The following is a 55650-nucleotide window of genomic DNA, read 5'->3' on the forward strand; positions in this document are numbered from 1 at the left end:
TCGACGCCGATCAACCGGGAATCAGGAGTCGGCCTCCGAGTCGCGCGCCCACTCCTCCCGCGGTCGTAGGCTCGCCAGAATCTCGTGGGCTTCGTCGCGGACTCCGGCGTCTTCGTCCGTGGCCAGCGTGCGCAACTCTTCGATCAGCCGGTCCGCGCCTTCAGTCGTCATCCAGGAGAAGGCAGTGGACGACCTCCGCAACTTCTTCGATCTCGGCCGACTTCGCTGAGCTGCCGACCAGCCTCCCCGCGGACGGACCAGGCCGGCGATTCTGCGTTCTCAATCGCCGTGCTCAGTTCTTGAGCTTCGAGGGGCACCATGCCCAGCCTGCCAGGGAAGGTGCCGATCGCCAGGCAGTTTCCGCCGGCCTCGCTGCTGCTCGACCCTGCGGGTCATGTCGTTGCTCTGTTCTGGGAGGCTACGTGGGCCCTTCGGCGTCGCCCCGACCAGATCCGCCGAGGGTCGCGATCCGTGCGCCGCAGCCTCCATCTGCCCGCTCGATCCGCAGAGCAGCGGCTTCCGGTCAAGCGACGCGCGTGCGATTGCTAGCAGCGTGCTTGCATTTGCAAGCAGGGCCGGGCACAGTGGGGGCATGGCCTCACTGAACGTCGGGTCGCTCGGCGAGTACATCCGCGAGCAGCGGCGGCATGCGCAGTATTCGCTGCGTCAGCTCGCCGACGCCGCAGGGGTGTCCAACCCTTACCTCAGTCAGATCGAGCGCGGGTTGCGCAAGCCGAGCGCGGAGATTCTGCAGCAGATCGCCAAGGCGCTGCGGATCTCGGCGGAGACGCTCTACGTGCAGGCGGGCATTCTCGAGGAGCGCGAGGAGCAGGGCCTGGAGCTGCGGGCCGCGATCCTCGCGGACCCGCTGATCGACGAGCGGCAGAAGCAGGTGCTGCTCGCCGTGTACGAGTCCTTCCTCAAGGAGAACGGCGTCCACCCCGGCGCCGCCGGACGTGCCGAGGCCACCGCAGACGAGCCGCAGATCCAGCCAGTCGACGACGAGAACCAGAAGGGGAGGACCACCCATGCCGATCGCTGATGACCTCCGCAAGACCCTGTCCGACCCCACGCCGCTCTACGCCCTCGCGGGTGCCGGGGATCTGGCCGTGGAGAAGCTGAAGACCGTCCCCGAGCTCGCCGCCTCGCTCGCCGCGGACCGGAGGGCCACGCAGGAGAAGGCCACGGCGAAGCTGACCGAGGCGCAGACGCGGCTGACCGAGGCGCAGGCCAAGGTCACCGAGGCGGTCCAGACGCTGCCGACCGACCTGAAGACGCTGCAGGAGAAGGCCCAGGGCCTGGCGCTGCAGGGTGTCGGCCGGGCGGCCGAGCTCGCGGTCAAGGCGCGCGAGGCCTACGACGAGCTGGCCGTGCGCGGCAAGGCCGTCGTGGACCGTCAGCGCCAGGACGGCGCCGACGAGGCCCAGTCCGTGATCGAGAAGAGCTCCGCGAAGGCGGACGCCTTCGCGGCCGAGCTGGACGAGCTGGCCGAGGAGATCAAGCCCGCTCCCGCCGCCGAGGCGAAGACCGAGACGAAGGCCGAGGCCCCCGCGCCGAAGCCGGCGGCCAGGAAGACCACGCCGCGCAAGCCGCGCTCGGCCGAGTAGCAGCGGGGCGCGGAACGCATCGACAACGGCTGGGGCACGTCTCGCGTGTCCCAGCCGTTGTCATGGCACGATGGGCCCGCACGGGCCGGGCCGGATCGCGTACGCGCGAGTGCGGGCGCAGGGCAACGAGGGAGTGGTGACGATGCAGCTGGCCGCCTACGGGCTGCTGACGGCAGCGTTCAGCAACGTCATGTACTGGCTGCTGATGGCGCTGACCCTGTTCAAGGTGTTCACCTTCGTCGACGCGGCCTTCCGCCGTGAGGACGCCTTCCGGGCCGCGGGCAAGCAGACCAAGCCGTTCTGGCTGATCATCCTTGGCGTGGCCGTCGGGATCGACTTCTTCCTGGGAGCGCTGTTCCTCTCCCTGATCGGGCTGGTCGCCGCGATCGTCTACATGGTCGACGTCAGGCCCGCGGTCAAGCGGGTGTCGCCCTCCCGGAAGGGCCGGAACGGGCAGAAGAAGCAGGATCACATGGGGCCGTACGGGCCCTGGTGAGCAGCAGCACCGCCACGTCGTCGGCGAGCGCGCCGCCGTTCAGGTCCTCGACCTCGGACATCGCGGTGTCGATCAACAGCTCGTCGCGCAGGCCGCCCTGCTGGTGGTCGCCGATCATGTCGATCAGCCCCTCCTGGCCGAGCCGACGCGTGCCCGCGCCTATCCGGCCCTCGATCAGGCCGTCGGTGTAGAGCATCAGCGCCCAGTCGTCGCCCAGCCGGACCTTGACCGGCGGCCAGTGGCCCGCACCGAGCAGGCCGAGCGCGGGACCGGCGTCGTCGAAGGGCAGCAGCGCGGGCGGGCCCTGGTCGCAGAGCAGCAGCGGGGCCGGGTGGCCGGCCAGGTGCAGCTCGGCGTGGTCGCCCTCGGGGCCGATGGCCAGCATGCACAGGGTCGCGAAGATCTCCTCGCTGCGGCGCTCGTGCTCCAGGACGCGCTGGAGCGTGGCGAGCAGCGCCTCACCGGTCAGACCGGCGAAGACGAGGGTGCGCCAGGCTATCCGCAGGGCGACGCCGAGCGCGGCCTCGTCCGGGCCGTGCCCGCAGACGTCGCCGATGACGACGTGCACCGTGCCGTCGGCGGTGCGGACGGCGTCGTAGAAGTCTCCGCCGAGCAGGGCGCGGCGGCGGCCGGGGCGGTAGCGGGCGTGGAAGGTCAGCCCGGAACCGTCGAGCAGCGGGGTCGGCAGCAGGTGGCGCTGCAGGCGCGCGTTCTCCTGCCCGCGGAGCTCCGCCTCGACCAGGCGGCGCTGCGACTCGTCGGCCCGCTTGCGCTCGACCGCGTAGCGGACCGCGCGGGTCAGCAGCCGGCCGTCCATCTCCTGCTTGACCAGGAAGTCCTGCGCGCCGGCGGCGACCGCGGCGGCGCCCAGCTGGACGTCGACCGTGCCCGTGACGGCGAGCACCGCCGTACGCGGCGCGCGGCGCAGCAGGGTGCGGATGTCCTCCAGGCCGCTGCTGTCGGGCAGCTCCAGGTCGAGCAGGACGCAGGCGGTGTCCGCGTCGAGCAGCGGTAGCGCCTCGGGCAGGCTGCGGGCCCAGCGGAAGGCGACCTCGGAGCCGAGCTCGGCGAGGAGGTTGCGGACGGACTCCGCTCCGGCGTCGTCGGCCTCGATGAGCAGCACGGAGAGCGGCGGCGTGGGCGCGAGGGGGACGGCGGCGGCCCGCGTCGACGGCGGCAGGGACGGCGTCGGGGCGTGGCGGGCACGGCGTGGACGGGCTGCGCGGCCGGGGCGCCGAGGGGACGGCGGAGGCCCGCGGGCGCGGTATCGGCGCACTCGCGGGATTCTGGTTCGCTGCGCTCGAAGCGGCGCCGGCGTGGGCGGACATGGGCTACCTCCCTCTCCCCGACTCGGTAACGGCTGGGCAGGTGACGTGGTGCCCATGAGACACCATGATCCTGCGACCTTCCCGTGACCGTGACGTGATCTCCACGACCTCTCCCCACCCCGTCCGGGAGGGTCGACGGCGGCTTTTCCCACCCGGGGGAACCAGAACCCGTGCGCCGCTTGGACGGTAACGCGCGTGCAGGCCACAGGGTTCACCGGATAGCGTGCGAACCGAGGAAAGGAGCCCGTGATGGAGATCACGCTCGTCCAGGGTGACATCACCAGGCAGCAGGTGGACGCCGTCGTCAACGCGGCGAACTCGTCCCTGCTGGGCGGCGGGGGCGTCGACGGGGCGATCCACCGGGCCGCGGGACCCGAGCTCCTGGCCGAGTGCCGGGCGCTGCGCGCCTCCCACTACGGCAAGGGACTGCCGACCGGCCGCGCCGTGGCGACGTCGGCGGGCCGGCTGTCGGCCCGCTGGGTGATCCACACCGTGGGCCCGGTCTACCCGCGCCCCGAGGACGGCCGGGACGAGCTCGAACGCCGGGCGGAACTGCTCGCCTCCTGCTATCGCGAATCTCTGCGGGTGGCACAGGAGTTGGGCGCCAGCACGGTGGCCCTGCCGGCGGTCTCCACCGGCGTCTACGGCTGGCCGATGGAGAGCGCGGCGCGGATCGCGCTGGGCGTCGCGGCGGAGACGGCACGCGGCGAGGGCCCGTCGGGAGGCGGGCGAAGCGAGGGGGAGGCGGGGGAAGGGGAGACCGCGGGGACCGGAGGCCGCCTGACGGAGGCACGGTTCGTGCTGTACGGGGCAGACGCCTACGGCGTCTTCGAGCGGGTGTGGCGGGAGTTGTGGCACGGACCCATGGTGGACTGAAGCACCGTCAATCCACCATAAGTATTCGATAACTCGTTCGAGTGAACTTCGCCCATGCGACTCGTCAGGACGGCCGCACCACGCCGAGGATGGGCATCGAGCCGGCGGCGGCGAGCTCCACGACGCCGCCGGGGTGCGGGGCCTCGATGATCGCCCCGTCCCCCACATACAGCGCGACATGGCTCGCGTCGCGGAAGTAGACGACGAGATCGCCCGGCTGCAGCGCCGAGACGGGCACATGACGCAGCTGGGCCCACTGCTCCTGCGAGGTCCGCGGGACGGAGACGCCTGCCGCCTGCCAGGAGCGCATCGTGAGCCCCGAGCAGTCGAAGCTGCGGGGGCCGGTGGCCCCCCAGAGATACGGCTTGCCGATCTGCGCCACGGCGTAGGCGATGGCCGCCCGCGCCGCTCCGTGCGCCTGGCGCGAAAGGGTCGACGAGCCGAGGGTGCCGCGCCAGGCCATCTGCGCGGCGAAGGCGCTCTGCGCCTGGAGCTGCTGGAGCGTGGAGAGTTCGCCGGCGGACAGGGAGGCGAGCAGTCCCTGTGCGGTGACGAGTTCGGCCTTGATCTCGGCGACGGCGCCCGCGGCGGCGGCCTGACTGCGGCTCAGCTCCTCCCACTCCGCGGTCGCCGCGTCCCCGTCGGCGGTCAACGTGGCCTGGGCCTGTTGCAGTTCCTGCAGCACGGTGGCGGCGGAGGCGCTCGCCTGCCGGGTGAGCGGGATCTGCGCGAGGTACGCGCCCGGGTCCTGAGAGAGGAAGAGCTCCATGCTCGGGCTGTCGGCGAAGGCCTGACCGGTGTACTGCGCCTGCGCCACCTGCCCCAGCTGCGCGTTCAGCGCGTCGACCTGCGCCTGGGCCGCGACGATCCGCCGGGCGAGCGCGACGATCTGCGCCTCCTGGGCGGTGATCGCCCCGGTGGCGGTGTCGTAGCGGGCGGTCGCCGACTCGGTCTGCTGGTACAGCGTGGCGATCTCCCGCTGCAAGGCGACGAGCCGCTCGCCGTGCCCGGCCGGCAGACGGGCCCCGGCGGGCACCCCTGCGGACGCGGGCGGTGCGGCGGTGGCCCCCAAGGCGATCGCGGTGACCGCGAACAGCGCGAGCCGCAGCCTGCGTCGAGAGCGTGGCACGGTGACCTCCTCGATTCTGACGATCCGTCAGATATGCTCACGGGATGCTGCCACGGATCGATGTAAACGACCAGAGCCGTGCAGAGGGAGGCGGCGTCCGCGCGGGGCGACGGCAGCGCCGGGGCGCGCAGAGCAGGAACGCGGGCGGCCGGCACCGTGCGACGTCAGGGCCGAGCGGCGCCGGCGTGGGGCGACGACAGCACGGAGCGCGCCGGGCAGATCCCGCTCATCCCGGCGCACGGCCGATATCAGCGCCGAGCAGGACGCGGGCGACCGGCGCCGGGCGGCGTCAGCGGGGGGCGACGGCGGACCAGGGGAGGGTGAGTTCGCCGAGGCGGTGCCGGGAGGGGGTGTCGGCCAGCGGCCAGGAGGAGGCGAGTGACCGGGTGGTGGCGAGCCAGCGCTGACGTACCCCGAAGTCCGCGTACGGGGCGGCCGCGGCCCAGGCGCGGTCCAGGTCGCGCAGCAGCGCGTGCACCCGCTCGCCGGGCACGTTGCGGTGGATCAGCGCCTTCGGCAGCCGCTCCGCCAGCTCGGAGGGGCGCTCCAGCGTGGCCAGATGCGCGGCGAGCGTCAGGGTCCTGGGGCCCTCGGGACCGAGGGCGACCCAGGCCTGGCGGCGGCCGATCTCGTCGCAGGTGCCCTCCACCAGCAGCCCGTCCGGGGCGAGCCGGGCGCACAGGCGCGCCCAGGCGTCCGCCACCTGGTCCTCGTCGTACTGCCGCAGCACGTTCGCGGCGCGGATCAGCAGCGGCCGCTCACCCCCGTCCAGCGGCACCTCGAAGCCGCCGCGGCGGAAGGTGAGCGCGGGCGGCCGCGCCACCCGCTGCGCGAGGGCGACCCGCTCGGGCTCGATCTCGATGCCGACCATCCGGACGTCGACCCGTACCGCCCGCAGGCGCTCGAACAGCTCCACCGCTGTCCACGGCGCAGCGCCGTAGCCGAGATCGACGGCCACCGGCGCGGCCTGCGCGCGGCGCAGCGCGGGGGCGAGCGCATGGGCGATCCAGCGGTCCTGGCGGCGCAGCCGGTTCGGGTTGGTGGTGCCCCGGGTGACCGCTCCCACCGGTTTCGCTGCCGCGGATCTCATGTCACGCAGCGTACGCGGCACGTCGTCCGTCGGGCACGCCAGGTAATCTGGAGAAGAGGACGAGGGCGGGAATCGCTGGGCTTTCACTCCTGTTGCACCAGTGTTGAAGCCACTGGCAGGACGACCCAGGACCGGAAAGAGGACGAGCGGTGACCCATCAGCCCGCCCGCGTCGCCATGCTGAGCGTGCACACCTCCCCGCTGCATCAACCCGGAACGGGCGATGCCGGCGGCATGAACGTCTACATCGTCGAACTCTCCAAGCGCCTGGCCGAGCTGGGCACCGAGGTCGAGATCTTCACCCGGGCCACCGGGTCCGAGCTGCCGCCGATGGTCGAACTGGCCCCCGGCGTGCTGGTGAGACACGTCACAGCCGGCCCTTACGAGGGCCTGCTCAAGGAGGACCTGCCCGCGCAGCTCTGCGCCTTCACGCACTCGGTGCTGCGCACCGAGGCAGGTCACCGTCCGGGCCACTACGACGTGGTCCACTCCCACTACTGGCTCTCCGGTCAGGTCGGCTGGCTCGCCGCGGACCGCTGGGGCGTGCCGCTGGTCCACACCATGCACACCATGGCCAAGGTCAAGAACGCCTCGCTGGCGGCCGGGGACGCGGCGGAGCCCGCCGCGCGGATCATCGGCGAGTCCCAGGTGGTCGACGCCGCGGACCGGCTGATCGCGAACACCGAGGAGGAGGCGGAGCAGCTCGCCGCGCACTACGGCGCCCGCCCCGACCAGCTCTCCGTCGTGCATCCGGGCGTGAACCTGGAGGTCTTCCGGCCCGCCACGGCCTCCCCCACCGGCCCGGTCGGCGACGCGGTGAGCCGCATCCGGGCCCGGCTGGGCCTGCCGACGGACGCGGTCGTCCTGCTCTTCGCGGGGCGAATACAGCCGCTGAAGGCCCCCGACGTCCTGGTCCGCGCGGTCGCCCACCTGCTGGACGAGGCCCCTGAGCTGCGGGAACGCCTGGTCGTTCCGATCGTGGGCGGCCCCAGCGGCAGCGGCATGGCCCGTCCCGAGAGCCTGCACAAGCTCGCCGCGCAGCTCGGCGTCTGCGACGTGATCCGTTTCCAGCCGCCGGTCGGGCAGGCGGAGCTCGCCGACTGGTACCGCGCGGCGACGGCGCTGGTGATGCCCTCCTACAGCGAGTCCTTCGGCCTGGTGGCGCTGGAGGCGCAGGCCTGCGGCACGCCGGTCGTCGCGGCGGCGGTCGGCGGCCTGCCCGTCGCGGTACGCGACGGCGAGACGGGCTTCCTGGTCCAGGGCCACGACCCCCGCGCGTGGGCGCGGGTGCTGCGCCGCTTCGTGGACAACCCCGAGCTGGGCGCCCGGATGGGCGCGGCGGCGGCCGACCATGCGCGGGCCTTCGGCTGGGGCACGGCGGCGCGGGCGACGGCGGACGTCTACGCGGACACGATCGCCCGCGCCCGCTTCGCGCTCGGCCCGCAGGGCGCGCACGGCGCACCCGGCGCGCCCGGCGTCCACGACCTGTCGGCGGCTACGGCACGGTAACGTGCCAGCCATGGGCGAAGAGATCACGCGCACGCGAGTGGCGGAGGTGCTGACGGCGGCGCTGGAGGAGTCCGGCGTCGCCTGGGAGCAGCCTTCGGGCGACCCCTGGACGTTCGTGGCGACTCTGCCGGGGACGCGGAAGCTGGCGACGAACTGTTCGCTGCGCGTGGGCGAGCAGACGCTCTCGATCAACGCGTTCGTGGTGCGCCGGCCGGACGAGAACTTCGAGGCGGTCTACCGCTGGCTGCTGGAGCGCAACACCCGTATGTACGGGCTCTCCTACGCGCTGGACCGGCTGGGCGACGTCTACCTGGTCGGCCGGCTCCCGCTGGCGGCGGTGACGCCGACGGAGATCGACCGACTGCTGGGCACGGTCCTGGAGAACGCGGACGAGCCGTTCAACCAGTTGCTGGAACTGGGCTTTGCGACGGCGATCAAACGCGAGTGGGACTGGCGCACGAAGCGCGGCGAGTCCACGCGGAATCTGGAGGCCTTCGGCCGCATCACCGGCGCCGGCGCCTGACCCTCTCGACGTCGACCAACCACGCACGGCCCCCAGGGGCGCGAGGAACTGCGCGAGCAACCACCCTGTGCGGAGATGGCCCTGCTCGATGAGGACCATCCGCACGCGGGAGGGGGTACCTCCCGGCCGAAGGCTGGGGGATAGTCGCGCAGTTCCCCGCGCCCCTGGACAGTGCAACTGGCCCATTGTTGAGAGGTGCGGCGCACGCGCGCCTGGGGGCGCGCAGTTCCTCGCGCCCCTGGGGCCCCGTGTGCGGGAGGGTCAGAACGCTGCGCGGACCTCGCCCACGACCGCGCCGCCGCCGTGCAGCGGCGCAGCCGCGATGCGGGGGAGGGTGTCGTCCGCCGTGGTGACGCCCATGCGTCGCAGCGCTGCGGCGAGGACCGGGCCGAGGGCCCGCTTCGCGCCGTCGTCGATCTTGAAGGCGAGCGCGCGGCCGTCGGGGAGGGCGACGGCCTGGACGGATTCCGCGCCCATCTTGGCCATCGCGCCGGGGACCGCCCGCATCAGCCAGGTGTCGATGCGGCGGGTGCCGGCCACGTACTCGGGGTGGGCGCGCATCGCGTCCGCGACGCGGCGTTCCGGGGTGCCGGGGTCGGCCAGGACGTGGGCGCGGAAGGCACGCGCCAGAGCGACCAGGCTGATGGCCATCAGCGGCGCGCCGCAGCCGTCCGTGCCCACGGCGGCGACCGGCTCGCCCGCCAGGGCCTCCAGCGTCTCGCGGACCTGCTGCTGCACCGGGTGGTCGACGGACAGGTAGCTCGCGGTGTCCCAGCCGTTGCGGACGCAGGCGGCCAGCATGGACGCGTGCTTGCCCGAGCAGTCCATCAGGATCCGCTCGGGTTCCCCGCCGCCGCGGATCCAGGCCTCGGCCTCCACCTCGTCGAGGGAGAGGGAGGGCGGGGTCTGCAGCGCCGTCTCGTCCAGGCCGGCCGAGGAGAGGATCTTCCGCACCGCGTCCAGGTGAAACGTTTCTGCGGAGTGACTGGCCGCCGTGACCGCCAACAGCTCGCCGTCCAGCTCCAGCCCCGTGCGGAGGATCGCCGTCGCCTGCATCGGCTTGTTGCTCGACCGCGGGAAGACCGGAAGCTCGGGGGCGCCCAGCGCGAAGTCGACGCTGCCGTCCGCGGCCAGGATCACCAGGGAGCCACGGTGGTGGCCCTCCACGAATCCGGAGCGGACCACCTCGGCCAGGACGGGGAGAACAGGAGCAGACATGAGGGTGTGCCTTCCAGGGGCCTGCGCCCCCGCAAGGGGTTCACCCTCCGGAGAGCAGGTCGTCGACGCGTGCTTCCCCTTCACGGTACCTGCGGGTGATCTCCGCGATGCACCCGTCCACCGTCCGCTGGAGCCGCTGCCGACGGCGCGAGATGCCGCGCTCGTGGGCGGTGAGCCGGATGCAGGCCGCCTGCAGTTGCTCGTCCGACTGCTCGGCGAGGTCCGCCAGCCGTGCGTCGGACATGAGTTCGTCCGCCAGGTCCTGGTACTCCCGGCCGCTCGGCGTGCCGAGGGTGACATGCCGGGCCGAGTGGCGGACCTGGGAGGGGATGTCGGCGAGGATCTCCGGCAGCTGCTCCAGAAGGGTGTCCGGCGGCAGCGCCGCACGGCCGCTGCGGCGGTCCAGTTCCGCGCGGAGGATGTCCACCCGGCCCTGCAGCAGCCGACGCAGGTAGGAGAGGTCGGCCTCGTCCTGCTGGGCGTGCCGCCGCAACGCGCGCAGTTCGTCCAGGCTCAGCGCACTCAGGCGCAGCCCCGCCGCGGTCTGCTCGTCTTGGTGTCCCACGGGTGCATGGTGCCACCGTCGGATGAAGGTTCGTCCACGCCTGCACCCAATCGGGGCCCTGGCGAATCTCCGTGGTAAATACGACCGCCGCATATCCCCAGCGCACGGCCCCGGCAGCAGCGAACCGGGGGCGCTCACCCGCTGCCCGCACGCCCCCTGCGGCGACCGCCCCCGGACGCCTCGACGGCCGCGGGCCGGGTAGCGGGCAGGGGCCCCGGGCCGCAGCGCATGCCCGAGAATGGAGACATGCGTGCAGTGGCTCAGCGGGTGACCGAGGCAAGTGTGACCGTCGACGGCGAGGTCGTCGGCTCGATCCTGGGGCCGGGGCTCTGCGTCCTGGTCGGGGTGACCCACGAGGACACCCCGGAGCAGGCCGCGCTGATGGCGCGCAAGCTCTGGTCCCTGCGCATTCTGGAGGCCGAGAAGTCCTGCTCGGACCTGAACGCGCCGCTGCTGGTGATCAGCCAGTTCACCCTCTACGGCGACGCCCGGAAGGGCCGGCGGCCCACCTGGAACGCCGCGGCCCCCGGCCCGGTCGCCGAGCCGCTCGTCGACGAGGTCGTCGCCCAACTCCGGTCGCTCGGCGCCACCGTGGCAACCGGACGGTTCGGCGCGGACATGAAGGTCTCGCTCACCAACGACGGTCCCTTCACCGTCGTCCTGGAGTTCTGACCAGCACCCGCGCCCGACCCGGGCCCGAAGGGACTACGGCTCGACGACCACGTCCTGCGACGCCGCGACCGTGCCCGCGAGCAGCGTGGCGTCCACCGCCGTGTTCCGCTTGACCAGCCCCAGTGCGATCGGCCCGAGCTCGTGGTGCCGGACCGCCGTGGTCACGAACCCGACCGGGCGGCCGTCGGGCCCGTCCGCGGCCAGGCGGATCGGGTCGCCGTGCGCGGGGAGGGACTCCTCGCTGCCGTCCAGGTGCAGGAAGACCAGGCGGCGCGGCGGGCGGCCGAGGTTGTGCACCCGGGCGACCGTCTCCTGGCCCCGGTAGCAGCCCTTGTTGAGGTGGACCGCCGACTCCAGCCAGCCCAGCTCGTGCGGGATGGTGCGGTGGTCGGTCTCGAAGCCGAGGCGCGGGCGGTGGGCCTCGACCCGCAGCGCCTCGTAGGCCCAGATGCCGGCCGTAGGACCGGAGTCGGCGACGGCCAAGGCGTCGGCGAACTCCTCGCGCGGCAGGAAGAGGTCGTAGCCGTAAGGCAGTTGACGCACGGCGGCGGCCGGCGGCGGGGTGGATCCCGCCGGGGCGAAGACCACCGCGTACGCGTCCGTCGCGTCGGCGATCTCGACCTGGGCGAAGAACTTCATCTTCTGCAGGTAGGCCACCAACTCCCCCGCCGTGCCCGGCTCGACGTGCATCCACGTCGTCGCGCCGTCGTCGACCAGGTAGAGCGCGTGCTCGATGTGCCCGTGCGGGGAGAGGATCAGCGCCTCCGTCGCCTGCTGCGCGGGCAGCGCGCTGACGTGCTGGGTGAGCAGCAGGTGCAGCCAGCTCAGCCGCTCCGGTCCGGAGACGGTCACCACGCCGCGGTGCGAGAGGTCGACGAAGCCCTGGCCCGCGGCCAGCGCCCGCTGCTCGCGGAACAGGTCGCCGTAGTGCGCGGCGACACCGGCGTCCACGCCGTCGGCGGGCACCGCCCCGGGGAGCCGGTCCAGCAGCGGGCTGCGGTAGGTCGTCACGGTCGTCACGCGCGCTTCTCCTCGGGGTCGTGCGGATCCTGCGGATGCTCGGACACGTCGCGTTTCGCCGTCCCGTCCTTCGCCGCGCAGTTCGCGCAGAGGCCGAAGATGGCGAAGTGCTTCATGTCAGTCTCGAAACCGTGCGCGCGCCGCAGGGATTCCACGAACGGCTCGGCCAGCGCGACATCCGTCTCGATCACACTGCCGCACTCGCGGCAGACCAGGTGCATGTGCTGGTCACGGCTGGCCAGATGGTAGGTGGGCGCGCCGTGGCCGAGGTGGGCGTGGGAGACCAGGCCCAGCTCCTCCAGCAGGTCGAGGGTGCGGTAGACGGTGGAGATGTTCACGCCGGCGGCGGTGCGCCGCACCTCGGTGAGGACCTCCTCCGGTGTCGCGTGCTCCAGCTCGTCCACGGCCTGCAGCACCAGCTGCCGCTGCGGGGTGAGCCGGTAGCCGCGCCGACGCAGGTCCGTCTGCCAGTCGATGCCGCTGCTCGCCACTGAACCTGCCCCTGTCTGCGCCCTCGCCCTCACGCGGCGCTGCGAAACGCGTCTGTCCCGTACCCCCGAGTCTAGGGGGGCACGGGACAGACGGAAGATCGGCCGGAACGACCGCGGCTCAGCGGAAGAAGGCGATGCCGTCGTCCGGGAGGTCGGCGATGTCCTCGATCAGCTTGGCCGGGTTGAGCACCTTCTTGAGCTGCGCGGACATGTACGGCCGCAGCGGCACCTCGGGGGCGGACTTCTCGCCGACCCACATGAGCTCGTTGTTCACGAAGCCGTACAGCCGCTTGCCGCCGGAGTACGGCGGAGCGCCCTCGATGCGGGCGACGGCGTCGGTGGCCAGGTCGATCTGCGGCTTGCCGTCGGCCAGCTCGCCGTACCAGATCTCGACGGTGCCGTCGTCGCGGACCGAGGAGAACTCGATCTCACGGACGCCGGAGGTGCCGTGCGCGTTGGCGGTCACCCGCCAGAAGCCGGACTCGGACTCCAGCGGACGGACCTTGTTGCCCTCGTTGTCCAGGACCCAGGTGCGGGAGCGGAACTCCAGGAACGGGCGGCCGTCGTGCCGGAAGACGATCTCCTGGCCGAAGTTGCACTTCTCCGTGCCGGGGAAGTCGTACACGCCCGCGCCCTCCCACGTTCCGAGCAGGAACGCGAGGGAGACGACGTCCTTGTGCAGGCCGGAGGGGATCTCGATCATGTTCAGCGCTGGCCCTGGTAGAGCTTCTTGACCGAGAAGGCGGCGAAACCGATGATCGCGACGGCCATGACGATCAGCAGGCCGGTGAAGCACCACTCAAGGGCAGACATTGCTTGTCCTCAGCACTGGGGAACGAACCTGTCCAGAGTCTAGTCGGCCCCGGTCCCGCCCTCACCGTGAGCCCCGCCCTACGCTGCCGCTATGCCGAAGACAAAGCTCGTCATCAAGGTCACCGCGGGCGCGGACGCGCCCGAGCGCTGCTCGCAGGCGTTCACCGTCGCCTCCGTCGCCCTCGCGAGCGGGGTGGACGTCTCGCTCTGGCTGACCGGCGAGTCGGCCTGGTTCGCGCTGCCCGGCCGGGCGGCGGAGTTCGAGCTGCCGCACGCCGCGCCGCTGCCGGAGCTGCTGGACGCGCTGCTGGCGGGCGGCTCGGTCACGCTGTGCACGCAGTGCGCGGCGCGGCGCGGGATCGCCCAGGCGGACGTGCTGGACGGGGTGCGGATCGGGGGCGCGCAGCTCTTCGTCAGCGAGATCGTGGGTGACGGGGTCCAGGCACTCGTCTACTGACGGAGGGGTCGTCCCACCAGGGGTCGTCGGGGCCGCGCCGGTTGGCGACGATCGCGGCGACCGGCGGGATGACCATGGCCACCAGGCTCATCACGACCGCGGCGGGGACGGACCAGAGCCGCACCACGTTCCAGGCCAGGACGATCAGGAGCAGGCAGACGCCCATCAGGGCGTAGTACACGTGCCGCCGTCGGGACTGCATACCGGGAGTCTTCCCCCTCAGCCCGTCCCGGAACGACCCGGAACACACGGAACCCCGCGCCGACGGGATGTCGGCGCGGGGTTCGCGCTGGTGACAGCGGCGATCCGGTGATCAGACCGCGATCGCGACCTCGGTGAACTCGCCCTGCTGGGCGACGACGGCACGGTCGACCGTCGCACCGGGGACGAGGGCGCGCAGCGTCCAGCTGCCCGGGGCGGCGAAGAAGCGGAACTGGCCCGTCGCCGAGGTCGGGACCTCGGCGGTGAACTCGCCGCTCGCGTCGAGCAGACGGACGTAGCCGTTGACCGGCTCGCCGTCGCGGGTCACCGAACCCTGGATGATCGTCTCGTTGGCCACGTCAACTCCTGCAAGTTCGGGCCCGCCGGCCTTGGCTCCACACATGTCCTTGCTCCTCGTTCGTTGGTCGGTCAGGCCGGCTCAGTTGGAGCCGAGCTCGATCGGCACGCCGACGAGGCTGCCGTACTCGGTCCAGCTGCCGTCGTAGTTCTTGACGTTGGTCTGGCCGAGCAGCTGGTGCAGCACGAACCAGGTGAGCGCGGAGCGCTCGCCGATGCGGCAGTAGGCGATGGTGTCCTTCGCCAGGTCGACGTTCTCGGCCTCGTAGAGGGCGCGGAGCTCGTCGTCGGACTTGAAGGTGCCGTCGTCGTTGGCGTTCTTGGACCACGGGATGTTGCGGGCGCTCGGCACGTGGCCGGGACGCTGCGACTGCTCCTGCGGCAGGTGCGCCGGGGCGAGCAGACGGCCGGAGAACTCGTCGGGCGAACGGACGTCGACGAGGTTCTTGCTGCCGATCGCGGCGACGACGTCGTCGCGGAAGGCGCGGATGGAGGTGTCCTGGGCCTGCGCCTTGTACTCGGTGGTGGCGCGGACCGGGACCTCGGCGACCAGGTCGCGGGAGTCGAGCTCCCACTTCTTGCGGCCGCCGTCGAGCAGGCGGACGTCGCCGTGGCCGTAGAGCTTGAAGTACCAGAACGCGTAGGAGGCGAACCAGTTGTTGTTGCCGCCGTAGAGCACGACGGTGTCGTCGTTGGAGATGCCCTTGGCGGAGAGCAGGGCCTCGAAGCCGGCCTGGTCGACGAAGTCGCGACGGACCGGGTCCTGCAGGTCCTTCTTCCAGTCGATGCGCACGGCGTTGCGGATGTGGTTCTTGTCGTAGGCGCTGGTGTCCTCGTCGACCTCGACCACGACGACCTTCGGGTCGTCCAGGTGGTCCTGGACCCAGTCGGCGCTGACCAGAACGTCACTACGGCTCATGGGAAATCTCCTCCGGGGCAGTTGCGGAAGGGGGCGCCGCGCGCGGTGGCACGTCCGGAGGGGAGTCCGGATCGTGGGACGTGCGGCAGGAAGTCTTGCAGGGCGCCGCTCGAGCCATGGCTGAGACGGCGCGGGAATTGCGCGAGTGTGGGCAGGAACCGCCCGATCAGCGCATTCGACAGAGGCAGGCAGCGACGCGGCACAGGTCTACTGCCCGCCGCTTCGTGAGTTCCGCCTGTCGCTTCATGTCCACGATGCTAGGGAACGAACCCGGAGGCTGTCATCAAAGTCTTGAATGATGAGACAAAGTCGTCCATATTTCGGGACAGCGGGCACTGCCGGCCCCTCGGCAGGCGGCTGCGCGGGCCGCACGGCTCGCGCAGGGCGGAAGACGAAGCCACCCTGCGGGACCGCGATGGACAGCGCGTCTCACAGGGTGGACAAGGGCGGGGCTTTCGGGCCGGGCTCAGCCGTTCAGGTGCACGTCCGTGCCGGACGCCTGGACCGAGATCCCGTTCTCCTCGGCGTCGACGCTGTCGAGCTTGAGCCCGCTGGGCAGGCCGGAGACGGGCACCTCGGGCGCGAAGACGTCGGCCAGGAAGGAGGTCAGCGGGTCACCGGTGTCCAGGTTGCCCAGCTTCACGCTGCCGCCGCCGGAGACGGAGATGTCGGCGGTCCCGGTGACGGTGTTGCCCTCGATCTTCCCGCTGACCTTGACCTTGCCCGGCGAGCCGCCGTAGGTCACCTTGATGTGGTTCGGCAGGGCGGCGGAGAGGTCGGAGTATCTGATCGTGACGGTGCCGGTCGCGGAGTCGGCGACGGCGCTGGAGTAGTCGCTGGAGATCTTCACGCCGTGCAGGTCGGCGTCCAGGTTCATCAGCTGCAGCTTGCCCGCCGGCACCTGGAAGTCCACGGCGTGGAACTTGACCTCGTCGAGCTTGGAGCCGATCAGCTGGGTCAGGAACGGGAAGCCCTCGATGCTGACGTCCGGCTTCTGGGAGAGGCCGCGCGAGGACTGGATCTTGCTCGCCGCCTGGTTCTCGGCTATCCGGACGGCGATGCGGTCGGCTGCGACGAAGAGGCCGAAGAGGATCACCAGAGTGATGAGCAGTCGGCGCAGGTTGCGCATCGTGAGTCGGTCCCTTCGGAGGGTCAGGTCGTCGGTCCGGTGGTTCTCGGACAACGACGCGGGGCCGGGCGTGATGGTTGCCCGGCCCCGCGGTTCTCGGTGGGTGTCGTGCCGCGCCCTCAGCGGGCGATCAGGAAGACGGCCGGCGCGGCGCAGGCCAGTGGCAGCGCCACCCCGGCGGTCATGTGGACGAAGCGCGAGGGGAAGTCGTAGGCGGCGACGCGCCGTCCGACCAGCGCGCACAGACCCGCGCCCAGCCCGATGAGCAGCCCCTTGCCGAGACCGAGACCGGTCGCGGCCCCGAGCGCTCCGCCCGCGGCCACTCCGACGAACCCGCCCGCGGCGAAGCCCAGCACGGCGGGGCTGCGCAGCGCGGCGGACACGACCGCCGCGAGCCCGGCGGCCAGGGCACCCGCGAGGACGGCCTTGCCGGACGACACGGCGAGGAACGCGCCGCTCAGCACCGTCACGACCGTGGCGGAGGCGCTGACGGTGAGGGCGTAGAAGCGCTCGTCGGGGTTGCTGGGCCGGAAGATCTGCAGGATCAGCACGAGCATGAAGAACCCGCCCAGGGTTCCGGCGAGCACGGCGGGCGCGCTGGACTTCGCGGACGCGGCCAGGATCGCGGCGTCCGCGACGACGCCGCCGAGCGCGGCCAGCGCGATGCCCTGCCTGGCCGGCCACATGCCGTTGAGCCGGAACCACCCGGCGGCGGTGACGGCCTGCAGCAGCAGCACCGGCAGCACCAGGGCGAACTGTCCGCCGAGGGCGGCGACGCCGACGAGCGCGGCGAGCCCGAGCGTGATCGCCGCCGGCTGCACTCCGGGGTCGATGATCGGCGACCCCTGGCGCGGCGCGGGCTGCGCCGGCGCGGCAACGGCCTCCGCCGGTCCCGTCGGCTGCGCGGAGGCGAACGCCTCCCGCAGCGAGCCCCCGGGCTCGGCGTCCAGGGGTCTGGCCACGCCACCCACCGGCCCGGTCGGCGCGGCGGCGGCGAAGGCCTCCCGCAGCGACCCTCCGGGCTCGACGACGATCCCCTGCGGCGCGACGTCCTGCGCGACGGGGTGAGCCGCCTGCGGCGCGAAGCCGTGCGGCGGCAGTCCGGACAGTCCGTCGGCCCCGACCCCGCCGGCAGCGGGGTAACCGGCATAGGGCGCCGCCTGCGGCGCGGCGACCCCGGGCCCTCCGGCGAAGCCCTGCGGCGCGCCGGGAGCGGCGAGCGGAGGGCCACCCGGCATCGTTCCGGCATGGCCGGGGGCGGGGTGCGGCATTCCGGTCAGCGGGTCCGCCACAACCCCACCAGGTGCGGGGTACCCGGCATGGGGCGCCGCCTGCGGCGCGCCGGGAGCGCCCATGCCCTGCGGCGCAGCCGAGCCAGGCCCTCCGGCGAAGCCCTGCGGCGCGCCGGTGGCAAGCAGCGGGCCTCCCGGCATCGGCTCGGCGTAGCCGGCGGCGGGGTGCGGCATGCCGGGCAGGGCCTCTGCCGGGGACCCGCCACCCGCCGGGTATCCGGCGTCAAAGGGAGTCGCCTGCGGGGATCCAGGGGCGGCAGGCGCGAGGCTTCCGGGCATCGAGCCGCCATGGCCCGGGTCGGGCACGCCCGCGGCGGCCGGGTGGCCGGGGGCGGGGTGGTGCGGCATGCCGGACAGGGCGTCTGCCGGGGACCCGCCACCCGCCGGGTATCCGGCGTCGAGGGGGGTCGCCTGCGGCGCAGCCGAGCCGGGTCCTCCGGCGAAGCTCTGCGGCGCACCGGGAGCGGCGAGCAGAGGGCCTGCCGGCATCGGCCCGGCGTGGCCAAGGTGCGGCGTGCCGGTCAGGGCGTCGGTCCGGTGGGCGCCGCTCGCCGGGTGACCGGGGGCGTGCGGGGGCACGTGGGGCGTGCCGGGGCCGGCGTAGCCGGGTTGGGCGGGCGCGGCCGGGGACCAGGTGGGCGGCGGAGCCGCGGGGCGGTCCCAGCCGGGGGGCCAGGGGGAGGAGTCCGCCTCGGCGGCCGCTGCGGGCGCAGGGACGGGCGGCAGCGGCGTCTCCTCCGTGCCGTACTTCTCCTGGATGTGGCCGAAGCGCGACTGCCCGGCGGGCTGCGCCGCCCACTCGTCGGCCGGCGCGGCGGCGACCGGCGGGAGGTAGGCGGTCTGCTCCGCGTCCGGCACACCCGGGAACGCGCCGGGAACCGGCGGAATCGGCGGCAGGAACGCCGTCTGTTCGACGTCCTGCGGGCCGGGGAACGGGCCGGTCGCGGGCATCGGCGGCAGGAAGGCCGTGCGCTCCGCGTCCGCCTCCGCGCCGGGGCCGGGATCGACGGGGTAGCCGGACCAGTTCTGCGGGTACTCGCTCATGCCGCCGCTCACCCGCCCGCGAACGGGGGGAGGACCTCGACCGTGCCGCCCTCCGTCAGGGCCACCGTCGCGTGGTCGCGGCGGCCGACCTGCGCGCCGTCGACGAGGAACGAGCAGTGCCCGAGCACCTGTGCGAAGCGCGGCCGGTCGGCGTGACGGGCGCGCGCCGCGGCGAGCGCGTCGGCGAGGGTCGCCGCCGTGTACGGCTCCTCGGCCGTGCCGGCCTCCGCCTTGGCCGCAGCCCAGTAACGGATCACGCCGTTCCTGGCTGTCGCCTCTGTCTCCACTGAATCCGTCGCTCCTTGCATTCGGCCATCATCGCCGTTCTCCCACGCAACAGTCACGCGTGCCTGGTCAGCCACTCGCCGACGCGCTCCAGCAGCGCCTCGGGGGCCGCGTTCTCGGCGTGTCCGAAGCCCGGCTCGATCCACAGCTCGCCGCCCGGCGCGGCCTCGCGGAGCGAGCGCGGGTGGTCGAGCGGGAAGTAGGGGTCCGCGTCGCCGTGGACGACGAGCAGCGGGACCGTGAGCCGCGCGGCCGCCGCGACCGGCGGGAGCGGGACGTCCGTCCACTCGTTCGGGTCAATCCTGGTCTTCAGTCCGACCCGGCCGACCACCCGCCCGAGCGGCTTCATGACCACCCAGTGGAGCCTCCGCATCGGCACCGTGCCCATGTAGTACCAGCGCGCCGGCGCGCTCACCGCCGCCACCGCGCGGACGCCGCCGTTCAGCGCCGCGTGCCGGACGACCACCGCGCCGCCCATCGAGAAGCCGACCGTGACGACCTTCGCGAACCCCAGCGACCGGGCCCAGCCCACCGCCGCGTCGAGGTCCAGTACCTCCCGGTCGCCGACCGTCGAACGCCCGCCGGAGCGGCCGTGGCCGCGGAAGGAGAAGGTCACCACGCCGGCCCGCCGCGCGAAGACCTCGGCCGCGCGCCGCAGCGCGGGCCGCTCGACGGCGCCGGAGAAGCCGTGCGCCACGACGACGGCGAGTGACGCCTCGCCTCCGCTCGGTGGCAGGTACTCCGCATGCAGAGCGACGCCGTCGGCCGTCGTGAGCCGGGCCTCCGCCGGCGACCGCCAGTAACCGAAGGTGTCCGGGATGCGAACCACACTCTTCGCGGCGGGGTCCATGTGGGCTATTCTCCTAGTCAGAGAGGGATCCGGGCAGTGTCGCCCCCGGGTCCTTTTGTGCTTTGTGAACGCCAGTACGGACGTTCGTGCGAGAGCCGGACGTTACCGGCAAGCGCCCGACGACGTGCGCAGGTCGTGTTTGTAGAAGTCTCGTCAGGAAGTGTCACCGGCCCACCCGGAAAGGGGACTAACCGGGTATGAGTTCTCTCCTGCTGCTGACCAACGCCCTCCAGCCGTCGGCTGAGGTGCTGCCCGCACTCGGCCTGCTGCTGCACAACGTCCGCGTCGCGCCCGCGGAGGGCTCGGCCCTGGTCGACACTCCCAGCTCCGACGTGATCCTCGTCGACGGCCGCCGTGATCTGCCCCACATCCGGAGCCTCTGCCAGCTGCTCCGCTCGACCGGACCGGGCGCTCCCGTCCTGCTCGTGGTCACCGAGGGCGGCCTCGCCGCGGTGACCGCCGACTGGGGCATCGACGACGTGCTGCTCGACACGGCGGGCCCGGCGGAGGTCGAGGCGCGGCTGCGCCTGGCCCTCGGCCGCCAGACGGTCGTCGCGGACGAGAGCCCGATGGAGATCCGCAACGGCGACCTCTCGGTCGACGAGGCCACCTACAGCGCCAAACTGAAGGGCAGGATCCTCGACCTGACCTTCAAGGAGTTCGAGCTCATCAAGTACCTCGCCCAGCACCCGGGACGCGTCTTCACCCGCGCCCAGCTGCTGCAGGAGGTCTGGGGCTACGACTACTTCGGCGGCACCCGGACCGTCGACGTCCACGTGCGGCGGCTGCGCGCCAAGCTCGGCCCCGAGCACGAGCAGCTCATCGGCACGGTCCGCAACGTCGGCTACCGCTTCGTCGTCCCCGACAAGTCGGAGAAGGGCGCCGCCCGGGCCGAGGCCGAGATCGACGTCGAGGTGTGAGCCCGATCGAGTCGCCGCTGTCGGCGCGGGTCCGAAGCCCTCTGGTCCAGACATGCCCGCGTCCAAGTAGAATCCGGCCATGCCCAAGGTGACCCGCGACGATGTGGCCAGACTGGCGGGGACCTCGACCGCGGTCGTGAGCTACGTCATCAACAACGGACCCCGCCCGGTCGCTCCGGCGACCCGCGAGCGCGTCCTCGCAGCGATAGACCAGCTCGGATACCGGCCCAACAGCGTCGCCCAGGCGATGGCCAGCCGGCGCACCAACCTGATCGGCATGGTCGTCCCCGACGCCCGCCAGCCGTTCTTCGCCGAGCTCACCCATGCGGTCGAACGTGCCGCCTCGGAGCGCGGCAAGATCGTTCTGATCGGGAACTCGGACTACACCGGCGACCGTGAGATCCACTACGTGCGCGCCTTCCTGGGCATGCGCGTGGCCGGGCTGATCCTGATCAGCGAGGGCCCGAGCGAGCGCGCGGACGCGGAGTTCGCCGCCCACGGCGACTCGCGGGTGGTGCTGCTGCACCGCCGTCCGGAGACCTCGGACGACATCGCGGTGGTCACCGACGACATCGGCGGCTCGATGCTCGCCGTCGACCACCTGCTCAAGCACCACGGCCACCCCTACGTCGCCTGCTTCGGCGGCCCGGTCAACGCGCCCGCGCCGGGCGACCCGGTCGTCGACCACATCGAGGGCTGGCGCCGCGCGATGGCGGAGGCCGGCGTCCCCACCGAGGGTCGCCTGATCGACGCGCCCTTCTCGCGCTACGGCGCGTACCAGGTGGCGCTGGAGCTGCTGCGGAACCCCGACCGGCGGCCGCCCGCGATCTTCTGCTCGACCGACGACCAGGCGATAGGCGTGCTGCGGGCCGCCCGCGAGGCCGGCGTCCGGGTGCCGGAGGACCTCGCGGTCATCGGCTTCGACGACATCCAGGAGGCCGCGTTCTGCGACCCGCCGCTGTCGACGATCGCCTCGGACCGCGACTCGATGGCGAAGGCGGCGGTGGACCTGGTCCTCGACGACTCGCTGGCCGTTCCCGGCTCCGAGACGCCGCGGATCAGGAAGTTCCCGAGCCGCCTGGTCGTGCGCCGCAGCTGCGGCTGCGACGGCTCCGCCGACGGCGGGAACGGCAGCGGGAGCGACAGCGGGAACGACGACGGCAGCCACGCCGAGAGCGGCCGATAAGGGTTTTACGCGGGTTCTGACCGGGCTCTCAGAGGGCTCTCATCTCGGAGGCCGACTGTTGCTTCCATGAGCGAGATGCCCCGGAACCACGCAGACGACCCGTACACCTCCGCTGTGCCGCCGATGCCCGGGTACCACCCCACCGCGCATGCGGCCCAGCCCCTCGAAGGCACGGTCCACCCGGCCTCCGAGCAGCCCCAGCCGCCGTACGTGCAGCCGCCGGTGGAGCAGCCTCAGCCGCAGGGGGGCTACTGGTTCAGCGCCGAGCAGCCGCCCGTCGGCCCGCCGGTTCCGCCGCACACGCCCCGGCCGGGCAGCCGCCCGTGCCGCCGGCGGGCGGCTTCGGGGCTCCCCCCACGGGCGACGACGCGACGCCGCCGCGCCGGCGGATGCGCAAGCCGCTCGCGCTGGTCGCCGCCGTGGCCGTGCTCTCCGCCCTCGCGGGCGGCGTGGCCGGCGGTCTCATCAGCGAGAAGACCTCCGACCAGGCGAGCTACAGCACCAACGCCGTGGTCACCGGCGACAAGTCGAGCACGAGCGACACCGCCGCGATCGCGAAGGCCGTCTCCCCGGCGGTCGTGCAGATCGAGGTCACCAACGGCAACAGCCAGGACATCGGCACCGGCATCGTGCTGACCTCCGGCGGCCAGATCCTGACCAACTACCACGTGATCGCCGACGCGACGGGCAACAGCGGCGGCACCATCAAGATCACCTTCTCCGACGGCAGGACCGCGACCGGCACCATCGTCGGCACGGACGCGAGCCTCGACGTCGCCGTGATCAAGGCCGACGGCGTCAGCGGTCTGAAGACCGCCTCGCTCGGCGACTCGAGCCAGGTCGCCGTCGGCGACCAGGTCGTGGCCATCGGCAACCCGGACGGCCTGACCGGCACGGTCACCTCCGGCATCGTCAGCGCGCTGAACCGCCCGGTGAAGGTGGACGTCAGCCCGACCACGACGCAGAGCAACGGCGGCTTCGGGCTTCCCTTCTGGCAGGGCGACAACGGCCGCTCCGACCAGCCGAGCTCCGGCCAGACCGCGTCCTACAACGCGATCCAGACCGACGCCTCGCTCAACCCCGGCAACAGCGGCGGCCCGCTGCTGAACTCGGCGGGCCAGGTGGTCGGGATCAACGCGTCGATGTACTCCTCCTCCGGCAGCAGCAGCTCCGGCTCGCAGGCGGGAAGCGTGGGTCTGGGCTTCGCGATCCCGATCAACGCGGTGAAGTCGGTCCTGCCGCAGCTGCAGTCGGGCCAGAGCATCACCGGTTGACGCTCGCCGTAGCGGACAATTGGCGCAGCACTGACCGAGGAATGACGAGGAGCAACGGGGATGACAGCCACCGAGTCCGACGCACCGGCGCGGGTCCTGGTCGTGGACGACGAGCCGGCGCTGCGGGATGCGCTGGAGAGCAGCCTGGCCTTCGAGGGCTACGAGGTGATCACCGCCTCGGACGGCCTCGAAGCGCTGGACACGGTGGCGGAGCAGCAGCCCGACCTCGTCCTGCTCGACATCATGATGCCCCGCATGGACGGCCTCACGGCCGTCCGCAGGCTCCGCTCGCGCGGCGACACCGTGCCGGTGCTGATGCTGACCGCGCGTGACGCGGTGGGCGACCGCGTCACCGGCCTGGACGTCGGCGCCGACGACTACCTGGCCAAGCCCTTCGAACTCGACGAACTCCTCGCCCGCGTCCGCGCCCTCCTGCGGCGCTCCGCGCTCACCACCGCGACGCCCGGCGGCCCCGGCGACACCGACGAGGTCCTCTCCTTCGACGACCTCACCATGAACACCACCACCCGCGAGGTCACCCGCGCGGGCAAGCCGGTCGAACTGACCCGCACCGAGTACATGCTGCTGGAGATGTTCCTGGCGCACCCGCGCCAGGTCCTGACGCGGGAGCAGATCCTCAAGGCGGTCTGGGGCTTCGACTTCGAGCCCTCCAGCAACTCCCTCGACGTCTACGTGATGTACCTGCGCCGCAAGACCGAGGCCGGCGGCCTGCCGCGCCTCGTGCACACCGTCCGCGGTGTGGGTTACGCGCTGCGTGCGGCATGAGCAGATGGAGGCGCCTGACGCTGCGCGGGCGTCTTGCCGTCCTGACGGCGGCCGTGGTGTCGGTGGCGGTCGTGATCTGCTGCAGCCTCGCGTGGTTCGCGGCGCAGCAGCAGATGCTCCACCAGGTGGACGACACGCTCAAGACCTCGTTCTCGCCCCCCTCGCCCACCGATCCGCACACCAACGTGAAGCTCAGCGAGTGGTGCTTCAACCCGTCCGTGCCGCCGTTCAGCGGCTCCGAGGCGGCGACCACGCTGGTCGTCGCGCACGGCACGACGCCATGCCAACTGAGCGACAAGTCCATCAGGCCCACGGCGGCCGACGTGGCGGTGGCGGCCTCCGGGAAGTCCGGTGACGACGCCGTCTCGACCTTCCACAACGGGCACACCTACGACGGCACACCCGTCCGCGTCTACACCGTCAGCATCGGGCAGGTCACCTTCCAGGCGGCCGGCAAGGTCGACCTCGCCGCCGTCTCCACGGCTCTGCCGCTCAAGCCGATGCAGGACGCGCTGACCACGCTGGCCCTGATCCTGCTCGGGGCGGGCCTGATCATCATCTCTGGTTCGGTCATAGCGGCCTGGTACGTCGCCAAGGCCGGCCTCAAGCCCGTGGACAAGCTGACGGCGGTCGTCGAGCACATCGCCCGCACCGAGGAGGTCGGCGAGACCATCGAGGTCAACGGGACCGACGAGATCGCGCGGCTGGGCACCTCGTTCAACAGCATGAGCACCGCCCTGGCCAGCTCCCGCGAGCGGCAGTCGCAGCTGATCGCCGACGCCGGGCACGAGCTGCGCACCCCGCTGACCTCGCTCCGCACCAACGTGGACCTGCTGGTCCGCAGCGAGGAGACCGGACGCGCGCTGCCGCCCGAGACGCACGCGCGCATGCTGCGGAACATGAAGGCGCAGATGGGCGAGCTCTCGACGCTCATCGGGGATCTGCTCGAACTCTCCCGTCCCGCACGCCCGCAGGGCTCCAAGCCGCTGTCCGTCGTGCCGCTGCACGACATCGCCGCCCGCGCGCTGGACCGCGCGCGTCTGCGCGGGCCGGGGCTGGAGTTCACCGTCGCCGTAGAGCCGTGGTTCGTCCGCGCGGACGCGCACGGGCTGGAGCGGGCCGTCATCAACCTGCTCGACAACGCCGTGAAGTTCTCCCCCGCCGGCGGCACGATCGACGTCGGGCTCCGCTTCGGCACCCTCACCGTCCGCGACCGGGGCCAGGGCATCCCCGAGGAGGACCTGCCCCACGTCTTCGAACGCTTCTGGCGCTCCCCCTCGGCCCGCCAGCTGCCCGGCTCCGGCCTGGGCCTGGCGATCGTGGCCCAGACCGTCCACGACTGCGGCGGCGAGGTCTCCCTCTCCAACGCCTCCCCGGGCACCCTCGCCACCATGAAGCTCCCCGGCGCACCGACTCCTCCCCCGGAGCTGCCGTCCGGCATGTGAAACAAACTGTCCCACTATACGAATACTGAGCCATCATGCAGGCATGACCACCAGTCAGCGTGACGTCGCCGCGCACCCCGTCGCCGGAAGCCCGCCGCCCGCGAGCCGACGCTGGGTGATGCTCGGGCTCGGGACCGCTGCGCAGACCGCGGCCTACACCTTCGTGTACGGGATGCCGTATCTGATCCCGTCGATGCGAAGCTCGGAGGGCTTGAGCCTGGCGCAGGCCGGGGTGATGGTGGCGTGTCCCACCGCCGGGCTGCTGCTGGCGCTGTACGCGTGGGGGGCGGCGACCGATCGGTATGGGGAGCGGTGGGTGCTGGCCGCGGGGCTGGGGCTGGCCACGGCGGCGCTGGCCGGTGCGTCGGCCGTGCACGGGCTGGTCGCGCTGGGGGTGCTGTTCGCGGTGGCCGGGGCTGCCGGGGCGAGTGTGTCGGCGGCGAGCGGACGCGTCGTGCTGGGGTGGTTCCCACCGGAGCAGCGCGGTTTCGCGATGGGGTTGCGGCAGACGTCCACCCCGCTGGGGATACTGGTCGCCGCCGCCGCGGTCCCGCCGATCGCCGCGGCGCACGGCCTGCGCGGGGCGGTGCTGATGTTCACGCTGCTGAGCGGCGTGATGACGGTCCTGACCGCGCTGTTCGTCGTCGACCCGCCGAGGGCCGCGGCGCGGCCGGGCGAGGACGAGAAGCCGGCCAGCCCCTACCGGGGTTCCGCGCTGTGGCGGATCCACGCGGCCAGTGCCCTGATGGTCTGGCCGCAGTTCACCGTCGGCGCGTTCGGCCTGGTCTACCTGACCGACGTGCGCCACTGGCCGGCGATCGCGGCCGGGCGGCTGATGGCCTGCGGCCAGGGCGCGGCCGCGGTCTGCCGGGTCGGCGCCGGGCGGTGGTCCGACGCGGTGGGGAGCCGCTTGCAGCCGATGCGGCTGCTGGCCGCGGCGGTCGGGGTGCTGGCCCTGGCCCTGGGCGTGGCGGGCGGAGCGGTGGCGGTGGCGCTGCTGGTCCTGCTGTGCGCGCTGTCGGCCGGCACGAACGGGCTCTCCTTCACGTCGGTCGCCGAGCGGGCCGGCTCGCACTGGGCGGGCCGCGCCCTCGCGGTGCAGAACACCGGCCAGAACCTCACCGCGTCCGTGGCTCCGCCCGCGGTCGGCGCGCTGATCACCGCGAGCGGCTTCCCGACGGCGTTCGGCCTGGCCGCGGCCTGCGCCTTCGCCTCGATCGCCGTACTCAGCCGGGTCAGGTAGCCACGGGGCACGGGCCCGGTCGGCGGCGGCGCCGCGCCGCTGACGGCCTCCCGGCGCCCGGAAGCCATAGGGTCGAACACATGGACACAGCGGAGCGTGAGGAGATCGCCGCGCTGCTCGCGCGCGCGGCGGACGCGGACGGGCGGCAGGCGGTCTCCGAGCAGGGGCGGCTCGCACTGCGGAGTGGACGGGCCGAGGTCAGCCATCTGACCAGCAGGGACGAGGGCGGCGCCCTCCTCGGGTACGCGCAGATCGACGCGGAGTGGACCGCGGAGCTGGTCGTCGACCCCGCACGGCGCGGCGAGGGCCACGGACGGGCGCTGCTGCGGCGCACGCTCGGCTCCGGCGCCCGCAGGGTGTGGGCGCACGGCGGGCACCCCGCCGCCCGGCGGCTGGCCGACGAGTTCGGCCTGGTGCTGACCCGCGAGCTGCGGCAGCTGCGCAGGACCGGCCCCGCGCCGGAGGCGCCCACCCTGCCGGTAGGGGTCACGATCAGGACCTTCGAGCCGGGCCGGGACGAGGAGGCGTGGCTCGAGGTCAACGCCGCGGCATTCGCCCACCACCCCGAGCAGGGTTCGTGGACCCTCCAGGACCTGCGGGAACGCGAGCAGGAGGGCTGGTTCGACCCCGAGGGCTTCTTTCTCGCCGAGCGGGATGGGGTGCTCGTCGGGTTCCATTGGACCAAGGTCGAAGGCGGGCTCGGCGAGGTGTACGTCGTCGGGGTCGCCCCGACCGAGCAGGGCAGCGGGCTCGGCAAGGCACTGACCGCCGTCGGGCTGCGCCACATGGCGGAGGACCGGGGGCTGCCGACCGTGCTGCTCTACGTGGATGCCGATAACCCCGCCGCGCTGCGGGTATATGAAAGGGCGGGATTTGCGGTGCACGAGGTGGACCTGGTGTTCGGCGTCCCCGAATGATCGGTGACGCCTCGGGCGAACCGTAGGCGACCGACTCAGCTTTCCTGCAGGTCACTGCGAATTTACTTACCGTTCAGATCCCGTTGCAAAGATCACGAAATGCAATCAGTCCGGCCACCGCGGCGGCGAGGGCCGGACGAAGCCGTGCAGGAGGAGCCACCGAAGATGACAGCCCAGCCTGCCACCAACCAACCAGGCGTCGCGGCCACCGCTTCCGCGGGCGCCGTACTCGTCCCTGAGATCACCGTCCCTACGGACTCCGACGAGGACCTGCCGCACAACCGGTTCCTGGACCGCGAGCGCAGCTGGCTCGCCTTCAACGAGCGCGTGCTCGAACTCGCCGAGGACCCGGAGACGCCGCTGCTGGAGCGCGCCAAGTTCCTGGCGATCTTCGCCAGCAACCTGGACGAGTTCTTCATGGTCCGCGTCGCAGGCCTCAAGCGCCGCATCGCGACCGGCGTGGCCCAACGCAGCGCCAGCGGCCTGCAGCCGCGCGAGGTGCTCGACCTCATATGGACCCGGTCCCGCGAGCTGATGGCCAGGCACGCCGCCTGCTTCCACCAGGACGTGCTGCCCGAGCTGTCCGCCGAGGGCATCGAACTGGTGCGCTGGAACGAGCTGACCGACAAGGAGCAGGGCCGCCTGCTCGCGCTCTTCCGGCAGCAGATCTTCCCGGTGCTGACGCCCCTCGCGGTCGACCCCGCGCACCCCTTCCCTTACATCTCGGGACTCTCGCTGAACCTCGCCGTCGTCGTGCGCAACCCGGTCAGCGGGCACAAGCACTTCGCTCGTGTGAAGGTGCCGCAGTCGCTCTCCCGCTTCCTCGAGGCCTCGCCGAACCGCTACGTCCCGCTCGAGGACGTCATGGGCGCGCACCTGGAGTACCTCTTCCCCGGCATGGAGGTGCTGGCGCACCACGCCTTCCGGGTGACCCGCAACGAGGACCTCGAGGTCGAGGAGGACGACACCGAGAACATCCTCAAGGCGCTGGAGAAGGAGCTCATGCGGCGGCGCTTCGGGCCGCCGGTGCGCCTGGAGGTGGAGGAGTCGATCGACCCCTACGTGCTGGACCTGCTGGTCCGCGAGCTCAACATCTCCGCCGCCGAGGTCTACCCGCTGCCCGGGCCGCTCGACCTGACCGGACTCTTCGCGCTGGCCGGCGCGGACCGGCCGGAGCTGAAGTACCGGCCGTTCGTCGCCGGCACCGCGCGCGGGCTGACCGAGGTCGAGTCGGCCTCGCAGCCCGACATCTTCGCCGCCGTGCGCGAGCGCGACGTGCTGCTGCACCACCCCTACGACTCCTTCTCGACCTCCGTGCAGGCCTTCCTGGAGCAGGCCGCCGCCGACCCGGGCGTGCTGGCCATCAAGCAGACCCTCTACCGCACCTCCGGCGACTCGCCGATCGTGGACGCCCTGATCGACGCCGCCGAGGCGGGCAAGCAGGTGCTGGTCCTGGTCGAGATCAAGGCGCGCTTCGACGAGCAGGCCAACATCAAGTGGGCCCGCAAGCTGGAGGAGGCCGGCTGCCACGTCGTCTACGGCCTGATCGGGCTCAAGACGCACAGCAAGCTGAGCCTGGTGGTCCGGCAGGAGGGCGAGACGCTGCGCCGCTACGCGCACGTCGGCACCGGCAACTACCACCCCAAGACGGCCCGGCTCTACGAGGACATCGGCATCCTGACCGCAGACCCGCAGGTCGGCGCCGACCTCTCGGACCTGTTCAACCGGCTCTCCGGCTACTCGCGCCGCGAGTCCTACCGGCGGCTGCTGGTCGCGCCGCGCTCGCTGCGCAAGGGCCTGGTCGAGCGGATCCACGACGAGATCGCGCACCACCGCGCCGGACGCCCGGCCCGGATCCAGCTCAAGGTCAACTCGATCGTCGACGAGGCCGTGATCGACGCGCTCTACCGCGCCTCCCAGGCGGGCGTGCCGGTGGACGTGTGGGTGCGCGGGATCTGCGCGATCCGGCCCGGCGTGCCGGGGCTGAGCGAGAACATCAGGGTCCGCTCGATCCTGGGCCGTTTCCTGGAGCACTCGCGGATCTTCGCCTTCGGCAACGGCGGCGACCCCGAGGTGTGGATCGGCAGCGCCGACATGATGCACCGCAACCTGGACCGCAGGATCGAGGCGCTGCTGCGGGTCACCGACCCGGGCCACCGCGCCGAACTGGCGGGCCTGCTGGAGCTCGGCATGGCCGACGACACCTCCTCCTGGCACCTGGGGGCGGACGGCGCCTGGACCAGACACGCGCACGACGCGGACGGACGGCCGCTGCGCAACGTCCAGGAGCTGCTGATCGACTCCCGCCTCCGTGCCCGACGAGGCGCAGACGGCTGGGGGCCCGGTGCCGGGTCCAGCTGACCAGTCCGACCGGCACTTATCGAAGAACGCGAACACAACGGGGATTCACCGAATGACGACCGGGATCGAGCCGCCCCCCTCAGGGTCCTCCTCGGCCGAGAGCCTGCTCGGCGCGCACCTCGCCGAGCAGGCCGGGCGCTTCCTGCGCGCGCTGCCCGAGGTCGACCTCGGCACGCTGCGCCGCGTCGACGGCGCCCTGCACGGCTTCGGCGGCCTGCTGGACCCGACCTGGGGCGAGACGCTCCGCGGCGATCTCGCCGCACTGATCGTCACGCTGGGCCAGGAGCGCGGCTACACCCGCAGACTCGCCCGACTGCTGACCGCAGTCGACTCGCTGACCTGCACCGACGTCGCGGTCCCGCTGCCCAGGGCAGCCGACGCCGAACAGCCGGGTGCCGGGCCGAACGTCGGCGGCCTGCTGGCCCACCACCCGGGGGCGCCCAAGGCCAGGGCGATGCTGGAGCGACAGCTCACCCTGGCCCGCTCGCGCAGCCACACCGCCGCGCTCCAGGAGCTCGGCTCCGCGCGGTTCCACTCGCTGGCCGACCGGATGACCCTCCTGGTCTCCGACCTTCCGCTGCGCGCACCGGAGGAGATCCATCCGGCCGAGCAACTGCTGGGCCACGCGGCCCGGACCTTCGAGGCGCTGGAGCTGACCGTCGACCGGCTGCCGCTGGACCGTGCGGCGGTCCCCTACAACGGCGACGCGCTGCACCGGATCCCGATGCGGGTTGCCGCCGACCCGGCCGGTCAGGCCGCGCACGACGACGCCGCGTGGACCAGGGTCGGCGCGGCGGTCCGCTACGCCCGCTACGCGCTGGAGGTCTGCGGGCCGCTGCTCGGCGGGCGCGCGGCGGAGCCGCTGGCGGGACTGGCCGCGCTGGCGGCCCAGTTGGAGCGGCAGCAGGAGGCGGTGGACGCGGCGGAGGCTGCCGCGCTCGCGGCCAGGACACCCAGAATCACCCCGGCGACGGCATATGTGCTCGGCGTGGTGCATGCTGATCAGCGTCTGGAGGTCGAGGCCGCGCGCCACGCTTTCAGCTGTTCCTGGCCCGATTTCCTCAGCTCCGGATGGCTCACCGACCCATGGCTCGCCCGATCGACCTGAACAGTGCCGGCCCGTCCGGCGCCGCCGACTCCCGCAAGAAGAAGGACCGGGTCCCGCGCAGCATGGAAGCCCCGCGCAGCTTGGAGATCGTGAAGGCGGCCGGCGTCGTGCTGTGGCGCGAGCGCAAGGGCGGGGACGGCATCGAGCTCGCCCTGGTGCACCGGGCGAAGTACGACGACTGGAGTTTCCCGAAGGGCAAGCTCGAGATCGGCGAGAAGCACCGCGAGGCCGCCCTGCGGGAGGCCTTCGAGGAGACCGGCATGAAGGTTCTGCTCGGGCAGCGGCTGCCGACCCGGCACTACCTGTTCAGGGACCGGGTCAAGCGGGTCCGCTACTGGTCCGCGACGCGGCTGACGGGCCGGTTCGTGCCCAACCGCGAGGTCGACGAACTCCTCTGGCTGCCGGTCGCGGAGGCCCGTGCGATGCTGAGTTACGAGCACGACCGGGCCCTGGTCGACGCGCTGCTCGAACAGCTCGGCGGCTGAGGCCCGCAGACGCGGTGTCGCACAACAGCTGTGCCCTGGTCGTGCCCTGGTCGTGGTGAAACCGTTACCACAGGTCTGCGTATCCCGGTGTCCGACGTAGGTTCACCCTCCGTTCATTTGCGCAGGCCGAACGCTTCACCTCCCCTCCCTAACTTCAGTGTCATCGGAAGCCGGACGGCTCCGCGACCAGCTTGAAAGGGATCACCAGTGAAGCTCCAGCGCAACGGCCGCACCAAGGCCCTCGCCATCGGCGCCCTTGCGGTCGTCAGCTCGCTGACGCTCGCGGCGTGCGGCTCCGACAACAACACCACCTCCTCCCCGAGCGCCTCCGCCGGCGGCACCACCGCCGCGGCCGTCTCGGCGGACTGCAAGGGCGCGAGCGGCCAGCTGCTCGGCGCCGGCTCCACCGCCCAGGCGAACGCGATGACCCAGTGGGTCAAGGACTTCCAGGCCAAGTGCTCGGGCGTCCAGATCAACTACCAGGCCACCGGATCCGGCGCGGGCATCACCTCCTTCCAGAGCGGCAAGGTCGCCTTCGCCGGCTCCGACGCCGCCATGAAGCCGGCCGACGTCCAGAAGACGATGGGCACCGCCTGCACCGGCGGCGGCAAGGGCATCGACATCCCGATGATCGGTGGCCCCATCGCGATCGGCTACAACCTGCCCGGCGTGAGCAACCTGGTGCTCGACGCGCCCACCCTGGCGCAGATCTTCACCGGCAAGATCACCAACTGGAACGACGCGGCGATCAAGAAGCTGAACCCGTCGGCGACGCTGCCCAACCTGCCGATCCAGACCTTCCACCGTTCGGACGGCTCCGGCACCACCGCCAACTTCACCGCGTACCTGGCGGCCGCCGCGCCGACCGACTACACCTTCGCCCCGAACAAGCTGTGGGCGGCCAAGGGCGGCCAGGCTGCGGCCGGCTCCTCCGGCCTGGCGGCTCAGGTCAAGCAGGTCCAGGGCTCCATCTCCTACTTCGAGATGTCCTACGCGACCTCCGGCAGCATCAGCACCGCGCAGATCGCCACCGGTGCCACCGCCCCGGTCGCCGTCACCGCGGACGCCGCGTCCAAGGCCGTGGGCGACGCCAAGGTCACCGGCACCGCCCCCGACCTGACGCTCGACCTCAAGCCCGCCTACACCACCAAGACGGACGGCGCCTACCCGATCGTCCTGGTCACCTACGAGATCGCCTGCGACAAGGGCAACAAGGCCGACACGCTGCCCACCCTCAAGGCGTTCCTGAACTACATCTCCAGCTCCGCGGGCCAGCAGTCGGTCGCCAGCCTCGGCTACTTCCCGCTCCCGGCCTCCCTGGCCACCCAGGTCCAGACCACCATCAACGGCCTGTCCTGATCCGACGGCTGCTGGTCCAGTGACCGACCCAGGGGGCGGACACACGGAGCGATCCGTGTCCCGCCCCCCGGGGACGCCACCCGACCGACGAACCGATGTCCCGACACAGGGCTGACCAAGCCACCTCTCGTCCGGTGCACCGCCGCCCGGTGCCGTCCCAGGGACGGCATCTTCAGACCGGAGATCCCATGGAAACCCCACGCAACACCAGTGCCCCGCCGCACGACCTGCCCCCGCAGGGCGAACAGCGCCCCCAGCCTTCCGACCACCTCGCCGGACCCGAGTCCCGGCGGGGCCGCAGTGCGTTCTCCGGCAGCGGGAAGTCCCGCCTCGGCGACACGCTCTTCGCCGGCGCCTCCCGCGGCAGCGGCATCCTGCTCCTGGTGATCATGGCTGCCATCGCGGCCTTCCTCACCTACCGCTCGATCGCCGCGATCAACGCCAACACCGGCAACTTCCTCACCACGTCCGACTGGAACACCCAGTCCGACCCGATGGTCTTCGGCATCGCGGCCATCGCGACCGGCACCATCATCAGCGCCGTCGTCGCGATGATCCTGGCCGTGCCGATCGCCATCGGCATCGCGCTGTTCATCTCGCACTACGCGCCGCGCCGGATAGCCCAGGGCCTCGGCTACGTGGTGGACCTGCTTGCCGCCGTGCCCTCGATCGTCTTCGGTCTCTGGGGCGCGCTCTTCCTGGTGCCGCACATGCTCGGCATCAACGCCTGGCTGAACCAGTACTTCGGCTGGACCTACATCTTCAAGCAGCAGCTGCCCGGCTCGCAGCCGCGCAGCCTGTTCACCGTCGGCGTGCTGCTGGCCATCATGATCCTGCCGATCATCACCGCGGTCACCCGCGAGATCTTCCTCCAGGTGCCCCGTGCCCACGAGGAGGCCGCGCTCGCGCTCGGCGCGACCCGCTGGGAGATGATCCGCACCGCGGTGATCCCCTTCGGCCGCTCCGGCATCATCTCGGCGTCCATGCTCGGCCTCGGCCGCGCGCTCGGCGAGACGATGGCCGTCGCCACCGTGCTCTCCCCGTCCTACGTGATCAACCTGCACATCCTGGACCCGGGCGGCTCGACCATCGCCCAGAACATCGCCTCGCAGTTCGGCGAGTCCCAGGGCCTCGGCCGCGATGCGCTCATCGCCTCCGGCCTGGTGCTGTTCGTGATCACCCTGCTCGTCAACGGCGCAGCGCGGCTCATCATCGCGCGCCGCAAGGAATACTCGGGAGCTGACGCCTGATGAGCAGCAGCCTTGCGAACTCGCGGAACTCCCTGAGCTCCCCCCTGACCGAACGCCGCCTCCCCCGCTGGATGCCCGCCGCGAACGCGGCGCTGGCCGCTCTGCTCGCCGTCGCCATCGGCGCCGGCTTCGACCTCAGCAGCAAGGCCCAGTGGGGCCTGATCGCCGCGATTCTCTTCATCGGCATCCAGTACGTCGCCTCGACCGTCGTCGAGGGCCGCCGCCACGCGAAGAACACCCTGGCCACCTCGCTGGTCTGGGTCGCCTTCCTGCTGGCGCTGCTGCCGCTGGTCTCCGTGCTGTGGATGACCGTCAGCAAGGGCCTGGACGTCGTCAACGCCAACTTCCTGACGCACTCGATGAACAACATCGGTCCCAACGACGAGGGCGGCGGTCTCTACCACGCGCTCATCGGGACCCTGGAGCAGGTCGCCCTGGCGTCGCTCTTCGCCGCGCCGGTCGGCATCCTGACCGCCGTCTACCTGGTCGAGTACGGCCGGAACGGCAAGCTGTCCAAGGCGGTCAGCTTCTTCGTGGACGTGATGACCGGTGTGCCGTCGATCGTGGCGGGCCTGTTCGTTCTGTCCTTCTGGATCATCATCCTCAACATGCCCTACACCGGCTTCGCGGGCTCGATCGCGCTGGCGATCCTGATGCTGCCGGTCGTGGTGCGCTCCACCGAGGAGATGCTGAAGCTCGTCCCCAACGAGCTGCGCGAGGCCTCCCTGGCCCTCGGCGTGCCGAAGTGGCTCACGATCGTCCGCATCGTGCTGCCGACCGCACTGGGCGGCATCGTGACCGGCGTGATGCTGGCCGTCGCCCGCATCATCGGCGAGACCGCGCCGATCCTGATGCTGGTCTTCGGCGCCGACGCGATCAACATGGACCCGTTCAACAACCCGCAGTCCTCGCTCCCGCTCTACGTGTGGACCGAGTACTCGCGAGGCACCGACCAGTCCCAGGCCCGCGCCTGGGGCGGTGCGCTGGTCCTGATCGTGGTGGTCATGGTGCTGAACCTGGTCGCGCGGGGCATCGCCCGATGGAAGGCGCCCAAGGGCGCCACGCGCTGACGTGCTGACGCACGGGCATACGGACATCCAGAAGTTTCAAGAAAGCGACAGAACATCATGGCCAAGCGCATCGACGTCAGCGGACTGAACGCGTACTACGGCAACTTCCGGGCCGTGGAGGACATCTCCATGATCGTCGAGCCTCGCTCGGTGACGGCCTTCATCGGCCCGTCGGGCTGCGGCAAGTCGACCTTCCTGCGGACGCTCAACCGCATGCACGAGGTGATCCCGGGCGCCCGCGTCGAGGGCAAGGTGCTGCTCGACGACGAGAACCTGTACGGCCAGAGCGTGGACCCGGTCGCCGTGCGCCGCACGGTCGGCATGGTCTTCCAGCGGCCGAACCCGTTCCCGACCATGTCCATCAAGGAGAACGTGGCCGCCGGCCTCAAGCTCAACGGCGTCCGCAACAAGAAGCTCGTCGACGAGGCGGTCGAGCGCTCGCTGCGCGGCGCGAACCTCTGGAACGAGGTCAAGGACCGCCTGGACAAGCCGGGCGCGGGCCTCTCCGGCGGCCAGCAGCAGCGTCTGTGCATCGCCCGCGCGATCGCGGTCGAGCCGCAGGTCCTGCTGATGGACGAGCCCTGCTCGGCGCTGGACCCGATCTCGACGCTGGCGATCGAGGACCTGATCGGTCAGCTCAAGGAGCAGTACACGATCGTCATCGTCACCCACAACATGCAGCAGGCCGCGCGCGTGAGCGACCGGACGGCGTTCTTCAACCTGGCGGGCGTGGGCCAGCCGGGCCGCCTGATCGAGATCGACGCGACGGAGAAGATCTTCTCCAACCCGTCGGTCCAGGCGACCGAGGACTACATCTCCGGCCGCTTCGGGTGATCCCCCAGACCCCTCCGTGGCGCTACTAGGCGGTGCCGCCACGGAGGTGCAATGCGGAAGGCCCCGGCTCCTTTACTGGAACCGGGGCCTTCCGTTCTTGACCGGCGAGGGGCGCCACCTCAGGGGCGCGAGGCTCTGCTTGATCGACTGCATGCGCGAGGAACCACCCTGCGCGGATGGCCCTGCGCGATGAGGACCACCCGCACGCCGGAGGGGGTACCTCCCGGCCGAAGGCTGGGGGATTGTCGCGCCCGCGCGCCCGAGGCGCATCTCAGCGGAGCCTCGCGCCCCTGAGGCACTAGCCGACGATCGCCCAGCTGATCCAGTAGACGAGGGCGGCGACCAGGCCCGCGGCCGGGAGGGTGATGAACCAGCCCATGACGATGTTCTTCGCCACGCCCCACCGCACCGCGCGCACCCGCTTCGTCGCACCGACGCCCATGATCGCGGAGGTGATCACGTGGGTCGTCGAGACGGGGACCTTGAACGCGTAGGACGTGACATAGAGGATCGTCGCCGCCACCGACTCGGACGCGAAGCCCTGCGGGGGGTCCAGCTCGATGATCCTGCGGCCGAGCGTCCGCATGATCCGCCAGCCGCCGGCCCAGGTGCCCAGGGACAGGACCAGCGCCGTGCTGATCTTCACCCAGAGCGGGATCGAGGTGCCGGTGTGGTGCCCGGAGATCACCAGGGCCAGGACCACGACGCCCATCGTCTTCTGCGAGTCCTGCAGGCCGTGGCCGAGGGCCATCGCCGCCGCCGAGACCGTCTGCGCCATGCGGAAATTGCGCTTCGCGCGGTGCGGGTTGACCTTGCGGAAGGCCCACATGATCCCGAGCATCATCAGGAAGCCGAAGATCAGACCCACGATCGGCGAGGTGACCATCGGAACGACGACCTTGTCCCAGACCCCGGACCAGATCACCTGGGTGCCACCGGCCAGCGCCGCCCCGATCATGCCCCCGATGAGCGCGTGCGTGGAGGAGGAGGGCAGTCCGAAGTACCAGGTGATCAGGTTCCAGACCACCGCCCCGATCAGCGCCGCCCAGAGAATGACCATCCCCTGGGTGCCGCTGGGCGTCTCGATGATGCCCTTGGTGACGGTCGCGGCCACGCCCGTGCCGAGGAACGCGCCGGCCAGGTTCATCACCGCGGCCATCAGCAGCGCGGCCTTCGGCGTCAGCGCCCGCGTCGAGACCGAGGTCGCGATCGCGTTCGCCGAGTCGTGGAAGCCGTTGGTGTAGGCGAAGCCGAAGGCCACGCCGATGACCAGTACCAGTCCGAAGATCTCCACGGGCGGTTCAGGACTCCTTGACGGCGATGGTCTCCACCGTGTTCGCCACATGTTCGAACGCGTCGGCGGCCTCTTCGAGGACGTCGACGATCTGCTTGAGCTTCAGCACCTCGATGGCCTCGTACTGGCCGCTGAACAGGTGCGCCAGCAACTTGCGGTGGATCTGGTCGGCCTGGTTCTCCAGACGGTTGACCTCGATCCAGTACTCCGTCAGGTTCGCCATCGAGCGAAGGTTCGGCATCGCCGCCGCCGTCAGCTCCGCCGCCCGGGAGAGCACCTCGATCTGCTGCTCGACACCCTTGGGCAGCGCGTCGATCTCGTAGAGGACGACGAGATCGACGGCCTCCTCCATGAAGTCCATGATGTCGTCCAGCGAGGAGGCCAGAGAGTAGATGTCCTCGCGGTCGAAGGGCGTGATGAAGGACGAGTTGAGCTGGTGGAAGATCGAGTGTGTGATCTCGTCGCCCGCGTGTTCGGCGGCCCGCATCCGGTCGGCGATCTCCGACCGCGCTGCGACATCGGCGCCGAGCAGCTCCAGCAGGAGCTTGGAGCCGGTGACAAGGTTGTTCGCCGAGGCGGCGAACATGTCATAGAAGCTCGTCTCCCGGGGGGTCAGACGAATACGCACAAAAGTCTCCGAAGTACAGGGGCGGACGTAGCGATGCTAGGCGCTGCGCCCGGACATTGCGCACACCGGGGTGCAACGGCCGACACGGAGTACCTGAAATCATCCTTGCGTACGTACAGGTGGTGGGCAGTATGGCGGGGCCGGACGCAACTAGGGTCACGCGTACGCGCAAGCCTGTGATTCGAAGCGCGCGTTTCGATATCCAGACGTGACCGGTCCACGATGCCGGGCCGCCGCGAGCCCTACCATGGACGGCATGGACGTCGTGGACGTGGACAGCACGAACCAGGACCACGCGGGGCACGTCGGCCCGCACGGCTACAGCGCGCGCAAGGACGAACACGTCAAGCGTCTGCGCCGGATCGAGGGGCAGGTCCGCGGTCTGCAGCGGATGGTCGAGAGCGACACCTACTGCATCGACATCCTCACTCAGGTCTCCGCCAGCACCAAGGCACTCCAGGCCTTCGCACTCAGCCTGCTGGAGGAGCACCTCAAGCACTGCGTCGCGGACGCCGCCGCCCAGGGAGGGCCCGAGGCGGACGAGAAGGTCGCCGAGGCGACGGCCGCGATCGCCCGCCTGCTGCGCTCCTGACCTCTCTGCCCGGCCCTCCCGCCTCCGCTCTCAGGCGGAGGCGGGAGCGGAGGGTGGGTCGTCCTCCTCGCTGACGCGCTGCTGCGGCACGCGCGGGGTCAGCGCCTCCCGTTCGCGTTCCACGCGGAGGATGGTGTCGATCCGTTCGGGGCTGAGCCTCTCACCCGGGGTGGCAGCCGCGGCGATCATGAGGTCGCCGTACATCTCGATCTCCGCCAGGGCGATCGGGTCGTCCGTGGCCACGCACGCCACCTCCTCCCATGGCCCCGAGCTCGCGGGCTGTCGCCTCCGACGGCTAGTCAACTCTTTACAGAGTAGGCAGCCCGGGCCGGGCGTGCATGGCACGTCTGGGCCATTTTGGAGACGGAAGGGGCCGGCCGCCGCTGCCGGAGCCGCGTACGGAGGCCGGATCCTCCCGCGCTACTTGCTGCCCGCCGCGGCGCTCGGCGCCACGATGTCGCCCTGGGCCGGAGTCTCGATCCTCACCGGCGTGCCGAAGGCGGAGAACTCGCTCGTCGAGGTGACCCGGACCTGGTCCTTGGCCGCCGTCGAACCGGCGACCTGGGCGAAGGTGAAGACCTCGACCACCTTGTTGATCCGGCCGTGTTCGTCGAGCCAGACGTCGTAGGGCACCTTCTTCACCGTGAAGGTGTGCGAGGCGAGGGCGAGCCCCACGGCCGCCGGGCCGGCCGCCGCCTTCGCCGCCGCGGCGAGGTCGAGCGTGCCGCGGTAGTGCTTGAGGACCGTTCCGCCCACCGTGGAGGTGTCCACGAGCGTCGCCGTCTCCGCGCCGCGCAGGGCGTCGGAGGCGCTGGCCGGATCCGTCGCGCCGCTGCTGACCAGGTTGCCGTCGCCCAACTGCTGGACCTGGAGCTTGATCCACTTGCCGGCCGGCACCTTGGCCCCGCTGTTCTGCAGGTAGACCACGCCGGGGCTGACGACCTCGTTCAGGTGGCCCGGCGCGCTGGTGCCCGAACCGGCGGGGACCGCGACCTGGACCCTCCCCAGATGCGCCCCGTAGTCGTAGGCGCCGGTGCCGTGCAGCGTCATCTGCTTGGTGGCGGAGACCGTCCGGAGCGTGGTGACGTCCTGGAGGTAGCCGTTGTGCCCGGTGATGTCCGCCGCCGAGCGGACGGCCGTCAGCGGATCGGCGGCGAGGTGGTCGGAGGCCGGGTCGACCGTCTGGGCGTCGCTGCTCGTGCCCGGAGCGGCGCCGGACGAGCAGGAGCTGAGCGCGGCGACGGCGATCGCTGCGACGAGTGCGGCGCGGAGCGGGCGGGACATCGTTTCCTCCAGGACACGGCGTGCGTGTGCGCTGTGACTAACGAGGTCGAGGGGGTGGGGTTACGGCCGTCCGGGTTACCGTTGAATCGTGACGAAAGAGGCGGGTCCCGCCATACCGGCCCAGCGACGTCAGGGAGAACCGATGCACCAGACGTCCGTTGCGGAGAAAGGCGCGTTCGCCGTGGCGAAGTGCAGCTGCGGTTGGCACTCCCCGGCTCGACGTTCCCGCGACAAGGCCCGCAGGGACGCTGCCGAACACCACGCGGACGTCGACGCGTAGCCGTCCGCGCGGAACCCGCTCCCACCGCACCACCGCACCACCGACACCGCCAGGCCCATGCCGCCCGGAGTGCGCCCCTGATTCCCAGGGGATGCAACCCTCCGGGCGGTTTCCTCGTCTACTCCCGCGTAACCACCGGGCGGGACGGTAGAAGGAAGACCATGGGCGACCACGGCAGCACGCGTCGTAATCTCCTGCGGGTCGGCGGCGCGCTCGCCGCCGGCGTCGGCATCGCCGCCTGCGCGGACACGCAGCGTCGGGCCTCCGCATCCGGCTCCGGTTCGGGCTCCGCCTCCGGGGTGTCGAGCGCCAGGGGAACGACGGGCACGCCCCTCGCGGCGACGGGCGCCGACTGGGCCGCGCTGGCCAAGGGACTGGCCGGCCAGCTGATCCGGCCCGGCGACTCCCGCTACGGCGAGGCGGCCGAGCTGTTCCAGCCCCGCTTCGACGCGATCAGGCCCGCCGCGGTCGCGTACGCCGCCTCCCCGCACGACGTCGCCACCTGCCTCGCCTTCGCCCGCCGGTACGGCGTGCCGATCGTGGCGCGGAACGGCGGACACAACTACGCGGGCTGGTCCACCGTCAGCAACGGCCTGGTCGTCGACGTCGGCCGGATGAACACCGTGCAGGCGAACGGGAGCGTCGGAGCCGGGGCACGGCTCGTCGACGTCTACAACGGCCTCGCCGCGTCGGGACGGACGATCCCGGCCGGCTCCTGCCCGAGCGTCGGCGTCAGCGGCCTGACGCTGGGCGGCGGCGTCGGGGTCACCGGTCGCGCCAACGGACTGACCTGCGACAACCTGACCGGCGCAGAGATCGTCACGCCGGACGGCAGGATCCGCGAGGTCAACGCCCATCAGGACGCCGACCTCTTCTGGGCGCTGCGGGGAGCCGGCGGCGGCAACTTCGGCGTGGTCACCCGCCTCGACTTCCGCACCCACCCCGCCGACGACTGCAGCTACGGCTTCCTCTCCTGGCCCTGGTCGAAGGCCGCCGCGGTGATCCAGGCCTGGCAGGCCTGGGCCCCCACCGCGCCGGACGCCCTCTGGGCCAACCTGCACATCAGCGCCTCCTACGACGGCAACCTGCGCATCGCCTCGACGGTCAACCTGCTGGGCGGCTCGCGCACCGAGCTGGGCAACCTGGTCGACCGCCTCTCCGTGCGCCCGAGCAGCGCGTCGCTGCACAGCGCCTCCTACATGACGACCATGGAGGTCATGGGCGGCGTCACCGGCCTCCCGGTGGCCCGTGACCACGTCCACGGCTCACTGCCCGGCCACAACCCGTCCGGCACGCTGGTCCGCTCCTCGTACGGCGCGCGCTCGGACATCTTCACCCGCCGCCTCAGCGGCGCGGGCGCGGCGGCGGTGGTCGCCGCGGTGGCCCGCTACCCGCGCAGCGCGCCCTCCGGCGGGCACGGCGCGATCGCCTTCGACGCGCTGGGCGGCGCGATCAACCGCGTCGGGGCGCGGGACACGGCGTTCGTGCACCGCAGCGGGCTCTTCATGGCCCAGTACACCGCGGACTACCCGGCGGGCGTGACGGGCGGCTCGGCGGCGGACCGCAGCTGGGCCTGGCTCAACGGCGCGTGGAACGCGATGCGGCCGTACGCCGGCGGCGAGGCCTACCAGAACTACGCCGACCCGCAGCTGCGCAACTGGGAACAGGCCTACTACGGCGCGAACGCGCCCCGCCTCCGCCAGGTGAAGAAGGCCTACGACCCCACCGGCCTCTTCCGCTTCCCCCAGGGCATCCCTCTGGCGTAGTGCACGCCGGGCCTGCGGAGAGTGGCAACACACCGGGGGCGCGCGGCTCGGCTGATCTCTGCGCCTCCGGCGCGCCACGTTCCTGCGAGGGGAAGGTGCGACCCCAGGGGCGCGGGGCTGTGCTTGATCCACTGAGTCCGCGACAAGCCACCCGTCCAGGCAGAGCCCCGAACGCGCGGGGCCATCCTCCTCCGGGTGGTTGCTCGCGCCCCTGGAGGTCCCTGCAACGGGCTCGGGTGCGTCAGAGCTACGCCGCGAGGTCCTGGGGGCCGTTCGGGGTGGTGTCAGGAGTGCCCGCGGCGACCGCGCGCACCTGGGGACCGCCACGGCGGGTGCCGCGGGTCCTCGCGGTGACGAGGGGGGCCAGCGAGGACCGCGTCAGGGCGTGGGTGAACTGCGTGAGCACGGCCATCGCGACCGGCGCGAGCAACAGCACCGTCGCCGCTGCGAGCGCGAAGCCGCCGAGGATGTCGGACGGGTAGTGCACCCCGACGAACATCCGCAGCAGGCCCTCCAGGCAGGCCAGCCCCACCCCGATCAGCCCCAACCGCCGGTTGACCAGCAGCAGGCCGATCGCGACCGCCATCGTGAAGGTCGCGTGATCGCTGGCGAACGAGCCGTTCGCCTGGTGCTCCATCAGCAGGTGGATCTGGCCGGGGTGGTCGACGAACGGTCTGGGCCGTTGGACCATCGCCCGCACCGGGACGTTCATCAGCAGCGCGAGCCCCGCGGCGAGCCCCGCCCACAGCACTCCGGCGACCCCGACCGGCGCGTCCGCGGTCCGTCGGGCCCGCAGCCAGGCGTAGAGCAGGAGCAGGACGGACGCCAGCGGCACGCCGTACTCGCCGAGGTAGGCGAGCGCGGAGTCCAGAGCGTGCGGCAGATGCGCGGACAGCCCGTTGACGGCCGAGACCACCGACCAGTCGAGGGTCCCTCCGCCACCGCTGTCGGCCAGTAGCGTGACCACCCCGCACCTCCGCTAACACCACTGTGAGCCCGTTGCCGCCAAGCAACCCCCGTTGTGTGCGCCGTTGCACCAAGGTCAAGTGTGCTCGCTCTACTGCGGGCACAACGGAACGAATGCCCCAAAGCGTTCCGCTTAGGCGCGAAGTTATCGGAATGTTGCCCTTCGCTCACGGGACCGGCACAACCGGCGCGTCGTGCGTCAGTGCCCGTTGGCGATGGTGCCGTTCAGCTGGACGGTCGGCATGGCGTTCGCACTGGACCCGGTGACGCGGGTGGCGCCGAAGTAGTCGCCCTCGGAGTCGATCGAGTCGAAGCGGATCACGGCGCCCGTGTGCGGGGCGTTGATCATGTAGCCGCCGCCGACGTAGATCCCGACATGGTGGATCTGCGAGGGGTCGTGCGGGTCGTGCGAGAAGAAGACCAGGTCCCCCGGCAGGAGTTGGCTGCGGCTCGGATGCGGGCCCGCGTACCACTGGTCCGCCGCGACACGCGGCAGCGCGATGCCGACGCTCTTGTAGGCCGCCTGGGTGAGCCCGCTGCAGTCGAACCGGTAGCCCTGCGAGGCCAGTCCCTCGCCGCCCCACTGGTACGGCGTGCCGAGCTTGGACTGGGCGAAGTAGATCGCGCCCTCCGCCTGGGCGGACACGCTCATCGTCGTCGCGGCGGTGAACGACTGCGCGAGCTTCTTGATGTTGGCGACGTAGTGCTGCGTCTCCGCGATCGGCGGCACCCCGCCCGCGCTGATCACCGCGTACGGGCCGGCGTTGTAGGCCGCCAGCATGTTGGCCTGCTTGTCACCCGGCACGGCCGCCGTGTCCTTGGCGAGCTGGCAGTCGTAGGACGCCGCGGAGGGGATCGCGTCGGCCGGATTCCACGGGCTGGGCGTGTGGCTGTGGGTCGGGTCGATCCCGTAGATCTTCCAGGTGCCCGGCATGAACTGCGCTATCCCCTGCGCGCCGACCGGGCTCTGCGCGGTCGCGCTGAAGCCGCTCTCCTGGAACAACTGCGCCGCCAGCAGAGGCGGCGTCAGCTCGGGGCAGAGACTGCCCCACTGCTGGATCAGCCCGGTGTATGCGGTGGGAACCGTCCCCGGCGCGAGGGAGAGCGTGCCCTGCGCGGCCGCCTGGTTGATGTTCCCCGCCGTGATCATCACGGCCGAGACGAACGCGGCGAACAGCGCCACCACCGCGCCGGCCACACCGCCGCCGACGAGCGCGGCCCTGCGTGGAACCGCCATCAGGTGCCTCCGGGCCGTCGATCGGGTGGTTCGCCGCGGTCGCGGCGGCTACGCGGCGTCATATTGGCTTATATGAGCGGTCAGTAGGGCAGGAGCAGGGGCGAAAGCCCCTCCGGTCGTCTCCGGACAGTGTCGGCGAGAGCGTTGCCGATGGCAATCACCGGTGATACAGAGAGTTAGCGGTAGGGTCGATCGGGCGACGTCAGGGGTTCCGCGCACTCCGGCGGACCCCCATCGTGGCAGTTGTGACGAGCGCCTCGGGAGGGAACCTCCGCAAAGTGGCCAAGTCGACATCGGATCTGGCCAAGAATGGGGCAGAGCTCTTCGCCACGGCCGGGCCTTGGGCTTTGAATGATGATCAGGTGGGTGGTTGCGTTGTATCTGAGTGCGGGTAACAAGGGTGACATCAACACCATCATTGGCGGGATCGCGCCCAACTGGGGCCCGTTCGCCAATCTGGGCACGCAGGCCCGGACGATGGTGGAGGTCGTGATGGCGGTGGCCATTCTCGGCTGCCTGGCGATCGCGATCTGGGGCGCCGCAAAGCAGCGCATCGGCGCGACGGCGCTGCGCGACACCTTCAGCGCCGAACAGGGCAAAGGGCTGATCATCGCCGGGCTGACCGGCGTGTTCATCATCGGATCGCTGGGGACGCTCTTCACCATTGTGTATGGAATGGCGATCTGACTAGTCGTCCGAGTCCCCTAGCCCGAAATGACTAGTCCGGATCGGTGAATCCCCGCCCACGGGTCACCGTCCGGGTGTCAGAGTTGACGCATGCCCCACCCCGGGGTGCGCGCCGCCTGCCCACCTGCCCGCCCACCTCGTCCCAAGGGGGCTGCCGTGTCCGTCTCCGACGACCAGCCGCACACACGTACCCGCCTCCCGGCGGGCGACCAGCCGCTCGGGCCGCAGGCCCCTGGGCTGAAGCGGCTGCGGTTGTTGGGCGGCGTGTTCGTCGTGGTGTTCCTGCTGGTGATCGCCGTCGCGGTGATCAACCGCAGCAACGGCGGCGGTGCCAACGGCGCGAACGGCGGCGGCACCTCCAACGACACCGGCAACGGCGGCACCCACGCCTCGTCCACGGCCCCGACGGGCACCCAGCCGGTGACGACGACGGCCAACGGCATCGGGGTCCAGTACCCCCACACCAGCGAGGGCGCGCAGAGCGCGGCGGCGAACTATTCGGTGGCCCTCGGCTCCAGCGACATGTACGCCACGGCGAGCCGCCACGCGATCCTGCAGACGGTGACAGACCCGTCCGTGACCTCCACCCTGCAGACCAGCTTCGACGCGTCCTACGACGCCCAGGCCGCCAAGCTGGGACTGACGAACGGTCATGGGCCGAACGGCCTGGTCTTCGTCTGCCGTCCGAACCCGGTCGGCACCAAGGTCGACAGTTACGCCCAGGACAAGGCGACGGTCGAGATCTGGACCAACGGCCTGATCGGCCTCGCCGGCTCGGGGTCGACCCAGCCGGTCACCGAGTTCTGGTTCACCATGACGCTGGAGCTGCACTGGGTGGGGGGCGACTGGAAGGTGCTGAGCTTCTCACAGGTCGACGGCCCCACTCCGGTCAGCGGCAACCAGAAGGTCTCCGACTTCAACGCCATCGCCAATGCCGCCACGCAGTTCGGAGGGTTCCGCTATGCCCGTTGACCTCCGCAGATTGATCCCGCTCGCCACGGGCATGGCGGCGGTGCAGACTCTGCTGCTCACCGGCTTCGCCGCAGCGGCTTCCCCGAGCCCGACGCCTGCACCTTCCAAGGCCAACTGCAACGGACTGATCGGCTTCGCCAAGCAGTTCTGCGAGCAGGGGGCCAACACCAACACCCCCTCAGGCAACGGCCTCCCCGGCTCCGTCGATCCCGTCCAGTCGCTCGCCGACAGCTGCGCGAAAGCCGCCGCCTGGATCGTGCGCAAGCTCTCCGCCGGGATCGACAGCACCAGCAACGTCGACTTCACCAACGCCGCGTTCCTCAAGCAGTACGCCATCGTCTTCGCCGCCGCGACCTTCCTCACCCTCCTGCTGTGGCTGCTCGCCATCACCAAGCGCGCAGCCCGTGGCGTACCCCTGCACACCGCGTTCGGTGAGGCCATCGGGTTCCTCTGGCTGACCGTGATCGCGTCCGCGTTCACCCCGCTGATCCTCTACACCGTGGTCAGCGCCACCGACGGGCTCACCGAGGGCATCGCCGCGGGGACGAAGACCGATACCGCGACCTACCTCGGCACCTTCGCCGACACCCTCACCTCGGGGAGGATCGGCGGCGGGCCGATCATCCTGGTGCTGGTCTCGCTCATCGCGATCCTCGCGGCCGCCGTCGTCTGGCTGGAGATGTGGGTGCGCACCGCGATGCTCTACATCGGCGCCCTGCTGGGGACCGTCGTCTACGCCGGGCTCGTCGACAAGCAGCTGTGGAAGCACGTGCGGCGCTGGGCCGGGCTCATGATCGCGATCATCCTGATCAAGCCGGTCATCGTCATCGTGCTCGGGCTGGCCGGGGCGATCGCCTCCTCCGCCGGGGCCAACGACGCGTTCTCCACCGTCACCTCCGGTGTCGCCATCCTGGTGCTCTCGATCTTCGCCAGCTCCGTGATCTACCGCTTCGTGCCCGGCTTCGGCGACGACATGGTCGCCATGCGCCGGGCGCGCGCGCAGGCCGTCAGCGCCGGGCGCGCCGTCGTGAACGGGCCGGCGAACTTCATGAAGCAGGGCATCAACACCCACGCCGGCCGTGACGGCGAGTCCGGCGGCGGCAGCGGTGGCGGCAGCGCCGCCGGCGGCGTGCAGCCCGGCATCGCCGCACACGCGACCCGTAACACGCCGGCTCCGCCGGCCCAGGGCGGCGGGCCCGACCAGGCAGCTGCTGCCCGTACCACCAGCACGTTCGCCAAGGGAGGCGGGAACCAGCCGTGACCACCCCACCTGTCGGGCAGTACCGGCGCACGTATCTGATCGGGAAGGCCAAGCCCAACGCGGTCATCGGCCGCAACCGCGAGGGCGGCGAGATCTTCCTGATCATCTTCTGCGCCTTCCTCGGCATGATGTGGGGCATCCTCGTCCCGGTCCTGCCGATCCGGCTGCTCGGGCTGATCGGCCTGCCGGTGATCGGCTTCGCGATCGTCTACGTCCCCTACCGCAAGCGGACCTTCTACAAGTGGGCCGAGATCAACCGCAGCTACAAGCGGATCTCGCGGTCCTCCTCCTTCCGCTCCGGCGCGATGGAGGCGGGAACGCGGCTCGCGGGCGGCGAGGTCGAGGTCGGCCCGCCGCCGGGGATCGGCCGGATCCGCTGGCTGGCCGCGCCCTTCGGGCCCGACGAGGTCGCCGTGCTGCTGCACCTCGACCGCCGCACCGTCACCGCCGCGATCGAGATCGAGGGGCCCGGCGTCGGTCTGCGCGACAGCGAGGACCAGGAAGCCCTGGTGGAACGGTTCGGCACGCTGCTGCGCCACGTCGCCAACGGCGACGGCTTCGTGACCCGGCTGCAGATCCTCGCCCGCACCCTCCCCGCCGACCCCGACGCGCACGCCAAGGACGTCGCCCGGCGCGGTGACGGCGCCGCGCTGGACTGGCTCAAGGAGTCCTACGACCAGTTGCAGGCGATGGTCTCCACCTCCTCCGAGCAGCACCGCGCCTACCTGGTCGCCTGCATGCCGTACACCCGCGAACTCGCGGCCGAGGCCCAGGCCATGGGCCGTACCGCGCACAGCCGCGCGCGCGGCGACGAGGGCCTGGCCGCCGTCATGGCCCGCGAGCTGACCGACATCTGCGCCCGGCTCGCCGAGGCGGACATCCGCGTGCGCCAGCCGCTCGGGCAGGCCAGGCTCTCCTCGCTGCTGCACTCCATGTACGACCCCGACCACCAGATCGACCACATCCAGGCCATGTCCAAGCGCAACGCCTGGCCGGCCGAGCTGGACGCGACCCACCAGCACTTCCTGCAGGCCAAGACCCGTGAGTCGGCGACCCGCGAGCCGTGGTGCCACGCCACCGCGTGGATCAAGGAGTGGCCGCTGACGCCCGTCGGCGTGAACTTCCTGGCCCCGCTGCTCGTGCACACCCCTGACGTGATCCGGACCGTGGCCGTCTGCATGGACCTGGAGCCCACGGACGTCGCCATCGAGCGGATGCTGACCGAGAAGACCAACGACGAGGCCGAGGCCAGCCGCGCCGCGAAGATGAACCGGACCGTCGACCCGCGCGACCTGGCCCACACCGGCCGCGTCGACCAGCGCGGCGAGGATCTGGCGTCGGGGGCGGCCGGGGTGAACCTGGTGGGCTACATCACCGTCAGTTCGCGCTCTCCGGAGGCGCTGGCGCGCGACAAGCGCACCATTCGCGCCTCTTCCGGCAAGAGCTATCTCAAGCTGGAATGGTGCGACCGGGAGCACCACCGCGCCTTCGTCAACACGCTCCCCTTCGCCACCGGCATCCGCCGCTGACCCCCTAAGCACGCTCGAACCACTGGAGGCCGGCCATGGCAGCACCACTCGGAGGCATGACCGAGGGGTTCACCAGCTTTCTCTTCGGCAAGATCGAGACGACCCGGCTCCCGGTGCGCACCTCCACCGGCCAGGCGCAGGCCGTCTACCTGCCGACGGCCGCTCCCGGGCTCGGCGACTCGGGCGTCATCATCGGCCGTGAGGTCTACAGCGGCAAGGGCTACGTCTACGACCCCTTCCAGCTCTACGGCCAGCAACTGCCGGCTCCGCACTGGCTGGTGCTGGGGGAGTCCGGCAACGGCAAGTCCGCGCTGGAGAAGACCTACGTCCTGCGGCAGCTGCGGTTCCGCGACCGGCAGGTCGTGGTCCTGGACGCACAGGGCGAGGACGGCGTCGGCGAGTGGAACCTCATCGCCCGGGCCCTGGGGATAACTCCGGTCAGGCTCGACCCGATGGCCGCGATGGCCGGCGGCGTGAAGCTCAACCCGCTCGACCCGGCGATCACCACGACGGGCCAGCTGGCGCTGCTGCGCACCATCATCGAGGTCGCGATGGGTCGCAGCCTGGAGGAGCGGGCCGGGTTCGCGCTCAAGGCCGCGCACGCGCACGTCACCGCGACGGTGACGGACCGCCAGCCCGTGCTCGGCGACATCATCGACGCGCTGCGGACCCCGAACACCGACTCGATCGACGCGCTTGGCGTCTCCCTCGACGAGATCCAGACCTGGGGCCTGGACGTCGCCCTGGTCCTGGACCGCCTCGTCGACGGCGACCTGCGCGGCATGTTCGACGGCCCGACGACGACCGGCATCGACCTGGACGCGCCGCTGATCGTCTTCGACCTCTCCCACATCGACCGCAACTCGATCGCGATGCCGATCCTGATGGCGATCGTGGGCGTCTGGCTGGAGCACACCTGGATCCGGCCGGACCGGCGCAAGCGCATCTTCCTGGTGGAGGAGGCGTGGCACATCATCAACTCGCCGTTCGTGGCGCAGCTGTTCCAGCGGCTGCTGAAGTTCGGGCGGCGGCTCGGCCTCTCCTTCATCGCGGTGGTGCACCACCTCTCCGACGTGGTCGACGGCGCGGCCGCGAAGGAGGCGTCGGCGATCCTGAAGATGGCCTCGACCAGGACCATCTACATGCAGAAGGCCGACGAGGCGAGAGCCACCGGCCGGGTGCTGGGGCTGCCACGCTGGGCGGTCGAGATCATTCCGACGCTCTCGCCGGGCATCGCGGTCTGGGACGTCAACGGCAACGTGCAGGTGGTGAAGCACATCATCACGGAGCTCGAACGCCCGCTGGTCTTCACGGACCGGGCCATGACGGAGGACGCGATCGCAGAACGGACCCGCGCCTCGCAGCAGCTCGCCGACGACCCGGCGGCGTGATGGCCTCCGCGCCACCGCCGCCGCGCGGCGTCCAGGGCCGCGGCGGTTCGCCCACCGGCGGCCCCTCGGGCGCGCCGTCGGGCGGGCGCGGCATTCCTGACGGGGCGATCGTCGGCCTGCTCGCCTTCCTGCTCGGGACGACGGCGCTGTTCTGGGCCGCAACCGCGCTGGGCGGCGTGATCTCGCACGGACAGCTGCCCCATCCGTTGCCCTTCACCTCGACGGCGGGCGCGATCCGGCATCTGGCGACGGCGCCGAACGACCTCCCCGGCGCCTGGCCCACGACCGTGCGGGCCACGCTCCCTTCACCGCTCGCGTTCTGGCTCACCTTCTTCGCCCTGCTCGCGCTGATCCTCGCCGTCCTGCTCACCCTGGCGACGGCCCGTGCCCGGCACCGGGCGACGCTCGCCGCCGCGGCGGCCGGCGGCCCGCACCCGCCGGCCCAGCGCCGACCGGAGCCCTCAGCCGCTGTGACACCCGCCACCGCTGTGACGCCGACGGCGGCGCCGGTCGGCGGCGGCACGCGCCTGCGGAAGGCGAGCGGGACGGCCGCGCCGGGCGCGCGAGTGTCGGCCGACGCCGCAGGGGCCCGGTCCGGCGAGGGCCGGTCACCGCAGCAGGTGTCGGCGCCGACCTTCGGCCCGCCCTGGGCCGCCGCCGAGAACGGCCTGTCCACAGGCGCCACCGGCACGGTCCCGCCGGCGCCCCGTCCCGCCGCACCCGTCGTTCCCGGTCCGGCCGCTCAACCCCCCGCCGCGGCAGGGCTCGACGAGAACCGCACCTACCTGCCGGGACAGAGCGCGCCGGGGTCGGTCAGGCGCGGCATGCCGCCGGTCGCGCCCATGCCGCCGATGCCGACCAGGCCGCCGGCGCCGCCGGCCCGCTTCGTGCTGCCCGAGGGAACCACCTGTGTCCTCGCCCCCGAGGCGAGCGCCGCGGCCCGGCTCGCGCTGCTGGGCGAAGTGATCGCCGACGCCAAGACCGACCCGCTGCTCGTCGTCGGCGCCGATCCGGCTCTCTGGGAGGGGCGGCCGCCCTACCGGCGCGCGGCACGGTTCGACCCGCAGCAACTCACCGGCGAGGACCCGGAGCAGCCCCGGGGCCGCTGGGCCCCGCACAGCGGTTGCGAGGACACCCTCGTCGCGACCGTCCGCGCCCACGCGCTGCTGCTCCCCACCGCGCGCCCTGCCGCTGACGCCGAGGAGCAGGGCGTCCGCGATCTGGCGGAAACGCTTCTGCGCTGCTGGCTGCACGCCGCCGCCCTCGGCGGCCGGCCGTTCCGTCATGTCGCCCGCTGGGCCTCGGCGGGCGGCGGAGCCGCCCGGCAGGAGGCGGTGGCGATACTCAACACCACCGACGCGCACCGCTCCGGCGAGGGCTGGGGCGGATTGCTCCAGGCCGCCCTGCTGCGGCCCGCCCCCGCCCTCGACGCCGCACTCGCCCGGGTGCGGGCGGCCCTCGGCGCGCTGGCCGAGCTCCACATCCTGACCGCCTGCACGCCCACCTCGCCCTCCACGGCACTCGACCCCGGCATGCTGCTGCGCGCCGGGGAGGCGAACAGCCTCTACGTCCTCGGCAACGCCGGCGACACCCGTCTGCGGGAGCCCGGCGACAAGGCCCCGCCGGCGCACGCGGCGATGCCGCTGCTGACCGCCCTGGTGGACGACGTCTTCGAGCGGGCCAGGCGCACCGCGGTCCGCTCCTCCGGCGGGCGGCTCGACCCGGCGCTGACGTTCGTCCTGGACGACATCGCCGCCGTGGCCCCCTTCCCCGGACTGCCCGACCTGATGGCGCGCGGCGGCCCGCTCGGACTGCGGGCGCTGGCCCTGCTCCGCTCCCCCGAGCAGGCTCGCGCTCGCTGGGGCGACCGCGCCGTCCACAGCCTGTGGACGAACGCCGACCATCGCGCCGTCCTCGGTCCGCTCGCACCGGAGCCCCTCGCCGCCCTCCTCGCGGCCGTCGGCTCGCTGGGCGATTCCCCTCAAGGCGGCCTGGACCGGGACGAACTCCTCCTGCTGCCCGGACGACGGACCGGCACCCCGCAACGTTTCCGCATCACCGCCCAGGTCCGCTGACCTTCGGCCCTGCCGCTGGGTCGGGCACTGCCGTACGCTCGTCTCTCCTGACACTCGGACGAAGGACCACCAGAGAGATGAGCAGCAACGGGGGTTGGTGGCAGCCCACTCCGCCGCCCGGACGACCGGCGGCGGGACCCGGGGGCCGGGTTGGCAGGGCCCGCCCGGCGGACCGGGTGGCCCGGCCGGACCGTGGGGCTTCTTCCCGCAGGCGCCCAAACCCGGCGTCATACCGCTGCGCCCGCTCAACGTCGGCGAGATCGTCCAGGCGGTCTTCACCACCATCCGCTACAACTTCCTCGCGGTGTACGGGCCTGTGCTCATCACCGGGCTGGGGGTGCTCGCCGTCCTCGGCGTCGTGGGCGGGATCCTCTACTCCCCGCTCCACTCCTTCTGGGTCGACGCACACGACAACATCGGCACCTACGGCTGGGAGCCGAGTGCCGGTGAATGGGCGAGCCTGGGCGTCGCCATGGGCGTCCTGCTGCTGGTGTTCAGCCTCGGCTACCTGGCGATGTACGTCAGCTCCTCGCTCACGAGCATCGCGACGCTGCGTCACGCCGTCGTCGGCCGCAGGGTGACGCTCCGCCAGGTCACCACCGAGAGCCGCCCGCACGTGTGGCGCCTGCTCGGCGCCACCCTGCTGATGTACCTGGTGGCCATGGGCGGAATGATCGTCACCGCCGTGCTGGTCATTCTGATCGACCTCGTCACGCAGTCGCCCGGACCGGTCATCGGCTTCGGCCTGCTTCTCTACCTCGCCGCCGCTGCCTGGGGCGTCTACGCCCAGATCCGCCTGATCCCGATGACCAGCGTGGTCATCCTCGAGGGCGCCCGCCCGGTGGCGGCCCTTCGCCGCGCCTGGCGGCTCAACGAAGGCGCCTGGTGGCGCTCGTTCGGCGTCACCCTGGTCATGCTCCTGCTGGTCGGCATCGCCAGCCAGGTCGTCATGATGCCCTACCAGCTCTTCACCAGTTCGGTCTCCGGCTTCACCCCGCCCACGGGCGGCCCGCTCGACTCCGCCCAGCTGCAGCAGCTCATGGCGGCCGAACTGCTGGACATCGCGTTGGTGACGCCCATGGTCCTGCTCGTCAACCTGGCGACCATCCCGATCACCCCGCTGACCCAGGGGCTCCTGTACATCGACCGCCGCATCCGTCGCGAGAGCCTCGACCTGCAGCTGGCGGAGGAGGCGGGCATCCCGTTCTGGCAGCCTCAGCAGCAGGCTCAGCCGACGGCGCCGCAGGACTATCCCCCGTCGAGCGAGGCCCTCTGACGCTCCGGCGCACAGGCGCACCGGGACGGCGGGCGGGCGGACATGTCCGCCCGCCGTCAGAACTCCGCAATTCCACGGATGCGGAGGCTCCCGCTGCCTGCCTAGCGTGGTGGGGATGTTGCGGGGCGAAGGGGCGCGCGGCTGAGGCGGCTCGACCGACGAGGCGACTCGGAGGCGCTGCCGAGGACGGTTCCGGTGGACGGAAGGGCTCGGTCCTGCGCGGGTTCGGGCACGACGTCGCGGACCGGCCCTGACCCCGCGTCCGCCCGACCGTCGCCGCTGATTGTGAGCCCGCTCCGTGATCGCCACATTGCCGTTGGACAGTCCCCGTTGGCACGACCTCCACGGAGTGGCGGTCGACGAGGTGAAGGAAGTCCTGGAGGCGGTGGCGGCCACGATCGCCACCGGGACCGGGAGTGAGTGGCGGGAGCCCTGGAGCCGGGTCCTCGACGGCCTGCTGGAGCAGGAGACCCTCTACAGCGGCGCCTACGCCGTCCTGCCGCACATCGTCGGCGCGGCCGCAGCCTCACCGGGTCATTTCGCGGACCTGTGGGTGGACATCGGATGCATGGTCACCGCAGGGGCCGCCGACCCGCTCCCCGCCGACCTCGAAGCGGGATTCAAGGCCGCACGTTGTTCGGCCGGGGTGGCGGCCGCACGGTGCTTCCTCGGCGTCGGCACGCCCGCCGCGCAGTGTGCGGACCTCGCGCTCGCCTGCGTGGCACTCGACGGCCACCACATCGGCCAAGCACTCTGGCGCGACCTCTACCCCGAGGAGGAGAGCGTCGTGCTGTGCTGCCCCGGGTGCGAGTCCGAGACGGAGATCCCCGACTTCTTCGTGGACCCGGTGCATCCGCCCTTCGAAGCACCGGAACTGCCGCAAACCGCTCAGGACCACCAGGGCGAACCGATCTGGGGCGAGATCGCCGAGACGCTGCAGGAAGGGGCGCTCGGGGCGGGGTGGGAACCCTTCATGCGGCTGGCACACGCGGTCGCGGCGGCGGGTCTGCCCAGGGAGATGCCGGGCCGGGCCGTCCTGTGCCTGGTCGCAGGCATGGTGGCGGCCAAGGGCACCCCGGACTGGGCGGGGAGGGCATGGGCCAGGACCCTGATGCTGCTGGCGGGAAACTTCCGTTGCCCCCAGTGCGCGCAGATCTGGAGCACCGCCGACTGCCTGGTGGAGGCACCCGGCGGTGCGCGCCCGCAGGAGCCCCTGGCGTCGGCGTCAGTGCCGGCGGCGAGGCAGCCCGGGACGACCGGGAGGACCGGGAGGACCGATGCGCCGGAGAAGGGACTTCGGTGGGAGGGCGGCGCGCTCCTCGCCGCCGACGGAACCTCCCGAGGCCGGGTGACCGTCCTCTCCGGCTCCTCGTCCGGACCCGGGGAGGGTGTCAACGCCCTCACGGTCGCGTCCCTTCCGGGCGGACCGACGTTCGTCGCCGCAGCCGGGGACAGTGGTGTGGTGCACGTGTGGGACGCCGCGGGCGGCCGGCTGGTCCACGAGGCGATGACGGTGCAGCAGAACCCCGTCCAGTCGCTGACGGCCCTTGGGCTCTCGGACGGTGACGTCCTGCTGGCCGCCGGATACGCCGACGGGACGGTCGCCCTCTGGGACGCGATCACCGGGCAGCAGGTCTGTGAACCCGTCGCCAACTGGCTCGGCGCCGTGAACAGCATGTGCACCGCGATGGTGCCGGACGGCCGGACCCTGCTCGTCACCGCCACCCCACGGGGCGCGGTCCGGGTGCGGGACCCACGCACGGGAGAATCCGTCGCGCGCCTCAACCCCCACGGCCGTGCGATCGAAGCGATCACCGCAGTCCCGATCGCTGCCGGCCACACCCTGATAGCCGCCGCGGACGCCCAGGGCGACGTCCACCTCTGGGATCCGGCCGTCGAGGACGCGTGGGAGCCGGGCGCCGCAGTACAACTGAGCAAGCAGGCACGTGAGGATCTCCGACACCGGGTGACGGACGTGGCAGCCGTGCCGATGAGCGACCGCGCTCTGCTGGCCACCGGAGATCGCCGGGGCGTGATCGTGCTGTGGGATCCCGCCACCGGAACGCCGGTCGGTGAAAGCCTGCCTCCGGATGCTCCGGGGAGTCCGCTGACGGCCATGGCCGCCGTCCCACTCCCGGGCCCGCTGCCCGGACGGCGCACCGTCCTGGCCACCGGCAGCAAGGCCGGCCGGAGCCTGCGGGTATGGGAACCGGCAACCGGCCTGGTCCAGCACCTGGCCCTGGACGTGGCGGTCACCTGCCTGGCGGCCGCCGGTTCCGAGCTGATCGTCGGACACGACCGCGG

At 71.8% G+C, this 55650-nt stretch carries 55 protein-coding genes (1 of these 55 cut by a window edge); 32 read left to right on the forward strand and 23 right to left on the reverse strand.

Annotation, left to right across the window (positions count from 1 at the left end):
* Positions 1-21 precede the first annotated feature (21 nt).
* Entirely contained in the window at positions 22-171 is a 150-nt protein-coding gene (locus BS83_RS46905) for a hypothetical protein (protein ID WP_198035411.1), read from the reverse strand.
* Between the two features lie 421 nt (positions 172-592).
* Here BS83_RS46905 and BS83_RS40745 point away from each other — a divergent pair, with 421 nt between their 5' ends.
* From BS83_RS40745 to BS83_RS40755, 3 genes are all read left to right on the forward strand, one after another.
* Positions 593-1042 (forward strand): helix-turn-helix domain-containing protein, encoded by a 450-nt coding sequence (locus BS83_RS40745; protein WP_051945263.1) that lies wholly within the window; start codon positions 593-595, stop codon positions 1040-1042.
* Complete coding sequence (locus BS83_RS40750) at positions 1029-1607, forward strand: hypothetical protein (RefSeq protein ID WP_037608457.1); 579 nt, start codon at positions 1029-1031, stop codon at positions 1605-1607. The genes BS83_RS40745 and BS83_RS40750 overlap by 14 nt, the downstream gene beginning before the upstream one ends.
* 70 nt (positions 1608-1677) lie before the next feature.
* Entirely contained in the window at positions 1678-2103 is a 426-nt protein-coding gene (locus BS83_RS40755; RefSeq protein ID WP_232248668.1) for a DUF2516 family protein, read from the forward strand.
* Here the strand turns inward: BS83_RS40755 and BS83_RS40760 are convergent.
* The gene (locus BS83_RS40760; protein WP_408641112.1) at positions 2024-3283 is read right to left on the reverse strand and encodes a PP2C family protein-serine/threonine phosphatase; all 1260 of its coding nucleotides are present in this window, start codon (positions 3281-3283) and stop codon (positions 2024-2026) included. The genes BS83_RS40755 and BS83_RS40760 overlap by 80 nt on opposite strands.
* A 394-nt stretch (positions 3284-3677) precedes the next feature.
* Between BS83_RS40760 and BS83_RS40765 the strand changes: the two genes are divergently transcribed.
* Positions 3678-4307, forward strand: a complete 630-nt coding sequence (locus BS83_RS40765; RefSeq protein WP_051945266.1) for an O-acetyl-ADP-ribose deacetylase — start codon at positions 3678-3680, stop codon at positions 4305-4307.
* Between the two features lie 64 nt (positions 4308-4371).
* Here BS83_RS40765 and BS83_RS40770 read toward each other — a convergent pair whose 3' ends face one another.
* Together BS83_RS40770 and BS83_RS40775 are read right to left on the reverse strand one after the other, a co-directional pair.
* Entirely contained in the window at positions 4372-5436 is a 1065-nt protein-coding gene (locus tag BS83_RS40770) for a C40 family peptidase (RefSeq protein WP_037608459.1), read from the reverse strand.
* A 289-nt stretch (positions 5437-5725) separates the two neighbouring features.
* Positions 5726-6526: a methylase gene (locus tag BS83_RS40775; protein ID WP_037608462.1), complete on the reverse strand. Its 801-nt coding sequence runs from the start codon at positions 6524-6526 to the stop codon at positions 5726-5728.
* Positions 6527-6702: 176 nt separating this feature from the next.
* On the opposite strand from BS83_RS40775, the gene mshA reads away from it, so the two are divergent.
* Entirely contained in the window at positions 6703-8034 is a 1332-nt protein-coding gene (gene mshA, locus BS83_RS40780) for a D-inositol-3-phosphate glycosyltransferase (protein WP_084715307.1), read from the forward strand.
* Positions 8035-8044: 10 nt separating this feature from the next.
* On the forward strand, positions 8045-8557 hold the full coding sequence (locus tag BS83_RS40785; protein WP_051945268.1) for a type III secretion system chaperone family protein: 513 nt from the start codon (positions 8045-8047) through the stop codon (positions 8555-8557).
* A gap of 261 nt (positions 8558-8818) precedes the next feature.
* Here the strand turns inward: BS83_RS40785 and BS83_RS40790 are convergent, their stop codons facing one another.
* Together BS83_RS40790 and BS83_RS40795 are read right to left on the reverse strand one after the other, a co-directional pair.
* Positions 8819-9775 carry an asparaginase gene (locus tag BS83_RS40790; RefSeq protein ID WP_037608465.1) on the reverse strand — a complete coding sequence of 319 codons (957 nt, stop codon included), beginning with the start codon at positions 9773-9775 and terminating at the stop codon, positions 8819-8821.
* Positions 9776-9815: 40 nt separating this feature from the next.
* Positions 9816-10340: an RsiG family protein gene (locus BS83_RS40795; RefSeq protein WP_232248670.1), complete on the reverse strand. Its 525-nt coding sequence runs from the start codon at positions 10338-10340 to the stop codon at positions 9816-9818.
* Between the two features lie 246 nt (positions 10341-10586).
* On the opposite strand from BS83_RS40795, the gene dtd reads away from it, so the two are divergent.
* Complete coding sequence (gene dtd, locus BS83_RS40800) at positions 10587-11012, forward strand: D-aminoacyl-tRNA deacylase (protein ID WP_037608469.1); 426 nt, start codon at positions 10587-10589, stop codon at positions 11010-11012.
* A gap of 33 nt (positions 11013-11045) precedes the next feature.
* Here the strand turns inward: dtd and ygfZ are convergent, their stop codons facing one another.
* The 3 genes from ygfZ to BS83_RS40815 all read right to left on the reverse strand — a co-directional run bounded on the left by ygfZ (position 11046) and on the right by BS83_RS40815 (position 13226).
* Entirely contained in the window at positions 11046-12032 is a 987-nt protein-coding gene (gene ygfZ / locus BS83_RS40805; protein WP_408641088.1) for a CAF17-like 4Fe-4S cluster assembly/insertion protein YgfZ, read from the reverse strand.
* Positions 12029-12523, reverse strand: a complete 495-nt coding sequence (locus BS83_RS40810; RefSeq protein WP_232248671.1) for a Fur family transcriptional regulator — start codon at positions 12521-12523, stop codon at positions 12029-12031. Before BS83_RS40810 ends, ygfZ begins: the two co-directional genes overlap by 4 nt.
* A 118-nt stretch (positions 12524-12641) precedes the next feature.
* Entirely contained in the window at positions 12642-13226 is a 585-nt protein-coding gene (locus tag BS83_RS40815; RefSeq protein ID WP_037608472.1) for an FABP family protein, read from the reverse strand.
* 201 nt (positions 13227-13427) lie between these two features.
* Between BS83_RS40815 and BS83_RS40820 the strand changes: the two genes are divergently transcribed.
* Positions 13428-13793 (forward strand): DsrE family protein, encoded by a 366-nt coding sequence (locus BS83_RS40820; RefSeq protein WP_037608476.1) that lies wholly within the window; start codon positions 13428-13430, stop codon positions 13791-13793.
* Here BS83_RS40820 and BS83_RS44680 read toward each other — a convergent pair.
* The 8 genes from BS83_RS44680 to BS83_RS40850 all read right to left on the reverse strand — a co-directional run bounded on the left by BS83_RS44680 (position 13750) and on the right by BS83_RS40850 (position 19870).
* Positions 13750-13995: a DUF3099 domain-containing protein gene (locus BS83_RS44680; protein ID WP_084714870.1), complete on the reverse strand. Its 246-nt coding sequence runs from the start codon at positions 13993-13995 to the stop codon at positions 13750-13752. The two genes, BS83_RS40820 and BS83_RS44680, sit on opposite strands and share 44 nt — an antisense overlap.
* 111 nt (positions 13996-14106) lie before the next feature.
* A complete protein-coding gene (locus BS83_RS40825) occupies positions 14107-14397 on the reverse strand; it encodes a DUF1416 domain-containing protein (RefSeq protein WP_037608477.1) in 291 nt (96 codons plus the stop codon).
* Positions 14398-14433: 36 nt separating this feature from the next.
* Positions 14434-15270 (reverse strand): sulfurtransferase, encoded by an 837-nt coding sequence (locus tag BS83_RS40830; RefSeq protein WP_037608478.1) that lies wholly within the window; start codon positions 15268-15270, stop codon positions 14434-14436.
* Between the two features lie 166 nt (positions 15271-15436).
* A complete protein-coding gene (locus BS83_RS49070) occupies positions 15437-15517 on the reverse strand; it encodes an Ms5788A family Cys-rich leader peptide (RefSeq protein ID WP_370118893.1) in 81 nt (26 codons plus the stop codon).
* 219 nt (positions 15518-15736) lie between these two features.
* Positions 15737-16399 (reverse strand): LmeA family phospholipid-binding protein, encoded by a 663-nt coding sequence (locus tag BS83_RS40835; protein ID WP_037608479.1) that lies wholly within the window; start codon positions 16397-16399, stop codon positions 15737-15739.
* A gap of 119 nt (positions 16400-16518) precedes the next feature.
* A complete protein-coding gene (locus BS83_RS42710) occupies positions 16519-18735 on the reverse strand; it encodes a hypothetical protein (protein ID WP_051945269.1) in 2217 nt (738 codons plus the stop codon).
* Positions 18736-18743: 8 nt separating this feature from the next.
* Entirely contained in the window at positions 18744-18989 is a 246-nt protein-coding gene (locus BS83_RS40845; RefSeq protein ID WP_037611070.1) for a MoaD/ThiS family protein, read from the reverse strand.
* Positions 18990-19075: 86 nt separating this feature from the next.
* Positions 19076-19870 (reverse strand): alpha/beta hydrolase, encoded by a 795-nt coding sequence (locus tag BS83_RS40850; protein ID WP_037608480.1) that lies wholly within the window; start codon positions 19868-19870, stop codon positions 19076-19078.
* Positions 19871-20067: 197 nt separating this feature from the next.
* On the opposite strand from BS83_RS40850, the gene BS83_RS40855 reads away from it, so the two are divergent.
* From BS83_RS40855 to pstB, 14 genes are all read left to right on the forward strand, one after another.
* Positions 20068-20790 (forward strand): response regulator transcription factor, encoded by a 723-nt coding sequence (locus BS83_RS40855; RefSeq protein ID WP_051945271.1) that lies wholly within the window; start codon positions 20068-20070, stop codon positions 20788-20790.
* Between the two features lie 79 nt (positions 20791-20869).
* Positions 20870-21976 carry a LacI family DNA-binding transcriptional regulator gene (locus BS83_RS40860; protein WP_051945273.1) on the forward strand — a complete coding sequence of 369 codons (1107 nt, stop codon included), beginning with the start codon at positions 20870-20872 and terminating at the stop codon, positions 21974-21976.
* Between the two features lie 389 nt (positions 21977-22365).
* Positions 22366-23250 carry a S1C family serine protease gene (locus tag BS83_RS40865; protein ID WP_037608481.1) on the forward strand — a complete coding sequence of 295 codons (885 nt, stop codon included), beginning with the start codon at positions 22366-22368 and terminating at the stop codon, positions 23248-23250.
* A 60-nt stretch (positions 23251-23310) separates the two neighbouring features.
* Positions 23311-24036 carry a response regulator transcription factor gene (locus tag BS83_RS40870; protein WP_037608482.1) on the forward strand — a complete coding sequence of 242 codons (726 nt, stop codon included), beginning with the start codon at positions 23311-23313 and terminating at the stop codon, positions 24034-24036.
* Entirely contained in the window at positions 24033-25481 is a 1449-nt protein-coding gene (locus BS83_RS40875; protein ID WP_037608483.1) for a sensor histidine kinase, read from the forward strand. Before BS83_RS40870 ends, BS83_RS40875 begins: the two co-directional genes overlap by 4 nt.
* 43 nt (positions 25482-25524) lie before the next feature.
* Entirely contained in the window at positions 25525-26724 is a 1200-nt protein-coding gene (locus BS83_RS40880) for an MFS transporter (RefSeq protein WP_198035413.1), read from the forward strand.
* An 80-nt stretch (positions 26725-26804) separates the two neighbouring features.
* Complete coding sequence (gene mshD / locus BS83_RS40885; RefSeq protein ID WP_037608484.1) at positions 26805-27641, forward strand: mycothiol synthase; 837 nt, start codon at positions 26805-26807, stop codon at positions 27639-27641.
* A 165-nt stretch (positions 27642-27806) separates the two neighbouring features.
* On the forward strand, positions 27807-30002 hold the full coding sequence (locus BS83_RS40890) for an RNA degradosome polyphosphate kinase (RefSeq protein ID WP_051945275.1): 2196 nt from the start codon (positions 27807-27809) through the stop codon (positions 30000-30002).
* A gap of 52 nt (positions 30003-30054) precedes the next feature.
* Entirely contained in the window at positions 30055-31110 is a 1056-nt protein-coding gene (locus BS83_RS40895) for a CHAD domain-containing protein (RefSeq protein ID WP_051945278.1), read from the forward strand.
* 62 nt (positions 31111-31172) lie between these two features.
* Positions 31173-31595: an NUDIX hydrolase gene (locus BS83_RS40900; protein WP_037611076.1), complete on the forward strand. Its 423-nt coding sequence runs from the start codon at positions 31173-31175 to the stop codon at positions 31593-31595.
* 207 nt (positions 31596-31802) lie between these two features.
* On the forward strand, positions 31803-32954 hold the full coding sequence (gene pstS, locus BS83_RS40905; RefSeq protein WP_037608485.1) for a phosphate ABC transporter substrate-binding protein PstS: 1152 nt from the start codon (positions 31803-31805) through the stop codon (positions 32952-32954).
* Between the two features lie 188 nt (positions 32955-33142).
* Positions 33143-34204, forward strand: coding sequence for a phosphate ABC transporter permease subunit PstC (pstC, locus tag BS83_RS40910; protein ID WP_084714876.1), 1062 nt, complete (start codon positions 33143-33145; stop codon positions 34202-34204).
* On the forward strand, positions 34204-35274 hold the full coding sequence (gene pstA, locus BS83_RS40915; RefSeq protein WP_037608486.1) for a phosphate ABC transporter permease PstA: 1071 nt from the start codon (positions 34204-34206) through the stop codon (positions 35272-35274). Before pstC ends, pstA begins: the two co-directional genes overlap by 1 nt.
* 57 nt (positions 35275-35331) lie before the next feature.
* Positions 35332-36108: a phosphate ABC transporter ATP-binding protein PstB gene (pstB, locus tag BS83_RS40920; protein ID WP_037608487.1), complete on the forward strand. Its 777-nt coding sequence runs from the start codon at positions 35332-35334 to the stop codon at positions 36106-36108.
* 298 nt (positions 36109-36406) lie between these two features.
* Here pstB and BS83_RS40925 read toward each other — a convergent pair whose 3' ends face one another.
* Together BS83_RS40925 and BS83_RS40930 are read right to left on the reverse strand one after the other, a co-directional pair.
* Positions 36407-37402, reverse strand: coding sequence for an inorganic phosphate transporter (locus BS83_RS40925; protein WP_037608488.1), 996 nt, complete (start codon positions 37400-37402; stop codon positions 36407-36409).
* 7 nt (positions 37403-37409) lie between these two features.
* Positions 37410-38030, reverse strand: a complete 621-nt coding sequence (locus tag BS83_RS40930) for a DUF47 domain-containing protein (protein ID WP_037608489.1) — start codon at positions 38028-38030, stop codon at positions 37410-37412.
* Between the two features lie 256 nt (positions 38031-38286).
* On the opposite strand from BS83_RS40930, the gene BS83_RS40935 reads away from it, so the two are divergent.
* Positions 38287-38622 (forward strand): metal-sensitive transcriptional regulator, encoded by a 336-nt coding sequence (locus tag BS83_RS40935; protein ID WP_051945862.1) that lies wholly within the window; start codon positions 38287-38289, stop codon positions 38620-38622.
* Between the two features lie 30 nt (positions 38623-38652).
* Here the strand turns inward: BS83_RS40935 and BS83_RS40940 are convergent, their stop codons facing one another.
* The gene (locus tag BS83_RS40940) at positions 38653-38865 is read right to left on the reverse strand and encodes a hypothetical protein (protein ID WP_051945280.1); all 213 of its coding nucleotides are present in this window, start codon (positions 38863-38865) and stop codon (positions 38653-38655) included.
* Positions 38866-39042: 177 nt separating this feature from the next.
* Complete coding sequence (locus BS83_RS40945) at positions 39043-39906, reverse strand: hypothetical protein (RefSeq protein WP_037608492.1); 864 nt, start codon at positions 39904-39906, stop codon at positions 39043-39045.
* A gap of 441 nt (positions 39907-40347) precedes the next feature.
* Between BS83_RS40945 and BS83_RS40950 the strand changes: the two genes are divergently transcribed.
* Entirely contained in the window at positions 40348-41952 is a 1605-nt protein-coding gene (locus tag BS83_RS40950) for an FAD-binding oxidoreductase (protein WP_051945281.1), read from the forward strand.
* Positions 41953-42199: 247 nt separating this feature from the next.
* On the opposite strand, the gene BS83_RS40955 is transcribed toward BS83_RS40950, so the two are convergent.
* Positions 42200-42919 (reverse strand): phosphatase PAP2 family protein, encoded by a 720-nt coding sequence (locus BS83_RS40955; protein ID WP_037608493.1) that lies wholly within the window; start codon positions 42917-42919, stop codon positions 42200-42202.
* 198 nt (positions 42920-43117) lie between these two features.
* Positions 43118-44155, reverse strand: coding sequence for a C40 family peptidase (locus tag BS83_RS40960; RefSeq protein ID WP_051945283.1), 1038 nt, complete (start codon positions 44153-44155; stop codon positions 43118-43120).
* 375 nt (positions 44156-44530) lie between these two features.
* Here BS83_RS40960 and BS83_RS40965 point away from each other — a divergent pair, with 375 nt between their 5' ends.
* The 8 genes from BS83_RS40965 to BS83_RS41000 form a co-directional block, all read left to right on the forward strand.
* Positions 44531-44842 (forward strand): hypothetical protein, encoded by a 312-nt coding sequence (locus BS83_RS40965; RefSeq protein WP_232248809.1) that lies wholly within the window; start codon positions 44531-44533, stop codon positions 44840-44842.
* Positions 44843-44998: 156 nt separating this feature from the next.
* On the forward strand, positions 44999-45814 hold the full coding sequence (locus BS83_RS40970; protein ID WP_037608494.1) for a hypothetical protein: 816 nt from the start codon (positions 44999-45001) through the stop codon (positions 45812-45814).
* Positions 45804-47075 (forward strand): hypothetical protein, encoded by a 1272-nt coding sequence (locus BS83_RS40975; RefSeq protein WP_051945285.1) that lies wholly within the window; start codon positions 45804-45806, stop codon positions 47073-47075. The genes BS83_RS40970 and BS83_RS40975 overlap by 11 nt, the downstream gene beginning before the upstream one ends.
* Positions 47072-48604 carry an SCO6880 family protein gene (locus tag BS83_RS40980; RefSeq protein WP_037608495.1) on the forward strand — a complete coding sequence of 511 codons (1533 nt, stop codon included), beginning with the start codon at positions 47072-47074 and terminating at the stop codon, positions 48602-48604. Before BS83_RS40975 ends, BS83_RS40980 begins: the two co-directional genes overlap by 4 nt.
* Positions 48605-48639: 35 nt before the next feature.
* Positions 48640-49995 carry an ATP-binding protein gene (locus BS83_RS40985; RefSeq protein WP_084714882.1) on the forward strand — a complete coding sequence of 452 codons (1356 nt, stop codon included), beginning with the start codon at positions 48640-48642 and terminating at the stop codon, positions 49993-49995.
* Complete coding sequence (locus BS83_RS40990) at positions 49995-52070, forward strand: type IV secretory system conjugative DNA transfer family protein (protein ID WP_037608497.1); 2076 nt, start codon at positions 49995-49997, stop codon at positions 52068-52070. Before BS83_RS40985 ends, BS83_RS40990 begins: the two co-directional genes overlap by 1 nt.
* A gap of 97 nt (positions 52071-52167) precedes the next feature.
* Entirely contained in the window at positions 52168-53346 is a 1179-nt protein-coding gene (locus tag BS83_RS40995) for a hypothetical protein (RefSeq protein WP_037608498.1), read from the forward strand.
* A gap of 298 nt (positions 53347-53644) precedes the next feature.
* Positions 53645-55650 carry the 5' portion of a WD40 repeat domain-containing protein gene (locus BS83_RS41000; protein WP_232248672.1) on the forward strand. Its footprint extends 28 nt past the window's final position, so 2006 of the gene's 2034 nt are visible here — the first part of the coding sequence; its start codon is at positions 53645-53647; its stop codon lies beyond the right edge, outside the window.

Origin of the sequence: Streptacidiphilus rugosus AM-16, assembly GCF_000744655.1 — a bacterium.
In the GTDB taxonomy this organism is placed as follows: domain Bacteria; phylum Actinomycetota; class Actinomycetes; order Streptomycetales; family Streptomycetaceae; genus Streptacidiphilus; species Streptacidiphilus rugosus.

Excerpts from the sequence above, each read along its gene's own strand:
- mshD (WP_037608484.1), top strand. The coding sequence starts at position 26,805 with ATGGACACAGCGGAGCGTGAGGAGATCGCCGCGCTGCTCGCGCGCGCG.
- pstC (WP_084714876.1), top strand. The coding sequence starts at position 33,143 with ATGGAAACCCCACGCAACACCAGTGCCCCGCCGCACGACCTGCCCCCG.
- BS83_RS40855 (WP_051945271.1), top strand. The coding sequence starts at position 20,068 with ATGAGTTCTCTCCTGCTGCTGACCAACGCCCTCCAGCCGTCGGCTGAG.
- BS83_RS46905 (WP_198035411.1), bottom strand. The coding sequence starts at position 171 with ATGACGACTGAAGGCGCGGACCGGCTGATCGAAGAGTTGCGCACGCTG.
- BS83_RS40775 (WP_037608462.1), bottom strand. The coding sequence starts at position 6,526 with ATGAGATCCGCGGCAGCGAAACCGGTGGGAGCGGTCACCCGGGGCACC.
- BS83_RS40875 (WP_037608483.1), top strand. The coding sequence starts at position 24,033 with ATGAGCAGATGGAGGCGCCTGACGCTGCGCGGGCGTCTTGCCGTCCTG.
- BS83_RS40830 (WP_037608478.1), bottom strand. The coding sequence starts at position 15,270 with ATGAGCCGTAGTGACGTTCTGGTCAGCGCCGACTGGGTCCAGGACCAC.
- BS83_RS40815 (WP_037608472.1), bottom strand. The coding sequence starts at position 13,226 with ATGATCGAGATCCCCTCCGGCCTGCACAAGGACGTCGTCTCCCTCGCG.
- BS83_RS40820 (WP_037608476.1), top strand. The coding sequence starts at position 13,428 with ATGCCGAAGACAAAGCTCGTCATCAAGGTCACCGCGGGCGCGGACGCG.
- BS83_RS40850 (WP_037608480.1), bottom strand. The coding sequence starts at position 19,870 with ATGGACCCCGCCGCGAAGAGTGTGGTTCGCATCCCGGACACCTTCGGT.
- BS83_RS40880 (WP_198035413.1), top strand. The coding sequence starts at position 25,525 with ATGACCACCAGTCAGCGTGACGTCGCCGCGCACCCCGTCGCCGGAAGC.
- mshA (WP_084715307.1), top strand. The coding sequence starts at position 6,703 with ATGCTGAGCGTGCACACCTCCCCGCTGCATCAACCCGGAACGGGCGAT.
- pstB (WP_037608487.1), top strand. The coding sequence starts at position 35,332 with ATGGCCAAGCGCATCGACGTCAGCGGACTGAACGCGTACTACGGCAAC.
- pstA (WP_037608486.1), top strand. The coding sequence starts at position 34,204 with ATGAGCAGCAGCCTTGCGAACTCGCGGAACTCCCTGAGCTCCCCCCTG.
- BS83_RS40825 (WP_037608477.1), bottom strand. The coding sequence starts at position 14,397 with ATGTGTGGAGCCAAGGCCGGCGGGCCCGAACTTGCAGGAGTTGACGTG.
- BS83_RS40975 (WP_051945285.1), top strand. The coding sequence starts at position 45,804 with ATGCCCGTTGACCTCCGCAGATTGATCCCGCTCGCCACGGGCATGGCG.
- BS83_RS40895 (WP_051945278.1), top strand. The coding sequence starts at position 30,055 with ATGACGACCGGGATCGAGCCGCCCCCCTCAGGGTCCTCCTCGGCCGAG.
- BS83_RS40870 (WP_037608482.1), top strand. The coding sequence starts at position 23,311 with ATGACAGCCACCGAGTCCGACGCACCGGCGCGGGTCCTGGTCGTGGAC.
- BS83_RS40865 (WP_037608481.1), top strand. The coding sequence starts at position 22,366 with ATGCGCAAGCCGCTCGCGCTGGTCGCCGCCGTGGCCGTGCTCTCCGCC.
- BS83_RS40860 (WP_051945273.1), top strand. The coding sequence starts at position 20,870 with ATGCCCAAGGTGACCCGCGACGATGTGGCCAGACTGGCGGGGACCTCG.
- BS83_RS40900 (WP_037611076.1), top strand. The coding sequence starts at position 31,173 with ATGGAAGCCCCGCGCAGCTTGGAGATCGTGAAGGCGGCCGGCGTCGTG.
- BS83_RS40750 (WP_037608457.1), top strand. The coding sequence starts at position 1,029 with ATGCCGATCGCTGATGACCTCCGCAAGACCCTGTCCGACCCCACGCCG.
- BS83_RS42710 (WP_051945269.1), bottom strand. The coding sequence starts at position 18,735 with ATGAGCGAGTACCCGCAGAACTGGTCCGGCTACCCCGTCGATCCCGGC.
- BS83_RS40790 (WP_037608465.1), bottom strand. The coding sequence starts at position 9,775 with ATGTCTGCTCCTGTTCTCCCCGTCCTGGCCGAGGTGGTCCGCTCCGGA.
- BS83_RS40945 (WP_037608492.1), bottom strand. The coding sequence starts at position 39,906 with ATGTCCCGCCCGCTCCGCGCCGCACTCGTCGCAGCGATCGCCGTCGCC.
- BS83_RS44680 (WP_084714870.1), bottom strand. The coding sequence starts at position 13,995 with ATGCAGTCCCGACGGCGGCACGTGTACTACGCCCTGATGGGCGTCTGC.
- BS83_RS40835 (WP_037608479.1), bottom strand. The coding sequence starts at position 16,399 with ATGCGCAACCTGCGCCGACTGCTCATCACTCTGGTGATCCTCTTCGGC.
- BS83_RS40950 (WP_051945281.1), top strand. The coding sequence starts at position 40,348 with ATGGGCGACCACGGCAGCACGCGTCGTAATCTCCTGCGGGTCGGCGGC.
- BS83_RS40990 (WP_037608497.1), top strand. The coding sequence starts at position 49,995 with ATGGCCTCCGCGCCACCGCCGCCGCGCGGCGTCCAGGGCCGCGGCGGT.
- BS83_RS40755 (WP_232248668.1), top strand. The coding sequence starts at position 1,678 with ATGGGCCCGCACGGGCCGGGCCGGATCGCGTACGCGCGAGTGCGGGCG.
- BS83_RS40745 (WP_051945263.1), top strand. The coding sequence starts at position 593 with ATGGCCTCACTGAACGTCGGGTCGCTCGGCGAGTACATCCGCGAGCAG.
- BS83_RS49070 (WP_370118893.1), bottom strand. The coding sequence starts at position 15,517 with ATGAAGCGACAGGCGGAACTCACGAAGCGGCGGGCAGTAGACCTGTGC.
- BS83_RS40935 (WP_051945862.1), top strand. The coding sequence starts at position 38,287 with ATGGACGTCGTGGACGTGGACAGCACGAACCAGGACCACGCGGGGCAC.
- dtd (WP_037608469.1), top strand. The coding sequence starts at position 10,587 with ATGCGTGCAGTGGCTCAGCGGGTGACCGAGGCAAGTGTGACCGTCGAC.
- BS83_RS40985 (WP_084714882.1), top strand. The coding sequence starts at position 48,640 with ATGGCAGCACCACTCGGAGGCATGACCGAGGGGTTCACCAGCTTTCTC.
- BS83_RS40785 (WP_051945268.1), top strand. The coding sequence starts at position 8,045 with ATGGGCGAAGAGATCACGCGCACGCGAGTGGCGGAGGTGCTGACGGCG.
- BS83_RS40960 (WP_051945283.1), bottom strand. The coding sequence starts at position 44,155 with ATGGCGGTTCCACGCAGGGCCGCGCTCGTCGGCGGCGGTGTGGCCGGC.
- BS83_RS40890 (WP_051945275.1), top strand. The coding sequence starts at position 27,807 with ATGACAGCCCAGCCTGCCACCAACCAACCAGGCGTCGCGGCCACCGCT.